We start from the raw sequence: 57671 nt of genomic DNA on the forward strand, positions 1-57671 counted from the left end.
TTCTGGGCAGAGCTTGTACCACCGCGAACGATGGACCAGTTACGCAGAATATAGTCCTGCATGGATGCGCGGATCCACCAGGATGCATAGGTCGAGAAACGGACCTCACGATCCGGGTCGAAACGGGCGGCTGCTTCCAGAAGGCCGACATAGCCCTCCTGAATGAGATCATTCATCGGCAACTTGAACTTGCGAAAACGCCCGGCCATGGAAATCACCAGACGCATATGCGCCGAGGTGATGCGGTGCAGGGCATCCTGGTCTTTCAACTCTTTCCAGCGAATGGCGAGGTCCCGCTCCTCTTCGCGCTCCAGATAGGGAGCCGACATTGCGCTGCGGATCATGGATTGGGAAGACGAGGCTGGCGTTGGGAGATTACGCGCAGCCGGAGGCATGCGATGTGCGGGAACTGCGGAAGAACTGCTTATTGATGACGGCTTCATCTGGTTCTCCTGTTCTGAACTGACACCCTTCTGGACGCCAGGCTGAAGGATATGCCAGTTACGCGAAGAACAATTGAACACTAACAAAAGTCGTTCAGAACGCCCTCTTGGACAGTCTTGAGGCACACGTTCGAACGCCGCAAAACAAACCCATTACGAACTGGTGTCTTGCACAACGCGCGAAAAGCGATCCGGTTCCCTTCGAAAAGTATAAATCTCTGACAACGCTGACAAAAGTGGACTGGGGTAAATGATTGATTTGGAAAATCATTCAAATTTGAAGCAAGTCACTGTAGCCGGCAGCAGCATCCGCCCAGAGTGAAACGCGCTTTAAACAGCACAAATAAAAAACCCGGCTTTCGCCGGGCTTTTTAAAACATCGAGAAAAGTGAAACTTATGCAGCTTCAACTTCATCATCTTCAAGGTCGGCTTCAGCATCGGCTTTGCCGCGCTTCGGTCCCTTGGCGAGATTGGCTTCGATGAGACGGACAGCCTCGGTATCCGACAGCTTGTTGACGGCTGCGATTTCGCGAGCCATGCGGTCGAGAGCAGCTTCATAAAGCTGGCGTTCGGAATAGGACTGTTCCGGCTGGTTTTCTGCACGATAGAGATCGCGCACAACTTCCGAAATAGAGATCAGGTCGCCGGAATTGATCTTCGCATCATATTCCTGCGCGCGGCGCGACCACATGGTACGCTTTACACGGGCACGACCTTGCACCACCTTCAGAGCACGCTCCACATAATCCGTTTCAGACAGCTTGCGCATACCGATGGTTGCGGCCTTGGCGACCGGTACCTTCAGACGCATCTTGTCTTTTTCGAAATCGATCACGAAAAGTTCAAGCTTGTGACCAGCCACTTCCTGCTCTTCGATCGCTACGATCTGACCAACGCCATGAGCCGGATACACAATCGACTCACCGGTCTTGAAACCACCACGGATTGCGGGTTTTTTCTGCTGGGATGACATACGCTTCAATACTCCCTGTTGTGCCCGGCGCGACCCGCCGGTTGACACATGATCTTCGACCGCGCTTCTACAAAGCACGGAAGCTGTTGTCGGCACTGGAGCCTATGTCGATCTGACAAAAGCAGACCGGCGCTCCAAGCCGCTGTTAAGGCGCATTTATGCGGCGTCAGATGTTTTCCATCCGACTGCAAAATGCGATGACCGGAAACGCCTCTAACGGCAGATTTTCTCTATCGGGCGAGAAAAGGGGCAGAAACGGAATGATGTTGCGGCGCATAAAACCGTCCTGAGAAGCCAAGAACTTTTCAGGACCTTGCGTTTGATCGCAATCATCCACCCCGGTGCCAATTTTAGCCCGGTAAAAAACATCAGCCTTTCTGAGAAAAACGCATTTGCGCCACGAATTGACGTCCAGTCACCGAAATTATTGGTGCAGGCTAACACAATTTCGCGAAAGAATCAACAAATTGCCAGATATGTCCCGTCTGGCAACTTAATACACCTGTTTTGCCGGTGCTTTCCCGTGATTTTATTCGTCTTTTGCCGCCTTAATGTAGAAAAAGCAAGTGAAAGGCGATGCTAATCTACATGCGATGGCAAGACGATAGGCAGGTCGGAACTCAGTCGCCGCTGCCTGGCTCCGGGGAGAAATGGTTTTCGAGCTTACCCGTGACGCCGTCCATTTCCTTGGCTTCCGGCAAGGCATCCTTCTTGACGGTGATATTCGGCCACTTCGCCGCATATTCCGTGTTGAGTTCCAGCCACTTGTCGAGGCCAGGCTCGGTATCCGGGCTGATGGCTTCAGCAGGGCATTCCGGCTCGCACACGCCGCAGTCGATGCACTCGTCAGGATTGATGACGAGCATGTTCTCGCCTTCATAGAAGCAATCGACCGGACAGACCTCGACGCAGTCCGTATATTTGCAGCGAATGCAATTATCGGTCACGACATAGGTCATCGTCGAACTCCTGTTACCGCCCCTCTTTCCGAGAGGTGGTTTATCCATCCTGGTGTTTTGCGCCGATATCCGACAGGCCTATGGAAATGGCTGTGTCATGAAATATCTCGCCACGACGTCACGGTCCATGGAAACGATAGTGGATCGGATGACCCATTTTATCGTCATGTCCTTCGTGACACAGCGTGAGGTAACGATTTTATTGCGCTCTGACAAGGGTGCAATCGCCGCATTATAAGCATCGCGCAAATAGCGGAAACCGCATTTCGTCTCAACCTGAAAGCGTAGAAAACACTTTCGTCAAAGCGCCTTACAGAGCAATTTCCATCGCGGTCACTTCTGCGGCTGCGGCAACACGTCCGGATCAAATCCCGCGCAAGCGGTCCGTATCGCGGCGTTCTTTCTTGGTGGGGCGTCCAGCGCCGCTCTCACGCTGCGGCAGAGCTGTGACTGTCGGATCGCTCGAAGATACCGGAGCTGGCGACATATCTTGATAGAGAAGCTGGGCTTCGGGTGCGGGGCCACGCCGCTCGCCGGGCAGAAGCACCTTGTAAACGAGGATGCGGCGATCAAGTGTAACGGTCAGCACATCGCCGACTTTCACCTGATGTGCAGCCTGATCAATCTTGTCGCGGTTGACCCGGACCTTGCCGCCGACGGCGAGTTTCGCCGCCAGCGATCTTGATTTGACCACGCGCGCGAAAAACAGCCACTTGTCGATACGCTGTCTTCCGCTCGGTTCACCGGTCATCTTACTTCTTCATCTGCTCCTTGAGAGCCAGAAGCTTGGCGAACGGCGAATCGGGATCGATCCGTGCGGGGCGTTCCTGCTCGAAGCGCTTGTTGCCCTGCGATGCGCCATGAGGGGCACCATGCTCGCGCTTTGGCTGGCGGTCACGACCGCCGCCGTCACGGGGCTTGCCCTTAAAGCCTTCGCGCTTGCCCTGACCTTCGCCGTCATGATTGTGACGCTTGTTCTTGTCGAAACGCTTGCCGCCACGCGCATTCTGCTCGTCGCCGCCTTCGGACTTGCGCGCCTCGCCCTGCTGACCACGATTGTTCTGGCCACCATGACGCTGACGGTTGTTCTGTTCCTGATTGCGGTTACGACCTTCGAAACGGCCCTGACGCCACAGGAGAACCGGCTTCGGCTCTTCAACAACCGCGTCACCGGCAGGTGCAGCGGCTTCGGCAACGGGGGCTTCCGCAGCTGGTGCTGGCTCTTCAGCCTTCACTTCTACAGCGACAACCGGTGCTGGCACTGGTTCTGCAGCAGGCACGGCAGGCTTTTCAGCTTCCGCTGCAACAGCGGAAACGGCGACGCCTGCATCCTTGGCAGCAGCTTCGGCAGCAAAGGCATCCAGTTCTGCAAGCTTGGCCGCAACATCGGCTGCTTCCATCGCCTCATGGCGATAGCCCAGGCTCTTGAGGATTTCTTCCATGTCTTCGGTGGTCGCACCGAGGATCGACATCATGGCAGGCGTGACGATGAAACGTCCGCCGTCATAAGCGCCATCCGGACGAACACCCGAACCCGGACGCCAGGCCAGAGCCGGACGGATGAGATCGGCAAGACGTTCCAGAATGTCGATACGAACTGCACGACGGCCAAGCACGCGATAGCCTGCCAGACGGTAGAACATCGGATCGAAAGCCGGATCGACGACAACCGACGTACGACCAGCAGCCAGAACATTGACCACATCGCCGTAACCGGCACGCTCGCGGCCATCGTTCTTCAAGGCCCAGAGCAGCGTGATGAGACCGGCAGGAGCCGGCTTCAGCAGCATGGGCATGAAGACGTGATAGGCACCGAAACGCACGCCGAGACGACGGAGCGCCGCACGCGAATCTTGATCGAGACCGCGTACTTCCTCCACCACCTCACGGCGCTGGAGAATACCGAGGTTCTCGACGATCTGGAAAGCCAGACCGCGCGTCATGCCGGTCAGCGCGTCTGCACCAGCCAGATCGGTCAGGGGCTTCAAAACGGTTTCGATGTGATGCGCCACGAAACGGTCAATGCGCGCAGCGACCTTGTCCCGTGCGGGACCGGTGAGCTGTTCGTCGGCAAGGATCACCGTGCGCGGCTTCAGAATGTCGTCACCTGCAACCAAAGTTGCGACGGTCGCACCGACCCAGCGCAAGACGCCGTCCGAACCAAGCGCGAAGTCTCCGTTGGGAGCAGCCGCAAAGCGCTCCGCACGGCGATCGAACTCGGCGGCCAGCGCCTTTTGCGCAGCCGTCTTCACTGCCTTCGCGTCCGGCCCCTCGGCCTGGACGTCGGCGGTGAAACGGAATCCTTCCAGTTGCCCAATATTGTGGCCTTCGACACTCACGTCTCCGGCCGGGCTGATTTCTGCTTCAAGCATGGCATTCTCTCTCAGGCGCCTCATAAGCACGCTTGTCCTGCGGTCTACAAAGCGTTTCGTCAACCTTTCATGCAGCGCGTCGGACAATCTGTCCTCTATTTCGCGCGTCTTTTCCTGCCAGTGTGTCGGATCGGCAAGCCAACCGGGCCTATGCGACACAAAAGTCCAGGTTCGAATTTGCGCCACGCGGTGCGACAGAGTGTCGATTTCCCCCTCTGTACTGTCGGCGCGGCGCACCTGTTCGCTCATATAATCTTCATCGACGCTCCCTCGGCGCACTAGATCCTGATAGATAGACGCAATGATATCGGCATGTTGTGCCGGTGCGATCTTACGATAATCGGGAAGCGCACAGGCATCCCACAAAAGTTCAATTCGCGCCGGCGTTGTCGCAAGGCGCACAATCTCTCCGTCTTTCGACAGATTTTCAAGCGCCTGCTGGTCAACAGCCGGCAAAGCCTTGGCAAGCCCCTCGACCGGGGCCGGGGTTTCCAGTGATCGGCGCAGTGCCTCAATCGACGAGAAGTCGAAACGCTCCGTGCGCCATTGCAGCACTTTCACCGGATCGAAATTATGCGCTTCCACCCGCTCGACCAGTTCGTCGTCGAAGGGCTGCACCTGCCCCGTCACACCAAATGTGCCGTCGCGCAGATGGCGACCGGCGCGACCGGCGATCTGCCCCACTTCGGCAGGCGTGAGATCACGGAACTGATAGCCATCGAACTTACGGTTCTGCGCGAAGGCCACATGATCGACATCGAGATTGAGGCCCATGCCGATGGCATCTGTCGCCACAAGAAAATCTACGTCGCCCGACTGATAAAGCTCGACCTGCGCGTTGCGCGTGCGCGGCGACAAAGCGCCCATCACCACAGCAGCCCCGCCGCGTTGGCGACGGATCAACTCGGCAATCGCGTAAACCTCATCGGCAGAAAATGCGACGATGGCAGACCGGTTCGGCAGGCGCGTGATCTTCTTGGAACCGGCATAGGCCAGATGCGACAGGCGCGGGCGTGTTACCACATTAATGCCGCGCAGGAGTTTTTCCAGAATGGTGCGCATGGTCGCGGCACCGAGCAGAAGTGTTTCCTGTCGTCCGCGCAGATGTAAAATACGGTCTGTGAAAATATGTCCGCGTTCAAGATCGCCAGCGAGTTGCACTTCGTCGATGGCGACGAATGCCACATCGGTGCGGCGCGGCATGGCTTCCACAGTGCAAACGGAATAACGCGCAGTGGGCGGGACGATCTTTTCCTCGCCGGTGACCAGCGCGACATTAGCCACGCCGACCCGTTCGACGACACGATTGTAGACCTCGCGCGCCAGAAGGCGCAGCGGCAGGCCGATCATGCCGCTCCCGTGCGACAGCATACGCTCGATTGCGAGATGGGTTTTGCCGGTATTGGTTGGCCCCAGCACCGCAGTCACGTCGCGGCCGCTCAGGGTCAGCGGCAAATCATGGGCAGGGCGTTGGTTCATGCCAATAATAGAATTCCCGGTGCAGGCACCCCAACATGCAATTGGGAGGCCGATTGTCGTGTCTTGCGATAGCACTATACGACCTTGGCCGAAAGCGCTCCTGTTAAGTTTGAACCACCCGCGATTTTAAAATAGGCAGCCCGACATTTTTTACAAATGGCCGATCTCAGCGAACGACCCGATTTAACGAATAGAACGACTCTGGAACGAATCGGCTACGAATCGCTGACTCTGATTCCTTCGCCTTTTGTTCACGGCAACATATGGTAACCGGATTGTCGATAGCCACCATATGCTGAATCTCATAGATGCGACGTCCCAACATAAACAGAACAGAACGCGATTGGCGTTAACTTTTGCCAGAAGCGCGTCAACAGCTTATGACAGCACTTTGAGCAGTTTAAAGAAAACTTAACAATTCCTAATAGTTGGTTATCGAAAATCAAGTCGCGAAAGCCATTTTCATTAACCTTCAGGCCAAAGCCGGAACGAATCGGCGACGAATCGGTGATTGATCAATTTTCTCTCTTTGTTCTCACCATATCTGGTAGGCTTTCACCAAAGCGCACCATATTGGAACATCGATTACCGCAACGATACACCCGAAAACCGGACAGAGAAGCCGTTTGGCGTTAACCTTTGAACGCTCAAGCGGAACCCTCCCCGTCTGCATTCGCCATCAAGCCTGTCATTGCGGACATAAAAAGGCAGGCTGCGGAAACCCACAGCCTGCCCGAAAGATAAAGCCTGATCGGAAGCAGATCAGTCGCGCTCGACACACATGGCAACACCCATGCCGCCGCCGATGCAAAGTGTCGCGAGACCGCGCTTGGCATCACGGCGCTTCATTTCATAAAGCAGCGTGGTCAACACGCGCGCGCCTGACGCGCCAATCGGATGGCCGATGGCAATTGCGCCACCATTGACGTTGACGATCTCCGGATTCAGGCCAAGATCGCGAACAACGGCGCAGGATTGTGCGGCGAAAGCTTCATTGGCTTCCACCAGTTCCAGATCGTCAATCGTCCAGCCCGCCTTTTCCAGCGCCTTGCGCGTTGCCGGGATCGGACCAGTACCCATGATCGACGGATCGACACCAGCCGTTGCCCAGGAAACAATACGCGCAAGCGGCTTCACGCCGCGCTTGCTGGCTTCCTCGGCCTCCATTAGTACGACTGCCGCAGCGCCGTCATTCAGACCGGAGGCATTGCCCGCCGTCACCGTGCCTTCCTTGTCGAAGGCGGGCTTCAGCTTGGTCAGCGCTTCGATGGTCGTGCCCGGACGAATATATTCGTCGGACGAAACGACAACGTCGCCCTTGCGCGTCTTGACAGTGAACGGGACGATTTCATCCTCGAACTTTCCGGCCTTCTGCGCGGCTTCCGCCTTCTGCTGGGAGCCGAGCGCGAATTCATCCTGATCGGCACGGGTCAATTGCCACTGGCGTGCAATGTTTTCTGCGGTGATCCCCATGTGATAGCCGTGGAACGCATCGGTCAGGCCGTCCTTGAGCATGGTGTCGATCATCTTGAAGTCGCCCATTTTCACGCCGCCGCGCAAATGCGCACAATGCGGCGCCATGGACATGGATTCCTGACCGCCAGCCACGATAACCTTCGCATCGCCGGACTGGATCTGCTGCATGCCGAGCGCAACAGCGCGCAGGCCGGAGCCGCAAAGCTGGTTGATCGCAAAACCCGTTGCTTCTTTCGGGCAACCGGCGGCCATTGCGGCCTGACGGGCTGGGTTTTGCCCCTCGCCTGCCGTCAGCACCTGTCCGAGAATAACCTCATCCACGTCGTCAGCCGCAACGCCTGCCCGTTCCAGCGCCGCCTTGATCACGGTCGCGCCCAGTTCATGGGCAGGCACAGTGGCGAAAGCACCGTTGAACGACCCCACTGCCGTGCGAGCGGCGCTGGCGATGACGATGGCTTTCGGATCGGTTGCGGCAGTCATGCTATTCCTCCGTGACAAACTGTTGCGACAGAGAAAAACCAAAAAGCCCGGCTTGGCAAGGATTACATCATAAACCTTCGGTAAAGCGAAAAGCTGTTTCTCCGGAATAGAGGTACTTTAGCGGATGCGGATCATCCCCCAGACGCTAAAATGGCAGCATTGAAACAGGAGGTTCCCATGGTCCAACTCACGCTCGATCAGGCCAATTCCATCATCGCAACAGCCTTTGCCAAAGCCAGCGATCTAAAGCTCAAGCCGCTTGCCGTCTCGGTTTTCGATGCAGGCGGCAATCTCAAGGCGTTTCAGCGCCAGGACGGCACGTCGATCCTCCGCTTCGAGATTGCATCCGGTAAAGCCTTTGGCGCTCTGGCGGTCGGGACCGGCTCGCGCTGGCTGCACAATCAGGCAAAGGATCGCCCGCATTTTCTGGAAGGCCTCTCCGGCGTTTCCGGCGGCAAAATCGTTCCAGTACCTGGCGGCGTCATCATCAAGAATAGCGATGGAGAAATTGTTGGCGCGGTCGGCGTTTCGGGAGATACGTCAGACAATGATGAAGCTGTCGCCATTGCTGGCATAGAAAAGGCCGGTTTCACCGCAGACGCCGGTTGAACTGAAAAAGAAGAAGGCCGCCCAATAATAGCGGCCTTCATTTTTTATCTTTTATCGCAAGTTCTTGTGGGCGAAATGCACTATAGCCCTTGCGCTATTTTCGTCCAACCGCCCGTCAAGATTAGGTGTGTCAGACATATATTTCGAGAAATTATCTTTATAATCTGCATTATCTATAACATTAAAAAAAGAAGATGCAGATCTAAAAGAAACGCTGGAATTTAATATGATTGCCTTGATGATATCATTCATTGATAGCCACCATTAAATAAATTTATAATACACAGTACTTTTCAACGGCTACATTGAGGCAAAAAAATGTCCGGTCAGTTTAGACCGACTTGCGACCGGCGATTTATTCTTCGTTTCTCTAAAATTCCGAAAGATAATAAAAGAAAACGCCGCTCCCGGTTTCCCGGAAACGGCGTTTTTGAAACGTGTCTGCTAGGCTGCGGTAACCGCAGCGTCAGACCTATTCCTTAGCTTCGAGGACCTGACGGCCGCGATACATACCGCTCTTCAGATCGATATGATGCGGACGACGAAGTTCGCCCGAGTTCTTGTCCTCGACATAGGTCGGGGCCTTCAGAGCGTCAGCCGAACGGCGCATGCCGCGCTTCGACGGAGACGTTTTTCTTTTAGGTACTGCCATGGATCCAGCTCCACTGATCGGTCAATAAACGTCCGGCACGGCCCCGGTGGAGCCTGTCACAGCGGACAAAATTCCGGAAAGTCAGGTGCCTATACACGCTCTTGCGGGCTTTGACCAGTCGGAGTCTGATCTTTTTTTCATGACTCGCATTTATTGTACGCAGGCCACATAGGGACCGGAGCGTACCGCGCGACCGGCAACGATCCGCGCGATGCGCTGCATGTTGCGGGTCGGCTTGGCCGGATTGCGCAGCGCCGGATTGGGCAATGTCACAGCCAGAAGCGCTGCCTGCTGCGCATTGAGCTTTGCCGCCGGTCGCTTGAAATAATGCTGGGCGGCGGCTTCGATGCCGTAAATGCCTGGCCCCCACTCGGCGATGTTCAGATAGATCTCCATGATCCGGCGCTTGGACAGGATCGCGTCCGCGGCCAGCGCCAGCGGAAATTCCAGCCCCTTGCGGATGAAAGAACGCCCATTCCACAGGAAGAGATTCTTCACCGTCTGCATAGTGATGGTGGAAGCGCCCCGGCTTGGGCCGCCTTCGCCGGCATCATCCAGCACAATGCTCAGCTGATGCCAGTCCACACCGCCATGACTGCAAAACTGGCCGTCCTCCGCCATCATCACCGCATTGATTACATTCGGCGAAATATCATCGATGCTCACCCAGCGCCGGTCGACATTCTGAAACAGGACATAGTCCTTCACCATCAGCATTGAGACCGGGCGCACGAAGGGGATTGAATAAACGAGGAGGAGAAAGAGCGGCAACACCGCCAGCACCAGCAAAACCCGGAACGCCAGAATGATCCGGCGTCCCCACACGGGATCGGCCAGATAACTGCGCCCGTTTTTGCTCTTTAAGATGATTTTGGCCACGTCCACCGCCTGATGTACTCCCCCAGCGACATAAACCATTCTTTAATAATATAGAACCCGATTCCATAATCCTGTGTTGGAAACAAGCCGGAAACATATCGTTTGATGACCGTCTGATGAAAAAGCCTGTGCTGATCGATATGCCCAGTTGACCAAATTAGCGCTTTCGTCCATGCCGATCATCATGGAACATGTGACTGTCGAATTCACCGATGCCCTGAACCATCGCGCCCACGAAGTGGAAGCGATGCTGATCGGGCTTCTTGATGAGCGCCTGCGCAGCGGTGAGATCGCCCGCCCGGAACGGCTGATTGCCGCCATGCGTCACGGTGTGCTGAATGGTGGCAAACGGCTGCGTCCGTTCCTGGTTGTGGAAAGTGCTGCACTATTCGGCAAGAGCGGCGACGCCGTGCTACGGGTTGCGGCGGCACTGGAATGCATCCATTGCTATTCGCTCGTTCACGACGATCTTCCCGCCATGGACGATGATGATCTGCGCCGCGGCCAGCCAACGGTGCACAAGGCCTTTGACGAAGCGGCTGCGATTCTCGCGGGCGACAGCCTTCTTACCTACGCTTTCGACATTGTTGCCTCTGACGAGACCGATCTCGATTCGTCCGTGCGCGTACAACTGGTTTCCGCCCTCGCCCGTGCCTCGGGCCTTGGCGGCATGGCGGGCGGGCAGGCCCTCGATCTGATGGCCGAGACAAAGAAGCCGGACGAAGCTGGCATCATAACGCTTCAGGCGATGAAAACCGGCGCGCTGATCCGCTTTGCCTGCGAGGCAGGGGCGATCATCGCCGACGCCTCCCGCGAAGATCGCGAACGCATGGCGGAGTTCGGTTCAGCCATCGGTCTTGCTTTCCAGCTTGCCGACGACCTTCTGGACGTGACGGCAGATGCCGCTGCAATGGGCAAGGCGACTGGCAAGGATGCAGCTGCCGGCAAGGCAACCCTTGTGGCACTGCATGGCATCGACTGGACGCGCAAGCAATTGTCGGGCCTTGTCGCTCAGGCGGAAAGCCTGCTTGCTCCTTTCGGCAAGGATGCCGATATTCTCAAGCAGGCTGCGCGATTCATCGCCGAACGCCAGAGCTAATGCTCAAAGATCGTCTTCTCGGACCTTGATCAGAACGACATCATCGACAGAAAGTATGCGCCCATCCTGCGCGCGCACGTCGAGCTTGGCAATGTTCTGACCAGACACGCTGTCGACCAGCCGTGAATGCGGTTCCTCCGGCGCGAAGAGATGCTTCTCGCCCCATTGCCGCAGAGAGACCACGACCGGCAGAAGATCGCGCCCTTTCGCAGTCAGCACATATTCCTGATGCGCACCGCCATTGGGATCGGGCACGCTTTCCAGAATACCTTCGCCCGTCAGCTTGCGCAGACGCTCGGCCAGAATATTGCGCGCAATGCCCAGATTCTTCTGAAAAGCGCTGAAGCGTGTCACGCCATCAAAGGCCTCCCGCACGATCAGCAGCGACCACCAGTCACCGATTACATCCAGCGCCCGCGCACTGGGACAATAGTCGCCTTTCAGGCTCTTCTTGCGAACCATCTTCACTCCATTCATTCAATCTGGTTGCAATATAAAACTTCTTTCGCTACAAGCAAAATGGTTTCATATTAAAACCAAATTTGCTGGAGTTCATCATGCAGATATCTCCCGACGCGGCAGCGCAAACTGCCGCGAACAGTGATGCGCGCCCATCGCTCTCCACCTCCACCCTTCTTCTGTTTGCCATTGCGAGCGGTCTTGCCGTTGCCAATGTCTATTTTGCGCATCCGCTTCTGGATGTGATGGCCGACGATATCGGACTGGACCGCTCCACTGCGGGACTGATCGTCGGTGCGAGCCAGATTGGCTACGGACTTGGCCTCATCTTTCTGGTGCCGCTTGGCGACCTCTTCGATCGGCGCAAACTGATCGTCGCGCATTTCCTGCTGTCTTCGCTGACACTGGCCGCCGTCGGTATTGCCGGACAACCCGCCCTGCTCTTTCTCGCGATGGCTGCGACCGGCCTTCTTGCCGTGGTTACACAAGCGCTCGTGGCCTATGCGGCAAGCCTTGCGGAGCCCATGCGACGCGGCCATGTCGTGGGGATTGTGACGAGCGGTATCGTGCTTGGCATATTGCTCGCCCGCGCAGTTGCAGGCGCGCTGACCGACATTGGCGGCTGGCGGAGTGTCTATTTGAGCTCGGCAGCCGTCACCTTGCTGATCGGTCTCATGCTCTGGCGCAGCCTGCCGCGGCAAAAGCGACAAGCCGTAAACGTTTCCTATCCGGCGCTGATCCTGTCACTCGCAACCCTGTTCAAAGAAGAACCTGTGCTGCGCATTCGCGCCATCATCGCCATGCTGATCTTTGCCGACATCACCACCCTGCTCGCCCCGCTGGTGATGCCGCTGAGTGCGCCACCCTTTGAATTGAGCCATGCGGAGATCGGCCTGTTTGGCCTTGCGGGCGCTGCCGGTGCGCTGGCGGCCTCACGGGCCGGGAGCGCTGCGGATCGCGGCCATGCACAGCGTATGACCGGCATAGCGCTCGCGCTGATGCTGGTGGCATGGGCACCCATAGCTCTGCTCGGGCAATCCCTGCTCTGGCTAATCGTCGGTGTGCTGATTATCGATTTCGGGCTTCAGGCGGTCCATGTGACCAATCAGGCGATGATCTATCGTGTGCGCCCGGACGCCCAGAACCGGCTCACCGCCGCCTATATGGTTTTCTATTCCATAGGCAGCGCGAGTGGTTCAGCGGTTTCAACCTGGGTCTATGCCCATGCGGGCTGGAACGGTGTGTGCCTGCTTGGCGCAGGCATCAGCCTCGTCACGCTCGTCTTCTGGGCAGCGACACTGAAAACAACACCAGAAGCTGCTACGAGCGCGGTAACTTGCTCGGCTTAATTCTGTCCGGCGGCTACCTTCTGACCAAGCCCAAAGCGGTTCTCGATATAATCGGCAACCATCTTCTGGAAATCTGCGGCAATGGCGGGACCGCGCAGCGTCGTCACCTTCTTGCCATCGACAAAGACCGGTGCGGACGGCGTTTCGCCCGTACCGGGAAGTGAAATACCGATATCGGCATGTTTCGATTCGCCCGGGCCGTTGACGATGCAGCCCATGACCGCAACGGAAAGCGCTTCCACGCCCGGATATTTTTCACGCCAGACCGGCATGTTGCGGCGGATGTCGTCCTGAATGGTCTGCGCCAGTTCCTGAAACACTGTCGACGTCGTGCGTCCGCAACCGGGGCACGCCGCAACAATCGGGATGAATTGGCGAAAGCCCATGGTCTGCAAAAGTTCCTGCGACACCTGCACCTCGCGGGTGCGGTCGCCGCCCGGTTCCGGGGTCAGCGAAATGCGGATCGTGTCGCCAATGCCCTGCTGCAACAGAATACCCATGGCCGCCGACGAGGCGACAATGCCCTTGGTGCCCATGCCAGCTTCGGTGAGACCCAGATGCAGCGCATGATTGGAACGCGTTGCCAGCATCGTATAGACGGCGATCAGATCCTGCACCTGACTAACCTTGGCCGACAGAATGATCTTGTCGCGAGCAAGGCCAATCTCTTCCGCAAGATTGGCGGAAATCAGGGCCGACTGCACGATGGCCTCGCGCATGACTTCCTGCGCGCTCAGTGGTGCGCCTGCATCCTGATTGCTGTCCATCAGCGTGGTCAGAAGTTCCTGATCGAGCGAACCCCAGTTCACGCCGATGCGGACAGGCTTGTCGTAGCGGATCGCCATTTCGACGATATCGGCGAACTGCTTGTCCTTCTTGTCCTTGAAACCGACATTGCCCGGATTGATGCGATATTTCGCAAGCGCTTCCGCGCAGCCCGGATGATCGGCGAGCAGCTTGTGGCCGATATAATGAAAGTCACCGACGAGCGGCACGTCATGTCCCAGACGCTCCAGCCTTTCGCGAATTTTCGGCACGGCAGCGGCGGATTCATCGCGATCCACCGTAATGCGCACGATCTCGGACCCTGCGCGGTGCAAGGCTGCGACCTGCGCGACGGTGGCATCCACATCCGCCGTATCCGTATTGGTCATCGACTGCACGACGACTGGCGCACTGCCGCCGACGATGACGCCACCGACGCTAACACCAACCGATTGGCGGCGAGGGAAAGGATGCGAGAAATAGCTGACGGTCTCGGAAGACATTTTGCTCTGTTCTTAACTGGGTCTGCGCTTATAAGGATTTCGATCTATATAATCACTTGCCGACGCATTGTCGCCCTCTCATTATGCGCGTCATCATAAACGAGGACGCCCACCCATGACTGACGCAACTGCCCGCAAAACCGCTATTGTCACTGGCTCCAATTCCGGAATCGGCCTTGGCATCGCCCATGCATTGGCGGCCGCGGGACACAACGTTGTGATCAACTCCTTCACCGACCGTGACGAAGATCATGCGCTTGCCCGCATGCTGGGCGAAGAACATGGCGCCAGCGTGGTCTATATCGCAGCCGATATGTCGAAGGGCGACGACTGCCGCAGGCTGGTCACCGACAGCGTCAAGGCTTTCGGCAGCGCCGATATTCTGGTCAACAATGCAGGTATCCAGCATGTTGCGCCAGTGGAAGAGTTTCCGACCGAGCAATGGGACCGCATTATCGCGATCAACCTGACCTCGGCCTTCCATACATCCGCTGCCGCCATCCCGCATATGCGCGCGGGCGGCTGGGGACGTATCATCAATATCGCGTCGGCCCACGGACTGGTCGCCTCACCGTTCAAGTCGGCCTATGTCGCTGCCAAGCACGGCATTGTGGGCTTTACCAAGACACTGGCGCTGGAACTGGCGACAGCCAAGATCACTGCCAATTCCATCTGCCCCGGCTATGTGCTGACACCGCTTGTGGAAGCGCAGATTCCAGACCAGATGAAGGCCCACAACATGGATCGTGAAACGGTGATCCGCGAAGTGATGCTCGATAAACAGCCGACGAAGGAATTCGTCACCACCGCACAGATCGGGGCGCTTGCAGCCTTCCTCGCCACGGATGCGGCCGCGCAGATCAATGGCGCGGCCCTGCCTGTCGAAGGTGGCTGGACCGCGGAATAAACAGGTCTATTCATTTGTTTTCACGCATTATCCTACGCATCGAAGCGGGATTAGAAATCAGTCCAGTGAACTGATTTCCCCGCGTAGGCGCTACGCACTTTTGCTGGAAATGCTCTAGTGCTTCTGGTCGGCGTAGCGAGCGAGACTGGAAAAGGCCAGCACGACCAGAAGCAGTGCTGGCAGCGCGATAAACACCACGCCGAAGCCGCTATGGCTGGCGACAAAGCCGATCAGCGACGGGGCCACCAGCATGCCGGAATAGCCAAGCGTCGTTGCAATCGACAGGCCGACGCTTGGGTTTACGCCCGGCATGTTACCAGCCATCGAAAAGGCGATCGGCACCATGTTGGAAATGCCGATGCCGCAAATGGCGAAGCCGACCAGCGACACATAAGGATCGGTGGAAAAGCCGACGATCAACATGCCGATAATGGCAATCACCGTGCAGACACGCAACGTCCGCACTGCGCCGAAACGGTCGCGCACCAGATCGCCCGCAAAGCGCATTACCGCCATGGAGAAGGAGAAGGCCGCAAAGCCGAAGCCCGCCAGCGTCACCGACGCGCCCAGATCCTGGCGCATATGATAGGCGCTCCAGTCAATGATTGCCCCTTCCGGCACCATAGAGAAAAGCGCCATCACACCAACCAGCCAGGGCAGCGGATTGCGTGGCAAGGTCAGCTTCTGCTTCTCGCCGCTCGGGTGATGGAACTTGTCGGCGATAACCGATGGCCACGCGACAGCGATCAGCCCCGCCGCAACAACGGTCGACACCAGCGCGTGAACAGTCGAGCCGAACTGCGCGATGAGAAAGCCGCCGCTTGCCGCGCCGATAAGCCCGCCAAGGCTCCAGAAGGCATGACAGGACGACATGATGGCGCGGCGCATGGATTTCTCCACGGCGACCGCATTGGCATTCATCGCCACATCCATCGCAGCCATGGTACCACCAAAATAGAACATCACGATCACGGCGGTGACGACATTCGGCACCAGAGCAATGATCAGCAGAGCCGGAATGAAGGCGAGCGCGAAAATGCGCACCACAGCACCGGAACCGCGCTGCGCCGACAAAGCCCCGGCCACCGGCATCATGGATAGCGAGCCGATGCCGAAGACGAGGATCATCAGTCCCATGCCTGCGCTATCCAGCCCAAGGCGTGCGGCGAATTCCGGAATTTTCGGCGCCCAGCCGCCGAAAATATAACCGTTTGCCAGAAAGAGCAGCGCAACAGCAATACGCTCTTTGGTGATCATCGGCGCGCGTGACAGCGCGGTATCTTCCCGTCCGGAAACCTGTTCCATGTATCCCTCAGCCACGGCCTGCTGCCGCGCGTAGTATATTCACGCTCGCCGCGATAAAGGGCGCGAGCAATTCTTCATCAGCATCCTGTTCAACAGCCATGACGCCGATATCGTCCAGTGAGACGACATCGTGCGCTGCGACAGTGCCAAGCTTGTCATTGGTGATCGCCAGTACGACAGACCGGCTGCGGCTGGCAATGGTGCGCTTGAACTCGGCATCGTCCAGAAAAAGCGCCGTGACGCCGATTTCCGCCGCAACACCGCAGGCGCCCAGCACACAAAGATCGGGACGCAACAGTTCCGCATCACGCAAGGCGCGTGCGCCAACCGCAGCGCTGACACGGCGATCAATCGGCCCGCCGATCATGATCAATTCAATATCGGGCGCAGCAAGCAGAATAGTGGCAATCGACGGCGTATTCGTGACAACTGTCAGCGCCTCCCCGCGTTCCACCATAAGACGCGCCAAAGCCGTATTGACCGAAGAAGCATCCAGAAACACCGTCATGCCCGGCTTAATCAGGCCGAGCAGTACATCCGCCAGCGCCGCCTTGGCCTCCGTGCGCTCCACGTCGCGCTCAGCCAGCGACAGCGTTGACGGTGCAGCTTTCAGAGCACCGCCGTAAACACGCTTGCATAGCCCCGCAGCCGCCATTTCGCGCAAGTCGCGCCGGATCGTATCTTCCGACACACCAAAGCTCTCGGCCAGCTCAGCCGCCAGCACGCGGCCCGACTGTTGCAACAGGTCCTGAATGCGCGCCTGTCTTTCATGAAGCAAAAGCTCCGTCGCCACTTATCTCTCCTAACGCGCATAAACATGCATAAATCGGCACAAACATGCATATCAGAATTTGCGCGTACTGCAAGCGCAAACAAATGCCGCGCCTTTTAAGGGGCGCGGCATTTTCAATATTGGTGGTCAGAGGAATAGGCTTCTCTTTCCCTCATCCTGAGGAGCCGTTGAAAACGGCGTCTCGAAGGGCGAGGGAAACGCACAGCGCCTGCCCTCGTCCTTCGACAAGCTCAGGATGAGGGGGAAGCGTGGTGCACATGGAGCTTGAAATCATCCGGCTCGGGCAAACTATTCCGAATACACAATCAGCAGGTCCTTCGCGTCGATCTGCTCGCCAGGCCGTACCAGCACTTCGGCAATCACACCGTCGCGCTCGGCATGAATGGCCGTTTCCATCTTCATGGCCTCGATGGAGAGCAGCACATCGCCCTGCGAAACCTTCTGGCCACTGGCGACGGCAACCGTCGAGATGACACCCGGCATCGGCGCGCCGACCTGATTGTCATTGCCAGTTTCCACCTTGCGACGGACACCGCCAGAGGCGCCCTTAGCGCGGTTCGGCACCTTGATGCGGCGCGGCTGACCGTTCAGCTCGAAGAACACGGTGACCATGCCCTTTTCGTCGGTCTCGCTCATCGCCTGATTGACGATCACTAGCGTCTTGCCGCGCTCCAGATCGACAAAGACTTCTTCCTCCGGCTTGAGGCCGTAGAAATAAACCGGCGTCGGCAGAACACTTGTCGGACCGTAGGTTTCCTGCGCGGCAGCGAAATCCGTGAAGACTTTCGGATACATCAACGCCGAAGCGAACTCCTGATCGTCGATCTTGCGACCCACGGTTTCCTCAAACCCGTTACGCTCCGCATCGAGATCGGCGGCAGGCAGCAGCGAGCCGGGACGCACAGTGAACGGCTTTTCGCCCTTCAGCACTTTCTTCTGAAGCGCTGCCGGCCAGCCCGAAGGCGGCTGTCCAAGATCGCCGCGCATCATCGACACCACGGAATCCGGGAAGGCTATATCCTTGTCCGGATTCTCGACATCGCTGACATCCAGATCCTGGCTGACCATCATCAGCGCCATATCGCCCACCACCTTGGAGGACGGCGTGACCTTAACGATATCGCCAAACATGCGGTTCACATCGGCATAGGCCTGCGCCACTTCATGCCAGCGGGTTTCAAGCCCGAGCGAACGCGCCTGTTCCTTGAGATTGGTGAACTGGCCGCCCGGCATTTCGTGCAGATAGACTTCCGAAGCCGGTCCCTTGAGGTCACTTTCAAAGCCCGCATATTGATTGCGCACGGCTTCCCAATAGAACGAAATGCGGCGGATCGATTCCGGATCGAGACCCGGATCACGCTCGGCACCGTGCAGTGCTTCCACGATGGAGCCAAGGCAAGGCTGCGATGTGTTGCCGGACAAGGCATCCATGGCCGCATCGACCACATCGACACCCGCATCCACCGCCGCCAGCACCGTCGCAGCGGAAATGCCGGAGGTGTCATGGGTGTGGAAATGGATCGGCAGATCGGTTTCCTCACGCAGCGCCTTGAACAGCACCCGCGCCGCAGCAGGCTTCAACAGGCCAGCCATATCCTTGACGGCGATGATATGCGCGCCCGCCTTTTCAACCTCTTTCGCCAGATTGACGTAATATTTGAGGTCATATTTGGCGCGTTCCGGGTTCAGAATATCGCCGGTGTAGCAGATCGCCGCTTCACAGAGCTTGTTTTCCTCCAGCACCGCATCCATCGAGACGCGCATGTTCTCAACCCAGTTGAGGCTGTCGAACACGCGGAACAGATCGATGCCGCCACGCGCGGCTTCCCGCACGAAATACTTCACCACATTGTCCGGATAGGACTTGTAGCCTACGCCATTGGCGCCACGCAGCAGCATTTGCAGAAGCAGGTTCGGCGCACCTTCGCGCACTTGCGCCAGACGTTCCCAAGGATCTTCCGTCAGGAAGCGCATCGACACGTCGAAGGTCGCCCCGCCCCAGCATTCCAGCGAGAACAGGTTCGGCAGCGCCTGCGCATAGGTGTTGGCAATGCGCGCAATATCATAGGTGCGTACACGCGTGGCCAGCAGCGACTGATGCCCGTCGCGCATCGTCGTATCGGTGACGAGAACGCGCTTTTCGTTGCGCACCCATTCGGCAAACTTCTTCGGTCCGAGACTGTCCAGAAGCTGCTTGGTGCCATCCGCAACCGGCGTGTCACCAAACCACGGCACGCGCGGCTTTGCAGCATCCTTAGCCGGCTTCGCACGCCCCTTGGTTTCAGGATGACCGTTGACGGTCACATCGGCAATATAGGTCAGAAGCTTGGTGGCACGGTCCTGACGCTTTACCTGCTCGAACAGTTCCGGCGTCGTATCAATGAAGCGGGTCGTATAATCATTCGACAGGAACTTCGGATGATTGATGATCGCTTCAAGGAAGGTGAGATTCGTCGCCACACCGCGAATACGGAATTCACGCAGCGCACGATCCATGCGGCGAATGGCTTCCAGCGGCGTCGCGCCAGAAGCCGTGACCTTCACCAGCAGCGGATCGTAATAGCGCGTGATGAACGCGCCCGAATAGGCCGTGCCGCCATCAAGGCGGATGCCGAAGCCCGACGCCGAACGGTAAGCCTGAATGCGCCCGTAATCGGGGATGAAATTCTGTTCCGGATCTTCCGTCGTGATACGGCACTGGAGGGCATGGCCGTTGAGACGAATATCTTCCTGACGCGGTACGCCTGATTCTGGCGTGCCGATGGCAAAACCTTCCAGAATATGGATCTGCGCCTTGACGATATCGATGCCAGTCACCTGCTCGGTGACGGTATGCTCAACCTGAATGCGCGGATTGACCTCGATGAAATAGAACTTGCCGCTATCGGCATCCATCAGGAATTCCACCGTGCCCGCGCCGATATAATCGGTCGCATGCGCGATCTTCAGGCCGTAATCTGCCAGTTCCTGACGCTGCGCGTCGTTGAGATAAGGGGCTGGCGCGCGCTCCACGACTTTCTGGTTGCGCCGCTGGATGGAACAGTCGCGCTCGAAAAGATGCACGGCATTGCCATGCGTATCGCCCAGAATCTGCACCTCGACATGGCGGGCGCGTTCAATGAGCTTTTCGAGATAGACCTCATCCTTACCGAAAGCCGCCTTGGCTTCGCGCTTGGCTTCCGTGACCTCGCGGGCAATATCGGCTTCGGAGCGAATGGCGCGCATGCCGCGACCGCCGCCGCCCCAGCTTGCCTTGAGCATGACCGGGTAGCCGACCTGCGCTGCAAGCTTCTTGACCTCTTCCATATCGTCCGGCAGCGGATCAGTGGCTGGCACCACCGGAACGCCAATTTCGATGGCCAGATTGCGCGCAGCAACCTTGTTGCCAAGACGGCGCATGGTTTCCGGCTTCGGTCCGATGAAGATGATGCCGTTTTCGGCACAGGCTTCGGCGAATTCCGGGCTTTCCGACAGAAGGCCATAGCCCGGATGAATGGCGTCTGCGCCCGAAAGCTTGGCGACGCGGATGATCTCATCGATCGACAGATAGCTTTCGATGGGCCCCAGATCGCGAGGCAGATGCGGCCCGCGCCCGACCTGATAGCTCTCGTCCGCTTTAAAGCGATGCAGGGAAAGTTTGTCCTCCTCAGCCCATATGGCCACCGTTTTGAGCCCCAGCTCGTTGGCGGCGCGGAATACGCGAATTGCGATTTCGGATCGATTGGCGACCAGAATTTTCCTGATAGGCAAGGCAGATCTCCCTTACTGCAATGACGAAGGCGCCATTGCTTACCTTGCAATATGATCAAGCGCAAACAAACTGTGCAACCACCAATTAAAAACAGAATGCCCGACCAAAAGCCGGGCATTCTGATTAATTTTATAGCAATTTATGCCAATATATCAGGCACAAGAGAGGTTCCTACTGTGAAGCAATCATCAGAACTACTCTATGCATTATCCAACGCATCGAAGCGGGATCAGAAATCAGTCCAGTGAACTGATTTCCTCGCGTAGACGCTTCGCAGTTTTGCTGGAAATGCTCCATTACTTCTGGAAGTAGTTATACTTGCCGTCTTCACCCTTGCGCCACTCGAACATGACATAAGGCGAAAGGCTCGGATCGCCCTTCTTGTCGAAGGAGATTTCACCCAGAACAGTCTTGAACGGACCCTTGTCCTTCATTGCGGTTGCAACTTCCTGCGGATCGTTGCTGCCAGCTGCATTGGCGGCGCTGACAAGCGACTGCACACCGGCATAGGCGTAGAAGGTGTAAGCTTCCGGCTCAAAACCCTTGTCGCGGAACGCCTTGATGAGTTCAGCGTTCGACTTGTCGTCGCGCGGGTCCGGTCCGAAGGTGTTCATGACACCAGCCACTGCATCGCCGGCGATCGAAGCCAGTTCGTTGGAAACGATACCATCACCCGAAATGAACTGCGCCTTGAGGCCCTGATCGGCCATCTGACGGATCAAAAGACCGGCTTCAGGGTGCATACCGCCCCAATAGACAGCGGTAATGCCTGCAGCCTTCATCTTGGAAATCAGCGCCGAGAAATCCTTGTCGCCCTGGTTCACGCCTTCATAAAGCGTTTCCTTCATGCCGTTCTCGTTGAGCGACTTCTTGGTCTCATCGGCGAGGCCCTGACCATAAGGCGTCTTATCATGCAGGATGGCAACCTTGCCGTCCTTGTAATGGTCGGCCAAGTACTTGCCGGCAACGATACCCTGCTGGTCATCACGACGGCAGGTGCGGAAGGTGTTCCACAGTTCACGCTCGGTGAAGGTCGGGTTGGTGGTGCCCGGTGCGATCATCAACACGCCGTTTTCGGCATAGATGTCTGAAGTCGGAATGCTGACGCCGGAATTGAAGTGACCGATGACAAACTGAACGCCATCGCCAACGAACTTGTTGGCAACCGAAATGCCCTGCTTCGGGTCGGCGGCATCATCGCCATAAACGATGCTGATCTTTTCGCCATTCATGCCACCCTTGGCATTAGCTTCTGCGACAGCGGCTTCAACGCCGCGCTTGATCTGTTCGCCAAAGGCTGCCTGGCTGCCTGTCAGAGGCGCGCCAACACCGACCATCACATCGGCAAAGGCTGCGCCGCCAAAAGCGACCAGAGCCGAAAGGCAAACTCCGCAGAACAAAGACTTTTTCATTTCGATTACTCCCACTTCAAACGCATCCAGTGAAAACCAAGCCACTGGCACCACTCTGTCTCATTGTTATCGCGCATTATCCGACGCAATACCGCTGCGCAGTTTTGCTGGAAATGCTCCAGGCACCCTGCCGCCAGACAACAATCCCGGCGACCAAATGCGAATTAGAATGCGCACCCCCGGCAGGAATCGCAGCAGACGCTGCAAACCGCATGAGAAAACCGATATTCCATATGCCCGTTGCCGGACGCAGTTTGGGGGAAATAAAACACCTCCGCCCGAATGACCGGCCTCCTCCCCAGAAGGCGAGATTAAACGTAGAGAATCACGCTACGCAAAATCACATAGACAGGTAAATTCGCATAGCCATAAAAGTAAAGCATAGAAATCAACTACTTTCGGCGTTTTCCGCATGAGTTTATGCGGCTGCGGCGGCCTCCGCAAAATCGCCCCCGCCACAACCGACGCAACCCATTGTTTTAAATAAATATTCCATTCTCCAGTCCGCACATGCCTATCAACGCAATGCGGTATCACTCATCAATAAGAGTCAGCTACTTTTTACAAACCTATATTAGATGGCAGAAAGCAAAAATGCCCGGCACGATGGCCGGGCATTTTCCAATTACGCAATAATGCTGCGTTATTACTTCTGCTGAATGTAGGTATATTTCCCGTCAGCGCCTTTTTCCCACTTGTACATAACGTAACCTGGGAGCTTCGGATCGCCCTTTTCATCATAGGAAATATCGCCGAGCACGGTCTTGAACGGACCCTTTGCCTTCAGCGCCTTCGCAACTTCCTGCGGGTCGTTGCTGGCTGCAGCCTTGGCGGCCTGAGCAAGCGACTGAACGGCCGCGTAGGAATAGAGCGTGTAGGCTTCCGGCTCAAAACCGGCGTCGCGGAACTTCTTGACGAGTTCAGCATTGTCCGGGTTGTTGCGCGGATCTGGACCGAAGGTGTTCAGCGTACCGGCAACAGCATCGCCAGCGATGGAAGCCAGTTCGTTCGACACGATACCGTCGCCCGAGATGAACTGAGCCTTGAGGCCCTGGTCAGCCATCTGACGGATGATCAGGCCAGCTTCCGGGTGCAAGCCACCCCAATATACGACAGTGACGCCAGCCTGCTTGAGCTTGGCGATCAGAGCCGAGAAATCCTTTTCGCCGACGTTTACGCCTTCATAAAGGGTTTCCTTGGTGCCGAGCTCGTTCAGCTTCTTCTTGGTTTCGTCGGCAAGGCCCTGACCATATGGGGTCTTGTCGTGAATGACGGCGATCTTCGCGTCCTTGAAGTGGTCGAAGATGTACTGGCCGGCAACGATACCCTGCTGGTCATCACGGCCGCAGGTACGGAACGTGTTCCAGAGCTGACGCTCGGTATAGACCGGGTTGGTTGCAGCAGGCGAAATTTCGAGAATGCCGTTTTCGGCATAGACTTCCGAAGCCGGAATCGAAACGCCCGAGTTGAAGTGGCCGACAACATACTTCACGCCATCGGCAGCGAACTTGTTGGCAACCGAAATGCCCTGCTTCGGATCCGAAACGTCGTCGCCGAGCGTAATCGCGATCTTCTCGCCGTTGATGCCGCCAGCATCGTTGATTTCCTTGATGGCGGCTTCGGCGCCTTTCTGGATCTGCGCACCGTAAACGGCATTCGGGCCGGTCAGCGGCGCACCGATGCCCAGAAGTACATCAGCCCATGCAGAGCCGCCAAAAGCCATCACAGCAGCAAGAGCCACGCCCGAAAAAAGATACTTCTTCATTTTTGGAACTCCCATCCTTGTATTTACCCCGAAGCGATGTTTTAGCACCGCCTTATTATCTTGCTGAATACTCAGCAATATCTACGCTGAATCATAGTACTGTCAACGTGATCTTTTAAAAAAAGCTCCGCCGCGAACGGCGAAGCTTCGAATTATTTTGCTTTCCAGCTCAGCGGCGAAGCTTTTTCATAAAGCCAGCCATACTGCCGCACCATTTGTTTGGTGCGCGTGAACTGGAAGCCGATCGTCCCAACGATCATCAGAACGATCGTGTCGACCAGATAATAGTGGAAGGAAAGCAGCGTTCCTTCAAACAGCGCGAAGTGGATGAAACGCACAGCAGCGCCCAGCGGGATCAGATAGACCAGAAGCTGCGGCAAGCTGCGCCAGGTCTGCGCGCAGGCGCGACCTGTCATCCAGGCAGCCCAGCCGCCCAGCACGCACGTGATGAGGAAAAACAGCCAGAAAGACGGTTCTTCGTAGAGAATACCTTGCATGACTTTCTCCTTAATGCCTTCCGCCTTCGAGATAGGCGGCGCGCACTTCCGGATCGGCCAGAAGATCACGGCCAGAGCCGCTCATCGTGATCGATCCGTTGACCATCACATAGCCGCGGTCGGCGAGCTTGAGCGCACCGAATGCGTTCTGCTCGACGAGAAATACCGTCAGGCCCTGTGTGCGGTTCAGTTCCTTGATCGCCTCGAAGATCTGCTTGACGATCAGCGGTGCAAGACCAAGCGAAGGCTCATCGAGAAGCAAAAGCTTCGGACGCGCCATCAACGCGCGAGCGATGGCCAGCATCTGCTGTTCGCCGCCCGACAGTGTACCGCCACGCTGGCTGATGCGCTCCTTGAGACGCGGGAACAGATCGAACATCAGCTTCACGTCTTCTTCGAAGTACTTCTGATGATCAAGGCTCGCGCCCATCTGGAGATTTTCGAGAACCGTCATGCGCGGGAAGATACGGCGACCTTCCGGCGACTGCGCGATACGCAGCTTGGCAATCTCGTGTGGCGGCATGGACGTAATGTCCTTGCCGTTGAAGAGAACGCGACCGGTGCGTGCCTTCGGCGAACCGAAAATCGTCATCATCAGCGTGGACTTGCCCGCGCCGTTGGCACCGATCAGGGCCACGATTTCGCCCTCGTCCACTGTCAGGTCGATGCCCTTCAGCGCACAGATGTTGCCGTAATAGGTTTCAACCTTTTCAACGGCCAGAAGCGGTTGCTTTTTCTGCATGGGATCAGCCTGCATCATTCGCCTCCCTTCTTCGGCTTGGCCGGAGCTTTTCGGCTTCGCGGCGCCTTTGCGGGAGCAGTCTTGTGGCTCGTCGGAACATCACCGGCTTCGACGCGGCTCGAGAATTCGGTCGCCTGGCCAGCAGCCAGTTGCTTGGCCTGCCCCACCCAGTCTTCACGGGCGATGCGGCCATCGAATTCCAGATAGGTTTCGGCCTGCTTGATGTCAGCTTCGGACCATGCGGCGATCTGATCGAAATGATAGATGCCGTGCTCGTTCAGCTTCTTTTCGTTAACCGCACCGATACCCTTCACGAGCGTCAGATTGTCGGCCTTGCCATCGCGAGCCGCTTCCAATCCACCGGCAAGACGGGACACTTCCGCAGCCTTTTCCTGTTCGATCGCTTCTTCGGCAAGCTGCGTCGTAACAAGATCGATGGCATCGGTCACACCAGGCTTGTCCGCCTCGTCAATCAGATCGGCGATTTCCTCGTCGTCGACGCCGAGATAAGCAGCGATAACGCGCGGATCGTTGCGGACTTCTTCCGGCGTGCCGTCAGAAATCTTCGTGCCATATTCCAGCACGATCACGTGGTCGGAAATTTCCATAACCACCGACATATCGTGCTCGATCAGCAGGAGCGACGTTCCCGTATCCTTGCGGATATCAAGCAGAAGCTTGTTCAGCTCAGCCGACTCGCGTGGATTGAGGCCTGCTGCCGGTTCATCGAGGCAGAGAATTTCCGGCTCGGTGCACATGGCGCGGGCGATTTCCAGACGGCGCTGATCGCCATAAGGCAGATCGCCGGCCGGATCGTCTGCGCGCGCAGTCAGATTGATCTTGTCCAGCCAGTAACGCGCCTTTTCGATGGCTTCCTTGGCGGCCTTCTTGTAGCCCGGCAAGCCCAGAAGACCGAGGATCGTGAACCCGGACGACCGCATCAGCGTGTTGTGCTGGGCGACCAGCAGGTTTTCCAGAACGGTCAGGCCTGAGAACAGGCGAATATTCTGGAAGGTACGTGCCACCTTGGCCTGTTTGGTGATCTGGAAATCCGGAAGACGTTCCAGAAGGAAAGTGTCGCCCGTGTTCCGATGCATGGTCAACATCCCGCCCGTTGGCTTGTAAAAGCCGGTGATGCAGTTGAAGACCGTCGTTTTACCGGCCCCGTTCGGGCCAATGAGCGCGGTAATGTCACCACGCTTCACATCGAAGCTCAGATCGTTGATGGCGACGAGGCCACCAAAGCGCATCGACAGATGCTCAACCTGAAGAACGGTGTCTTTCTGAACCAGGTTTTTCTGAACATTGTCAGACATTGTCGCTGTCTCCGCCATCAGCCGTGCCCTTCCTTGGTAAAGGCACCCGACACCATCTTCTTTGCATGCAGGAACGCGCTTGGTTCTCGGCTTCCGACAAAGCCACGCGGTTTCCAGACCATGACGACCACCATAGCGAGGCCGAAGATCAGCATGCGATAGAGTTCCGGCGTAAAGTCGGGACCGAAGATCACCTTCAGGAAGCCCATTTCGCGCAGGATTTCCGTGCCGCCGATCATGACGACTGCAGCGATGGCGATACCGACGAGCGACCCCATACCGCCGAGAACGACGATGGCGAGGATAACTGCGGATTCAAGGAACACGAAGGATTCCGGGCTCACAAAGCCCTGACGTGCGGCGAAGAAGGAGCCCGCAAAACCACCGAACATTGCGCCCGTGGCAAAAGCCGTGAGCTTGGTGGTCGTGGTGTTGATGCCGAGCGAACGGCAGGCGATTTCGTCTTCACGCAGCGCTTCCCATGCACGGCCAACCGGCATGCGGCGCAGACGGATCGTAACCCAGGCAGTCAGAAGCGCCAGCAGCAGAATGACGTAATAAAGGAAGAACTTGTAATGCGCCGGCGAGAAAGCAATTCCCATATGTGCGGCAAAACCATCCGGACCGGCCTTGAACGGCAGACCGAAGAAGGTTGCCTTGGCAATGCCCGAAATACCGAAGGTGCCCTTGGTGAGATCGGTCCAGTTGATGAGCACCAGACGGATGATTTCACCGAAAGCCAGCGTCACGATGGCAAGATAGTCACCGCGCAGACGCAAGACCGGGAAGCCCAGAATGACGCCCCATGTCGCGGCCAGAATGCCAGCCATGGGAAGCAGCATCCAGAACGACAGGCCGAAATAGCTCGAGAGGATCGCGTAGGAATAAGCACCGACAGCGTAGAAGGCCACATAGCCGAGATCGAGCAGACCGGCGAGACCGACAACGATGTTCAACCCCCAGGCCAGCATCACATAGATGAGGATCTGAACGCCGAAATTATCGACCCATTTGAGCGAACCCTGCCAGCCCAGAGCCATGACGATCAGGATCGGATAGGCAAAGAGGAAGGCAACGCCAAGCTTGGAGAAATGAGTGCGGAAGAAGGACTGGCCTTCCGAGGCATCCACCGTGCGCTTGCTTTTGGCGAGTTTGCGCGCCTCCAGCTGCGGCTGCAGGAACGCAACGAACAGGAATCGCCCCACTGCCGCCAGCGCGACCATGACAGCCAAAGCGCCCCAGCGCTGCACCAGCACCAGTTCATTGTTGATATTCTGCTCGGTCTTGAAACCGATGATCAGAACGAAGAGACCCAGCGCCAGCAAACCGGCGATGATACCTTCACGAATGGCCCGGCCAAAAAGGGAATCCGGGCGTGAACTCGACTGTACAGCCATGATTACACCTTTTCGACTTCAGGACGGCCAAGAATACCCGACGGCATGAAGATCAGCACGATCGCCAGGATCGAAAACGCCGCGACATCCTTGTAGTCGATCGAGAAATAAGCCGACCAGAGCGCTTCGATCAGACCGATCAGCAGACCGCCGACAACCGCACCCGGAAGCGAGCCAATACCGCCCAGAACTGCGGCGGTGAACGCCTTGACGCCGGGGATGAACCCGTCGGCGAAGGAAATCACACCGTAGAAGGACAGGTAAAGTGTACCGGCAACGGCTGCGAGCATGGCGCCCATCACGAAGGTGAGCGAAATCACGCGGTCGACATTGATGCCGAGAAGTGCGGCCATCTTGCGGTCTTGCTCACAGGCACGCTGCGCACGACCGAGCGATGTACGATTGACGATGTACCAGAAGATCGCCAGCAGCACCGCCGTTACCACAATGACGACGATCTGCTTGAGCGAAATCGTGACACTGGAACCGAACAGGCTGTACGAGCCGTTCAGGAGCTGCGGAACCGGCTTGTTGCGCGGACCCTGCGTCACCTGGACGAAGTTGGACAAGACGATCGACATGCCGATTGCCGTGATCAGCGGTGCAAGGCGGAACGAACCGCGCAGCGGCCGATAAGCCACGCGCTCGATCGTCCAGCTCCACAAGCCGGTCATGAGCATAGCAACCACCATCATCAGAAGCAGAAGCAGCGCAATCGGCAGTGCTCCGATGAAGGTTGTGATGATTAGAAAAACAATCAGCGCCATAAAGGCGCCGAGCATAAAAACATCGCCATGAGCAAAGTTGATCATGCCAATGATACCATAGACCATCGTGTAGCCGATGGCGATCAGGCCATAGATCGAACCGAGCGCGAGCCCGTTGATCACCTGCTGGAGGAAATATTCCATCGAAAAGCCACCCATTTAACAAGCCGGAATCTTATTGGCGCATCATTATTTCGTGCACCCTCATTTTTTTCCCGGTCGATTACACCTAACGGCTGCATCAAGGAATGCAAGCCCCTTTCGTCTTAAACAAAAGACTAATTGCTTCATCCTTCTGCAAACCAGTTATGTCCCCTACTAAACGCCCCTTTCGCGTCCTTTTCTACCGAAACGGACGCCTTATCCCATGTTTTCCCCGAAGCCTCAAAGGGCAAGAAATTGGGTGGTTGGCCGCTTTTGGCCAACCGTACCCGTTTTACGCAACTGTGAAACCGTGAGCAAACGGATCCCGGTCATCGATGAAGATGGTATTATAACCTGTCATGCGTGCCCAGCCCGCAATTGACGGGATAATTCCCGGCAGGACGGTATCTTGACCCGATGCTGGGCCCGTGACTTCCACTGCACGCTCGACGCGACCGTGGAACAACGAACCGATGATGGATTCATGCACGAATTCATCGCCCGGCTTCAGCTTGCCCTTGGCGGTGAGCTGCGCCATGCGTGCCGAGGTGCCAGTGCCGCAAGGCGAACGGTCGATGGCCTTGTCGCCATAAAAGACGGCGTTGCGGGCATGGGCTTCCGGCTTGGTCGGCTTGCCGGTCCAAAGGATATGCGTCAGACGGTTGATATCGGCCAGCAGTGGGTGCTGGAACTTGTATTTCTCGTTGAGACGCTGGCGCAGAACCGGGCTCCAGGCGATCAGCTGCAAGGCGCTGTAATCGGCCATGTCGGTGTAGTTGTCCTGCGGCTCGACGATGGCATAGAAATTACCGCCATAAGCCACATCGACCTTGAGCGTACCGAGATCAGGGCATTCCACTTCCATGCCCTCGGCATAGAGGAAAGCCGGAACATTGGTGAGGCGCACGCGCTCCACATACTGGCCGTTCTGCTCATATTCGATGGCAACCAGACCGGCTGGCGTATCGAGGTTGAGTTTGCCGGGCGTCTTCGGCGTGACGAGGCCCTGTTCAATGGCCATGGTCACCGTACCGATGGTGCCGTGACCGCACATGGGCAAGCAACCGGAGGTCTCGATGAACAGCACCGCCACATCGCAATCCGGGCGCGTCGGCGGATAGAGGATCGATCCCGACATCATGTCGTGGCCGCGTGGTTCGAACATCAGGCCGGTGCGGATCCAGTCAAACTCGCGCAGAAAATGCGCGCGCTTTTCCATCATGGTCGAACCTTCGAGGTTCGGGCCGCCGCCGGCAACCAGACGCACAGGGTTACCGCATGTATGTCCGTCGACGCAGAAAAAGGAATGTCTTGCCATGATGGTCAGTTCCGAAAACGTTGAGGCTTGAATGGTTCGATGTCGATTGCAGGCTTCGCACCGGTGATCAGATCGCGGATGAGGCGTCCGGTCGCTGCCGATTGCGTGAGGCCAAGATGGCCGTGGCCGAAGCCGTAGAAAATATTTCCGCCCGACGATGCGCGGCCGATAACAGGCACTGAGTCCGGAATGGACGGACGATAGCCCATCCACTCGCGTCCGCCTTCAGTCTTGAGGCCGGGCAGGAAGCGGGAAGCCTTGGTCAGCATCGCTTTGGAGCGCGCATAATTCGGCGGCAGATCAAGCCCGCCGAATTCAACCGCGCCGCCAACGCGCAATCCTGTCGCCATTGGCGTGACGACGAAACCGTGACTTGGGAAAGTGAGCTGTCGCTTCACATCGAAAGACCCCACCGGCAATGTGGTGTTGTAACCGCGTTCGGTGTCGAGCGGCACCGCGTCGCCGAACCCCTTGGCGAAATCGCGTGAGAAGGCGCCGGTCATCACGATGAGGTTCTTCGCGTTGATTTCGGTGCCGTCTTCAAGACGCACACGCGCGCCGCCATCTGCCGGTTGCGCGCTCGTCACTTTCGCTTTCAGGAAGCGTGCGCCAAGGCGCTCCGCATAGGCCCAGACAGCCTGTCCGAACAGTTTCGGGTCGCTGACATTTTTCCAGCCGGGCACGAAGGTTCCGGCCACGATGCGCGGGCTCAGACCCGGCTGCAATTCGGCCAGCCGCGCACCATGGACATGCTCATGCGCAATGCCAGCCTTCTCGCGAATGTCCCAGCTTGGCAGAGCAGCGTTCAGCTCGGCTTCGCTTTCATAGAGTTCCAGATTGCCGTTTTCCTGCAGACGGTCGCGCAACTCGGCGCGGTCGATCAGCGCCAGCATTTCGCTTGCCGCAAGCCGCATGATATTGGCCTGCGTGACAGCGGTTTTCTCCAGCGCTTCGGCGCTGCTGGCGCGCCAGAATTGATACAGCCACGGCACCATTTTCGGGAAATAGGACGGGCGAATGGAGAACGGTCCCAGCGGGTCCATCAGCCAGCCCGGTACCTTGCGCATGACACCCTTGGAAGCCAGCGGCAGAATTTCGGAAAAGGCGAGCGCCGCAGCATTGCCGGAACTCGTTTCCTCGCAAATGCCCGTGCGATCAATGACGAGCACGTCACGCCCGGCTTCGGTCAGGAGAGCTGCCGTCACAGAACCGACAATGCCGCCGCCGATGATAACAATATCCTGCTGTCCCATTTTTTGCTGCTTGTTGGGATCAGATTTCATTCTTGTGCGGCTCCCCACCGATCCTTATGAGAGGCGTCATCACGGATGGAGCCCCTTGTCTTTGTCAATACCGGTTACCCGGTGCCCGAATTTCTTGCTTGCAATCCATGCCTGTCTGGCACAATGCGGGTTCGAAATCAGAGCGACTTTGAAATCGGAGCGCCAGCCCGTCTAACAAAATTTTGGAATAACACTATGCCGAAACCCGGTTAAAGCAAGCGGAGGCCCGGCATGGCTGCACCCTTGGTCCGTATTGATATATCAGAGATATATTTGTAGGATTGTTTCATGTCAATTGCCATCATGCAGGACACTGGACCCGATGACACAGACGAGCCTCCGCGAGCGGTCAATGAAAAGCGCCACCGGCAAACTGACAACCGCCATTGACGGCCTAGGCGGCGAAAGCCTTGCCGATCAGGCCTATCGCACGCTTGAACGCATGATCGTGACACTCGAACTGGAGCCGGGAGCTGTCGTCAACGAACGCACGCTCATCGAGCTGACAGGAATGGGGCGCACACCGCTGCGTGAAGCCATTCAGCGGCTTGCCTGGGAAGGACTGATGGAAGTCCGCCCCCGTTCCGGCATTGCGATCGCGCCGATTGACCCGAAGGATTTTGCCAAGGTGCTGGATGCCCGCGAAGGCGTCGAACGTGTGTTGGCGCGCGATGCGGCCCGCTTTGGTAGTCCGCGCGATTATCAACGGCTGGAGGCGGCCGCCGCTGCCATGCGGAAGGCCATCCCGGATGAGGACGTGCAGTCATTTCTCGATGCCGACAAGGCCTTCGACATCGTTCTCGGCACCGCGGCCAACAATCCCTATGCGACCCGTCTGGCGGCCCCGCTTCAGACGCATAGCCGTCGCTTCTGGTTCCGCTTGCGCCCATCGGCCAGCATTACCGGCTCCGCCCATGCCCATGCCGCGCTCATCGAAGCCATTGTGTCCCGCGAACCGGAGCGCGCCAGCAATACCGCAAGTGAACTGATGGAATATCTGCGCACGCTTGCACCCTAACGCATACGGGAACTTCTACGCGAGCGCTCTGTCGTTCTCACGCCGTAGGAGGCCGATGCATTGGTATCGAAAACCATGCCGTCATCCGTATTCACATCGTTGAGCGCCCGCGCATAGGAATGCCGGGTGCCATGGCGCATATCCTTCGCCTGCACCGAAACGATGGAAACAATGGCCATGAGGCCCACCAGGGTCTGGGTCGAATAACGCATTTCCGACGCTCCCGTCAGGCAAAACACCACGGCACTTGTTCGATCCGTTCAACGGCGCTTTGTGTGTTGGTTTGAACGCACATCTTTTCGAAAGCCGACTTGCGCATTTCTGGACATGCGTTCCGTCCGCAAAATTGTGCGACCAGTGAACGGTGAACTGGCGACCGAAAGATGGCGCAAGCCGACCGGCTTCGGGGCAGATTTTCACAAAACCGTGATTGAAATAAAAAAGCCGGAGCGAACGCTCCGGCCGGTTTCTCAAGGACTGAGACGTTCGTTTAATGCGTCTTGTTCATCGATTCCGACATTTTGCGCAGCACATTCAGTGCAACGCTCAATTCTTCATCAGTGACGCCTTCAAGCAGGTCCTCACGCACGTCGCCGGCGAGTTTCTCAACCTGCTCGGCAAGAACCTTGCCCTCTTCGGTCATCACGACACGCTTGGCGCGCCGGTCACCTTCGACGGTCTGGCGCTCGATGAACGACTGACGCTCCAGACCATCGAGCAGGCGAACCATGGTCGCATTCTCGATCTCCAGCGTTTCAGCCAGTTCCTTCTGATAAAGACCTTCCTGTTCAATCAGTGCCAGCAGCGTGCGCGCGCGCGCCAGTGTCAGGCCGCGCTCCTTTACCCTGGCGTCAAAAACGGTGCGAAGCTTGCGGTTCACCTTCGCCATGGCATCAATCATTTCTGCTCTGAGATCTGTCGTGCTCATATCCGATGCCTTATATATTAGTAAACTAACGATTGTGTTTCTGGATAAATGGCTCACGGTTCATTTTCAATGGTTACACGCGCAAGTCACGCAAGCGTGAAGTTTTTCCCTCAGCCTGGGGAGTAAAACCAAATAAGTTGTGCCTGAAGCCTGAATTTAAGAACCGAAATAACTTGAAAAACGAATAGTCGTTAAAAAGAAAAATATGCGCTGCAAATGAAACCAAAAAGAAAAGCGGACCAAAGTCCGCTTCTCCATAAAATCTGTGAATTTCTTAGCCAATCAGCCCGGTATAACCGCGCCCTGCAGCGTCATCAGCTGGTGCAGGAAGATTTCGGCCTTGGTGCGATGCTCCGGCGACGTCGCATCATCGAGCGCCTTGCGGGCTTCATCGATGCGGCGCGTAATGTCCGACGGCTCAATGGCGTCGACATGCGTTGCGGATTCGGCCAGCACGGTGCAGCTCTGCGGGGTAATATCGGCAAAACCACCGAAAACCACATAAGAGTCGGACTTGCCGTCGGCAAGCTTCACCGAAACGACTCCCGGCATGATCGTCGACATCAGCGGCGAATGACCGGCGAGAGCCGTCAGATAGCCTTCGCTACCCGGAATGACGACTTCCGTCACCTGCGCGGAAAGCAGGAGGCGTTCAGGCGACACGAGTTCGAATTGGAAAGCTTGAGCCATGGTTCTCACTTAAATCTCAAGAGCACGATCCCGAAACTGGAAACCGGTTTTCGAAAAAATCGTGCTCAAACAAATGAAGAGGTCGTCTCGGTGGGCCTGTCGGCCCACCGGGAAACTCAATTCATCAAGCGGCTTCGGCAGCCAGCTTCTTCGCCTTTTCGATCGCTTCTTCAATCGAGCCGACCATGTAGAAGGCCGGTTCTGGAAGATGATCGTATTCACCTGCGCAAAGGCCCTTGAAGCCCTTGATGGTGTCGGCGAGGTCAACCAGCTTGCCTGGCGAACCCGTGAAGACTTCAGCAACGAAGAACGGCTGCGACAGGAAGCGTTCGATCTTACGAGCGCGCGCAACGGTCAGCTTGTCGTCTTCCGACAGTTCGTCCATGCCGAGGATGGCGATGATGTCCTGAAGCGACTTGTAGCGCTGAAGGATCGACTGAACCTGACGGGCGACGGCGTAGTGTTCTTCACCAACGATCATCGGATCGAGCATGCGCGACGTGGATTCCAGCGGATCCACAGCCGGGTAAATACCCTTTTCAGCGATCGAACGGTTCAACGTGGTGGTCGCGTCCAAGTGAGCGAACGACGTTGCCGGTGCAGGGTCAGTCAAATCGTCGGCAGGAACGTAAATTGCCTGAACCGAGGTAATCGAACCCTTGGTCGTCGTGGTGATGCGTTCCTGCATCGCGCCCATGTCGGTTGCCAGCGTCGGCTGATAACCCACAGCGGAAGGAATACGGCCGAGAAGAGCCGAAAGTTCCGAACCAGCCTGCGTGAAGCGGAAGATGTTGTCCACGAAGAACAGAACGTCCTGGCCCTTGTCACGGAAGTTTTCGGCAACCGTCAGACCCGACAGAGCAACGCGAGCGCGCGCACCCGGAGGCTCGTTCATCTGACCGTAGACGAGTGCGGCCTTGGAGCCTTCACCGCCACCGAGCTTGTTAACGCCCGATTCGATCATTTCGTGGTAAAGATCGTTACCTTCACGGGTACGTTCACCAACGCCAGCGAATACCGAATAACCGCCGTGCGCCTTAGCAACGTTGTTGATCAGTTCCATGATGAGAACGGTCTTGCCGACTCCGGCACCGCCGAACAGACCAATCTTACCGCCCTTGGCGTAAGGAGCGAGAAGGTCGACGACCTTGATGCCCGTTACGAGGATTTCAGCTTCGGTCGACTGTTCGATATACTCAGGAGCTTCCTGGTGGATCGCACGACGGGCAGTGGTCTTGATCGGACCAGCTTCGTCAACCGGCTCGCCGATGACGTTCATGATGCGACCGAGGGTTTCTTCACCAACCGGAACCATGATCGGGTTGCCGGTGTCGCGCACTTCGTGACCGCGAACCAGACCTTCGGTCGAGTCCATGGCGATGGTGCGAACGGTGTTTTCGCCCAGATGCTGCGCAACTTCGAGAACCAGGCGGTTGCCCAGATTGTCGGTTTCCAGAGCGTTGAGGATCAGCGGAAGCTGACCGTCTTCGAACTGTACGTCGACAACAGCGCCGATGACCTGAGTGATCTTGCCGACTGCGCCGGTCGTTGCAGCCTTGGGAGCTGCAGGAGACTTGCTTGCCGGAGATTTGGCGGCAGCCGCCTTAGCCGGTGTAGCCTTGGCCGGAGCCTTCTTCGCCGCTGCCGGCTTTGCTTCGGCCGCGGCGGTAGTTTTCGGGGTCGCTGCTTTTGCCATCGATCCTTACCTTCCGTTAGCATGGTCCCGAAAAGTTGCAGACTTCCCGGATAGACCGTGCGGTAAACCCTAGAGCGCTTCCGCGCCCGAAATGATTTCGATCAGTTCCTTGGTGATCTGAGCCTGACGCTGACGATTATACGTGATCGACAACTTGTTGATCATGTCACCGGCATTACGCGTCGCATTGTCCATCGCGCTCATCTTCGCGCCCATTTCGCCCGCCACATTTTCCAAGAGAGCGCGGAAAATCTGGACCGAAATATTGCGCGGGATCAGCGTGCTCAGGATCGCCGCAGGATCAGGTTCGTACTCATAAATCGCATCGCCTGCAGTGTCCGCCTGCGCAACATCGCCAGCCGAAGCCGGAATGATCTGCTGTGCAGTCGGGATCTGTGCAATCACCGACTTGAATTCGGAATAGAACAGGGTGCAGACATCAAATGCGCCTTGTTCGAACAGCTCGATCACCTTGTGGCCGATCTGGTCGGCATGCACAAAAGCGAGCTGCTTGACTTCGCGCAAATTGACGTGGTCGATGATCAGAGAGGCAAATTCGCGACGCAGAATATCTGCGCCCTTCTTGCCGACCGTGATGATCTTGACCGTCTTGCCTTCAGCGAGGAGCTTGCGGGTATGATCGCGCGCCAGGCGTGCGATCTGCGAGTTGAAACCGCCGCAAAGGCCACGTTCTGCAGTGCAGACGACGAGCAGATGCACGTCGTCCTTACCCGTACCGGCCATCAATGCCGGTGCATCTTCGCCGCTGACATTCTGCGCGATATTCGCGAGAACGGCGCCCATGCGCTGCGAGTAAGGCCGTGCGGCCTCCGCAGCTTCCTGGGCACGGCGCAGCTTCGCCGCGGCGACCATCTGCATCGCCTTGGTGATTTTCTGCGTCGCCTTGACCGAGGCGATACGGTTTCTCAGATCCTTTAGTGAAGGCATCCGTTCATCCCGTCACAAAATTCAAGCAAAAGACTTGGCGAACGCGTCGACCGCTGCCTTGAGCTTTGCTTTGATGTCGTCGGTGAGCGCCTTCTGATCGCGGATCGCATCCAGCACATCCTTGTGCTCGGTGCGCAGCGAAGAAAGAAGACCTGCTTCGAACTTGCCAACCTGGTTGACGGCGATCTTGTCGAGATAGCCATTCACGCCGGCGAAAATCACGGCAACCTGTTCTTCCGTCTTGAGCGGCGAGAACTGCGGCTGCTTGAGAAGCTCGGTCAGACGTGCGCCGCGGTTCAGCAAACGCTGGGTCGAGGCATCGAGATCCGAACCGAACTGTGCGAAAGCGGCCATTTCACGATACTGGGCGAGCTCGCCCTTGATCGAACCGGCAACCTGCTTCATGGCCTTGACCTGAGCCGAAGAACCAACGCGCGAAACCGACAGACCGACGTTAACAGCCGGGCGGATACCCTGATAGAACAGGTTGGTTTCGAGGAAGATCTGGCCGTCGGTGATCGAGATCACGTTGGTCGGAATGAAGGCCGAAACGTCGTTGCCCTGGGTTTCGATGACCGGCAGAGCCGTCAGCGAGCCAGCGCCGTTTTCGTCGTTGAGCTTTGCAGCGCGCTCGAGAAGACGCGAGTGCAGATAGAAAACGTCGCCCGGATAAGCTTCACGGCCCGGAGGACGACGAAGCAGAAGGGACATCTGACGGTAAGCAACAGCCTGCTTGGACAGATCGTCATAACCGATGAGAGCGTGCTGACCGTTGTCACGGAAGTATTCGCCCATTGCGCAACCTGCGAACGGAGCGAGGTACTGCATCGGAGCCGGATCGGAAGCGGTAGCAGCGATAACGATCGAATATTCGAGAGCGCCGCGTTCTTCGAGAACCTTGACGAACTGAGCAACAGTCGAACGCTTCTGGCCGATAGCAACGTAAACGCAATAAAGCTTTTCGCTGTCCGGGCCGTTGTCGTGGATCGGCTTCTGGTTCAGGAAGGTGTCGAGAATGATGGCGGTCTTGCCGGTCTGACGGTCACCGATGACCAGCTCGCGCTGACCACGACCAACCGGGATCAGAGCGTCAACAGCCTTGAGGCCGGTCGACATTGGCTCATGAACCGACTTGCGCGGGATGATGCCCGGTGCCTTCACGTCGACGCGGCGACGCTCGGTAGCAACGATTGGGCCCTTGCCGTCGATCGGGTTGCCGAGAGCGTCAACGACGCGGCCCAGCAGGCCCGGACCAACCGGCACGTCAACGATGGCGCCGGTACGCTTAACGACGTCGCCTTCCTTGATGTCACGGTCGGCACCGAAGATAACGACACCAACGTTGTCGTTTTCAAGGTTGAGCGCCATGCCGCGAATGCCGCCGGGGAATTCGACCATTTCACCAGCCTGAACATTGTCCAGACCATAGACGCGAGCAATACCGTCGCCGACGGACAGAACCTGACCGACCTCGGAGACCTCAGCCTCCTTGCCGAAGTTCTTGATTTGCTCTTTCAGGATAGCGGAAATTTCCGCAGCGCGGATGTCCATCAGCCGACCTCTTTCAGTGCAAGCTTGAGAGAAGATAGTTTGGTGCGAAGGGACGTGTCGATCTGACGCGAACCCATCTTGACGATAAGACCGCCGAGGATCGACGGATCGACGGTGACGTTAATCGTCACGTCCTTGCCGGCCACGCTCTTCAGCGTTGCCTTCAATTCGTTTTCCTGCGCAGCGGTGAGCGCATGCGCGGAAGTGACATCGGCGGAAACTTCTCCGCGATGTTCAGCAGCAATCTTGTGGAATGCGGCGATAATGCCCGGCAGGGCGAAAAGGCGGCGGTTCGCTGCGACGACGCGCAGGAGATTTCCGACCAGACCCGTGATGCCCGCCTTGTCGGCAATGGCGCCGATCGCATGGAGCTGGTCTTCCGAAGAAAATACCGGACTGGAGATCAGACGCTTGAGGTCCTCGCTTCCGCTCAGAAGCGCCTCGAAACGAACAAGATCTTTCTCCACAGCAGCAACGGACTTGGCTTCGAGCGCCAGCTCGAAAAGCGATCCGGCGTAACGCTGTGCCACACCTGAAATGAGCGAAGACGTTTCAGCCACGAACAACCTGCTCTCTACGTTGAAACCATCCTTTTGGGGCCCATTATTGCTCAGGACGCCAAGCCGATGATTTTATTGAATGTTTCCGGAAAACCACTGACGCGCGAGCACGTCAACACCGAAATGTGATTGCCGTCTAGCATAGACGAACAGGACTCGCAACACGCGAATCCCGCACTTTTGTGTAAGTTTTGTCGCGTTTTCAGATCAAAAAAGTCGCAGGGTTAACCGATGAAGCCAAAAGCGTAGAGCAATGGCCCGGCGGCCAGAAGGAATTCTACAATTCCTGCCAACCAGTTATAGATAGTGCCGCCCCTATCGGACATCATCGAGATGAAGCGACCGAACAGCGCAAAGCCCCATGCCACACCCAAAACGATCCACAGGTAGGGCTGTGCAAAGATGAGAGCGCCAAGACCGAGAGCGAGATAAGGACCAGCCAGCACCGCGCGGATGGAGCTGAAGGCTTCCGGACGGGCATTGATCGGCTGCAACCGCAACAGCTTCATGGTGATGCCGGGCGCGAAAAGCATGACAATGCCCGCAAAGGCGGTCACGGCTGCCGAGCTCCAGGCGAGCCATTCGCCGGTCGTGGTGGGAAGATAGAATTCCATCGTATTCACCTTCTTCGTTTTAGGCCCTATAGCGGATAATTCTCCGAGATTCCATGCCGGTTCCGGTCACAAGAAACTCTGGGGATCTATGTCCACTTGAACGCGGATAGACCCTCGTTCCTTTGGCGAAGCCGCCAGCAAAGCGCGGATAAAGGATTGAATATCCGCGCGTTTTGTCCCGTGGATCAATATCCGGAAACGATGCCTTCCGCGCACCAGCGCCAGCGGTGCTTCGGCTGGACCGAGCACCGAAATCTCCGAAGAGGACGGTGCTGCACGACGAAGGGCGCGGGCATGATTTTCAGCATCCGGACGATTATCGGCAGAGATGATCAGCGCGGCCAGCCGCCCGAATGGCGGCAGCGCGCTACGCTCCCGCTCCTCGATCTCGCGAGCATAAAACGCCTCGGTATCGCCGCTGACGATGGCGCGCATAACCGGATGATCCGGCTGGTAAGTCTGGATCAGACCGAGACTCTTGCGGCCCGTTCGGCCTGCGCGCCCGGTCACCTGATTGAGAAGCTGGAAGGTACGTTCGGCGGCGCGCGGGTCGCCATTGGCCAGCCCCAGATCGGCATCCACCACGCCCACCAGCGTCATATTGGGGAAATTGTGCCCCTTGGCGACAAGCTGGGTGCCGATGACGATATCCGCCTCACCCTTCGCAATGGCATCGAGTTCCAGACGCAGCCGCTTCACGCCTCCCGCCATATCAGACGAAAGCACTATGATTCGCGCGTCGGTGAAGGTCGCCGCAACTTCTTCCGCGATGCGTTCTACGCCCGGACCGCAGGCGACCAGATGATCAAGGGTGCCGCATTCCGGGCAGGCTTCGGGCGTCGGCTCGTGATAGCCGCATTGATGGCACATCAACTGGCCGCGAAAGCGATGCTCGACCAGCCAGCTTGAACATTGCGGACACTGGAAGCGATGGCCGCAGACGCGGCACAAGGTCAGCGGCGCGTAACCACGACGGTTGAGGAACAGCAGCGCCTGTTCGCCGCGCTCCACCGTCTTGCCGACGGCTTCGGTAAGCGCAGGCGACAGAAAGCGCCCCGGCGGCGGCGGTGAGCGCCGCATGTCGATGGTCTTCAGATCGGGAAGCGCAGCTTCCGCATAGCGCCCGTAAAGCTTGATTCGCTTGTAACGGCCCTGATCCGCATTGACCTGACTTTCGATCGAGGGCGTGGCCGAGGCAAGCACCACTGGAAAGCCGCCAATGTGGCCGCGCACGACAGCCATATCGCGGGCATTGTAGAAGACCCTGTCTTCCTGTTTGTAAGCCGGATCATGTTCCTCGTCGACGATGATCAGGCCCAGTTCCTTGAAGGGCAGAAACAGCGCGGAGCGTGCGCCTGCGACCACGCGCACCGTACCTTCCGTGACCTGACGCCAGACACGCTCACGCGTGCGTGGCGCAAGGTCGGAATGCCATTCGGCGGGCTTGGCTCCAAACCTGTTGTGGAACCGGTCGAGAAACTGCTGCGTCAGGGCGATTTCCGGCAGGAGAATCAGCACCTGCTTGCCCTGCTCCAATGCCTTGGCGACGGCTTCGAAATAAACTTCGGTCTTGCCGGAGCCAGTGACACCATCAAGAAGCGAAACGGAAAAACAGTCTGCCGCGACGGAATCAGAGAGCATTTCTGCTGCTGCCTGCTGGTCTTCCGAAAGCGTCGCGCGGGCATATTCCGTATCCGGTTTCGCCACCACGGCGGGCGGCGGCAGCATCACTTCCTCGAAAATGCCTTGCGCCTTCAACCCTTCCACGACCGTCGTCGAAACACCAGCCGCATGGGCCAGGCCGGATCGCGTCCAGGCAAGCCCGTCGCGAGCAAGCTCCATCACTCGCGCACGGGCGTCGGTCATGCGTTCTGGCTCGCCGCCTGAATAGCGCAAGCCCGGTACCGATGGCTCGGGATCGAAGGCCGCAGGCACGCGCAATACCATGCGCGCCACCATGCCGGGCGGAGAAAGCGTATAGTCCGCTGCCCAGCGCATGAAACGAAGCATCTCGCTATCCACCGGCGGACAATCGAAAACTTCAGAAATAGATCGCAATTTTTTGGCATCGACCGCATCGGTTTCGCCTTCGCAGACGATACCCGCAACTTCACGCGGTCCGAGAGGGACGCGCACGATCGACCCGGGCTGGACGTTCATGCCCTCCGGGACCATATAAGAATAAGGCCGTTCTGCTGGCATAGGCACCAACACCGGAACCACGCGCGGCGCGAGGCTCGGAAAGAGGCCTTGAACGGGGTTAGCAATATCGTGCGAATCTTTCGACATGATCGCGTGACCTTGGCGCGGCTTTGCGCTAAAGAAAAGCCACCTTCCGGGACTTAAATGGATTTAGCTCCCAAAAACCACCCGCGCTCATTATGGAGGAACGCTGTTATGAAGTTTTTCGTGGACACTGCGGACGTCAAGGAAATCCGCGAACTGAACGACCTCGGACTGGTCGATGGCGTGACCACCAACCCGTCCCTCATCCTGAAGTCGGGTCGTGATATCATTGAAGTTACCAAGGAAATCTGCTCCTTCGTCAAGGGCCCGGTTTCGGCTGAGGTTGCTGCGACCGAGTATGAGCAGATCATGAAGGAAGCGGCCGTCATCTCCAAGATCGCAGACAATATCTGCATCAAGCTGCCGCTGACGCTCGACGGCCTCAAGGCTTGTAAGGCCCTGACCTCGGACGGCCACAAGACCAATGTGACCCTCTGCTTCTCGGCCAATCAGGCACTGCTCGCCGCCAAGGCCGGCGCGACCTTCGTTTCGCCGTTCATCGGCCGTATCGACGATATGGGCGTCAACGGCATGGAACTGATCGCCGAAATCCGCACGATCTTCGACAATTACGATTTCCGCACCGAAATTCTTGCCGCTTCGGTTCGTACCGTCAATCACGTCAAGGAAGCAGCGCTTATCGGCGCCGATGTCGTGACCGCACCTCCGGCAACGCTGAAGGCGCTCGTCAAGCATCCGCTGACCGACAAGGGCCTCGAAACCTTCCTCGCCGATTGGGCGAAGACCGGCCAGAAGATCGCCTAATCAGCGATCTTGCCAGACAGATGGAAGGCGGGCTTATGGCCCGCCTTTTTTATTGCGGCTCACTATTCCAGAACCGTCTCGCCATCCTGCTTGCTCACGCGGATCGGCCTGCTGCCGCATTGCTCGGCAATGGCTTGGGCGAGCGCGCTGGAATGGGTCACCACCCAGATCTGGCTGCGTTCGGATGCCTGCGCGATCATTCTGGCCAGTGACGGGATCATATCCGGGTGCAGGCTCGCCTCGGGCTCGTTCAGCGCAACCAGCGGCGGCAGACGATAGGACAGAAGCGCGCCGGCCAGCGCCAGCAGGCGAATCTGTCCGTCCGATAATTCACCGGGACGAAAAATGCGGGGCGGGAAAGCCGGGAAATTCAGACCGAAACTGGCGGTTTCCTCCGGATAGGGAACGACCAGTTGAGCGCCATCCAGCGCCTCTGCGATAAAACGGTCGAGATCGACCGTATCCTGACGGATATGAGCAAGCGTGGCGAAGACTGAGGCGAGATTGCCGCCATCCTCGTCCAGCATTGCCGCTGTGGCCGCGATGGAAGGCTGACGCGCCGGTGCGTCGCGATCGCTTCTGAAGCCGTGATAAAAGCGCCATCCGCGCATTTGCGCCGAGAGGTCGCCGATTTCCGGATAATGCCCCGACTGGCCGAGCACCGCCAGCCCGCTTTCCGATGTCAGAAGCCGCGCGGGATGCTCAATGCGCCGCCCCTCCCCGTCGCGGGCAAAAACCGCCGGGCCGCGCCGATCCATGAGATCGACCGGGCGGCGACCTGTATCGAGATTGAGCTGCTCTTCCTTGATCTGCGGCTCGAACGGAAAGGCTCCGGATACTGGTGGCGGCAAACCCGCCTCGATCCGATAGGACAGGCGCGATGCCAGCCTTTCATCCTCGAAATCCGCTTCCAGAATAATCCGCGCCGATTCGTGCTTGCGACGACCGCCGCTCCACATGGCCGACTGCATGCCGCCTTCCCGGACAATCTCTGTCGAAAAATTGCCTTCAGCAGCCGCCTTGATCAGTTGCAAAGCCCGATAGAGATTGGATTTGCCAGCGCCGTTTTCACCGACGAACACCGTCACCTGCCCAAGATCAAACCGGACAGAACGCAGCGAACGATAGCCTTTGGCCGAAAAGGAAACGAGGCGCATGATCTCCGCAACAGGCTAACACAATAAAGGGCGGCACAAACCGTGCCGCCCTTTATATCGATCTTGATACGAACCACAAATTCCAATCAACCAGCCAAGGCTGTTACGTACAGTCCGGGCTGAGAGCCGATTGTGCTTTGCCGGCGCATTATTCCCATTTCATCTCGCCCTTGATGACCTTGGCCCCCAGTTCCAGGCTGCTTTCGCCACCGAGATCCGGATAGCGCTTCTTCATCGCGGCGATAAGCTCTGCGCTGTCCTTGGCCTTCGCGGCCTCTTCATCAAACGCAGCGATATAATCACGGGTGAATTTGATCGCAGAAACATCGGTTGCAGAACCAGCCTTCATGTGGGCGGGGACAACGACTTCAGGATTGCGTGCGGCAATCGCATCCAGCGTCTTGATCCAAGCTTCTCGCTGCGCCAGGTCTGGCGTATCGGCCAGCCAGATATGTTCGCCTGCGCCGATCAGAACACCACCGAACACGGCCTTCAGCGATGGCACCCAGAGATAGCGGCGGTTCTTCATGCCTTCAGCCGGAACAACCTCGATCTCGTTGCCTTCCAGCGTGAGTGTCTTCTCATCCGATGCCTGCGGCAGAACAAGATCGGACAGGCTCTGCGGACCATTCTCCTTGAGTTGCGGTCCCCAGACCTTCAGCTTTGTCTCGACATTGCCGTTGATGGCTGCAACGGCCTCAGGGGCAGCAATGATTTTGACATCCGGGAAAGCCGACTGGATTTCACGCAGATTGAAATAATAGTCGGGATCGCTCTGGCTGACATAGACCGTGGTCAGCTTCTTGCCGGTTTCCTTGATCTTCTCGGCAACCGCCTTGCCATCGGAGAAGGTGAAACCACCATCGAGAAGAATGGCCTCTTTCTCTCCGGTCAACAGAACCGGTGTCCGGTTGAAGCCATTCTCGTCGGCCTGAAAAAACTGCCACTTCAGCGGTGCCGCTTTTTCCTGTGCCGCTGCCGGGCCAGCAACGGCGAGCCCCGCCACGCCTATTGCCGCAAAGACCGCGCCTCGCAAAACGTCTGAAAATCGCATCATCTGAATACTCCTGAAATTATGATTGAACCGACGGCAATACCGAGCGGCTTTCGTGCATGACGCTTCGGGCAAGTCCCTTCCCATTTTTCGCGTCACGCCTCGGGCAATATGCAAATTGTAAATTAGTTCATTTGAAACAAGGAGTTATAAAAATGTTTGCAGGGAACAGCGATGTTACCTTGCTGAATTCCTTGAGCCTTTTTGCAATAAAAGAAATAAAAAAAAGCGGCGCTTGGAAGCGCCGCTTTTTGGATTTCAGACCAAAGAACCGATCAGAGCTTCGAGAGCTTCTGCGCCAGTGCTAGGAAAACCTGCTCGGCCAGCTCTTCTGCTGCACGCTTGCGCGCATCGCGTTCTGCACGAAGGTTTGCGAATTCCTGACGCGGACGATCGAAGGAAGCGCCCGTCGTGCGTGTACCCGTGGCAAGCGGCTTGCCGTCCTTGTCACGCAGCACGAAATTCGACGTCGCCTTGACAATACCAGCCGATGGACGGCCCGTACGGTCGGTCTGATCGCCGATATCCACGCTCACGGCGGAAATCGTACTCGTTCTCAAGCCGAGGCTGAGACGATACATCGGATTGGCTGGCTCGCCAGCACCACCGCCCAACAGGAAGATGAGGCGATTGCGAACCTGCTGACCATATACGTCATGAGCCGCATCAACGGACACGGAAGCAAGCTTGGTACGCATATCCGGCGTCACGCTGCCACCGATCGAACCACCAGCGCCGCCGCCCGACGAATAAAGCGGCTGCACCGTGCAGGCAGCCAGAAGAGCCGCAGCTCCCACAGCCACAAAAGCGACGCGGAAAGTCTTGATTGCGGAGAGGAAACGATCAGGCAACGACATTGACGATCCTTTGCGGCACCACGATAATCTTCTTCGGCGAGCCCCCGTTGAGCGCAGCCTTGACGAAGTCAAGTTCGAGCACCGCCTGTTGGATGCTAGCTTGATCAGCGTCGCGGGCGATTGTCAAATCCCCACGCTTCTTGCCGTTGATCTGCACGGGCATCACAATCTCGTTTTCCACCACCAATGCGGCATCGAATGCCGGCCATGGCGCGCGGGCGACCAACGTTTCCTGTCCGGCGATTTTGCCGCCCAGTTCCGTCAGGCACTGTTCGGCCAGATGCGGCATCATCGGCGCGAGCATCTGGATGAGCTTTTCCGTGGCGTCACGAACGGCGCCCTTCAGCTCGTCATCGGCCTTGTCCGAGGCGACAAGCTGCAACGGTGCTGCAAGCGCATTCACCAGCTCATAAAGACGCGCAACGCCGCGATTGAAGGCGAGCTTTTCAATATCGTCGCCAACAGCGTTGACCGTCTTGTGCACGGCCTTGGAAACGGCAAGGGCTTCGCCCTGCGAACCGGTCTTGGGCGCAACATCTTTCAGATGCTCGGCCGCTTCCGACACCAGACGCCAGACGCGCTGCACGAAGCGATGCGCACCTTCAGCACCTGCTTCCGTCCAGATCACGTCACGCTCAGGCGGCGAATCGGACAGCATGAACCAGCGCGCAGTATCTGCACCATAAGAAGAGATGATATCGTCGGGATCGACGACATTCTTCTTCGACTTCGACATTTTCTCGATGGAACCGATTTCGACCGGCGCGCCGCTATCCAGCAGGGTTGCCGTGCGTTTGCCGTCAGCGTCCTCGATGCGGATATCGGCAGGCGCAACCCACTGGCCATCGGCCCTGTAGGTTTCGTGGACGACCATGCCCTGCGTGAACAGGCCCTTGAAAGGCTCGTCCAGACCGACATGACCTGTAGCCTTCATGGCGCGGGTGAAGAAGCGCGAATAGAGCAGATGCAGGATCGCGTGTTCGACACCGCCAATATACTGGTCGACCGGCAGCCAGCGATCAGCAATCGCACGATCCGTCGGCTCGTTTTCCCAAGGAGCCGTGAAGCGCGCATAGTACCAGGACGAATCGACGAACGTATCCATCGTGTCCGTCTCGCGACGGGCTTCGCCGCCGCATTTCGGGCACTTCACATGACGCCACGTGGCGTGACGGTCCAGCGGATTGCCCGGATGGTCGAAATCGACATCATCCGGCAGCTTGACCGGCAGGTCGGCGCGCGGCACCGGATTGACGCCACAGCTCTCGCAATGGATCATCGGGATCGGGCAGCCCCAATAGCGCTGGCGCGAAATGCCCCAGTCGCGCAGACGGAACTGCACCTTGCGAGCCGCCTGCGGCTGATTGCCGAGCGTGGACTGTTCCAGACGGTTTGCGACCTCGTTGAAGGCTGCTTCCGGCGTCAAACCATCGAGGAAGCGCGAATTGATCATCACACCGTCATCGGTATAAGCCGTGTCGGTGATGGCAAAAGTCGCAGCATCGTCGCCCTTCGGCAGAACGACCGGTGTTACCTTCAGCGCATATTTGTTGGCGAAATCCAGATCGCGCTGATCATGTGCAGGGCAGCCGAACACAGCGCCTGTGCCATATTCCATCAATACGAAATTGGCGACATAGACCGGCAGCTCCCAGTTCTCGTCGAACGGATGCTTGACCTTGACGCCAGTATCGAAGCCCTTCTTTTCAGCGGTTTCAAGCGCTGCAAGTGAGGTGCCATGCTGGTGGCATTCTTCGATGAAGCCGGTGAGCGACGCATTGTTTTCTGCAAGCTTCTTGGCCAGCGGATGATCGGCAGAAATCGCGACAAAAGCCGCGCCGAACAGCGTGTCCGGACGCGTCGTGTAAACCTCGATCTCCGAGAAGCCTTCCGGCGCCGTCTTGCCGTCGAGCGCGAAACGAACCTGCAAGCCTTCCGACTTGCCGATCCAGTTGCGCTGCATCAGGCGAACTTTTTCCGGCCATTGGTCAAGCGTATCGAGACCGGCCAGCAACTCTTCGCTGAAATCAGTGATCTTGAAGAACCACTGCGTCAGTTCGCGCTGTTCGACCAGCGCGCCAGAGCGCCAGCCGCGACCATCCACCACCTGCTCATTGGCAAGCACGGTATTGTCGACCGGATCCCAGTTGACCTTGGAGGTCTTGCGCGTCACCAGACCTTTTTCGAACAGGTCGATGAACAGCATCTGCTGACGGTGATAATATTCCACATCGCAGGTCGCGAATTCGCGCGACCAGTCGAGCGACAGGCCCATGGACTTGAGCTGGCGCTTCATCGTGTCGATGTTCTGGTAGGTCCATTCCTTCGGATGCACCTTGTTCTGCATCGCCGCGTTTTCCGCAGGCATGCCGAACGCGTCCCAGCCCATCGGATGGAGCACATTGAAACCCTTGGCACGCTTGTAGCGGGCGACGACATCGCCCATCGCATAGTTGCGCACATGGCCCATATGGATGCGCCCCGATGGATAGGGGAACATCTCAAGCACATAATACTTCTCGCGCGGATCGCTGTTGTCCGTTTCGAAAGTCCGGTTTTCTTCCCAGACTTTCTGCCAGTGAGCTTCCGCCACGCGCGGATTATAACGTTCGGCTGCCATGTCCGTATTTACTCGTACGAAGGTGATGCAATAAGGAGAGTCGATATTTAATGGCGACCTTCACCACGTATTGGCGAAAGCGTCAACCTTTTGCGGATGAAAAGCCTGAAAGCGAGAGTTTCATGTCAGATATCGTCACGAACCTGAACACGGTCAAGGCCGCAATCGCCACTGCCGAAAAAGAAGCGCATCGTAACAAAGGCTCGGTCACGCTCGTCGCCGTGTCGAAAACCTTCGATGCGGATGCGATCCGCCCGGCGCTCGATGCCGGACAGCGCGTCTTCGGCGAAAATCGCGTGCAGGAAGCGCAAGCCAAATGGCCTGAACTGCGCGATGATTATTCCGGCGTTGAACTGCATCTGATCGGTCCTCTGCAATCGAACAAGGCCGCCGATGCCGTTGCCCTGTTCGACGTCATTGAAACGGTTGACCGCGAGAAGATCGCAGCAGCCCTTGCCGACGAGATCAACAAGCAGGGTAAGAGCCCGAAACTCTATGTGCAGGTCAATACGGGTCTGGAAGAGCAGAAGGCCGGCATTGCACCGAAGGATGCCGTTGCCTTTGTCGCCCGCTGCCGCAGCGAACATGGCCTCGCCATCGAAGGACTGATGTGCATTCCACCGGCAGATGAAAATCCGGGACCGCATTTTGCCCTGCTGGAAAAGCTCGCCCGCGAGGCTGGTGTTGAAAAGCTCTCCATGGGCATGTCGGGCGACTATGAAACCGCCATCGGCTTCGGCGCAACTTCGGTTCGTGTCGGCTCGGCGATTTTTGGCGGACGTTCCTATACGTCTCCGGCCTGAACCTCACTGTGCGCTTTGATGCGACCGATGATCCGCGTATAGACCCAGGCAAGCGCAATCGCCACGGCGCATCCAAGCGCGATTTCGACAAGCCTTGAAAGGGCGAGCAGCAACTCCTCATTGCGCGTCTGGGCAAAGCGTCCCGCATCCATGACAATCACCACGGTTGCGGGCGCCAGCCGCCAGTTGATCGGATATTTGTCGATCATCAGGATGAGCAGCACCGTCAATGCCGCGCCGAACAGGCTGGCCAGCGGAGAATAACCGAATATCCAGATCGTCAGCATCCCGATGGAACAACCGACCGCCGTGTTGATCGCCCGCGCCTGCGCCAATGCCAGTGTCGCCCGCACATCCGGATCGGAAATGATCAGGACGGTAATCACGGCCCAGATCGGATGCTCAATCCCCACCCAGTGAAGCGCGAACCAGCAAATAAGGCAACCGAGCAATGTCTTCGAGGCATAAAGCAGTGCCTTGCCCGGATTGGTCAGATGCGGAAGCGTCATATGGCCTCGGTTGCCTGTTTGCTCACATTATCGATCAGTGCAGAACGATCTCCCCTTGCACATTCCTCCAGTCCGATGGGCCGAGCAAGCGGCAATGCGTATAGGTCACCGAATGCAGCGGCCCGTCGATCTCCCGTTTCCAGAACTCGATAAAATGGTGCAGCACCGGAAATTCCGGTGCGACATCATATTCCTGCCAGACAAACAGCTGAAGCAGATGCGGATGGTCCGGCATGTGGTAGAAGAGTTTTGCCGTCGTCAAACCATAACCGGCGAGTTGCAGTTCGAAGGCCGATTTCGCGTGAAAAGCGGACGTCGTCATGGCGATTTCCCCTTTTTGTGAAGAGCCATATATTCGGCTCCTGGATTTGAGATAATCACTCCAAATGGTTTTTAAAGTGTAAAAACAATATGTTAGCAACAAATGGCTATGAGTGCTGCCAATTCAAAGATTTAGCCTGCGTCATTGTGGACGGGAGACGCACCAATCGTCTAATTTACCTTCACAGCTTAGGAAGCTAGATAAGACCCAACAGTGGTTACGAACCACGCACTGACGAGAGGACGTTGGTGAAACTTGGAGGAAATGATGTCGGAAAAGCTTTACCCCGTACTGCCGGAGGCAAAGAAGAACACGCTCATTGACAATGAGACCTACCTCGAATGGTACAAGGAAAGCGTGAGCGATCCGGATGGCTTCTGGGCCAAGCACGGTCGCCGCATCGACTGGTTCAAGCCTTTCACCAAGGTCAAGAACACCGATTTCAACGGCGATGTATCCATCAAGTGGTATGAGGACGGCGTTACCAACGTCTCCTACAACTGTATCGACCGTCACCTGAAGAGCCGTGGCGACAAGGTCGCCATCATCTGGGAAGGCGACAACCCCTATATCGACAAGAAGATCACCTATCGCGAGCTTTATGAAAACGTTTGCCGCTTGGCGAATGTGCTCAAGAAGCACGGCGTCAAGAAGGGCGACCGCGTTACGATCTATTTGCCGATGATCCCGGAAGCCGCCTATGCCATGCTCGCCTGCGCGCGCATCGGCGCAGTGCATTCTGTGGTTTTCGCAGGCTTCTCGCCGGAAGCGCTGGCTGGTCGTATCGTCGATTGTGAGTCCACTTTCGTCATCACCGCCGATGAAGGCGTGCGTGGCGGCAAGCCGGTTCCACTAAAGGAAAACACCGACACCGCCATCGACATTGCCGCCAAGCAATATGTCATGGTCAACAAGGTGCTGGTCGTGCGCCGCACCGGCGGCAAGGTCAGCTGGGGTCGTGGTCGCGATCTCTGGTATCATCAGGAAGTCGCCAGCGTCGAACCGCATTGCGAACCGGAACCGATGAATGCGGAAGATCCGCTGTTCATCCTCTACACCTCCGGCTCCACCGGCAAGCCGAAGGGCGTGCTGCACACCACTGGCGGTTATCTGGTCTATGCCTCGATGACCCATCAATATGTCTTCGACTATCATGACGGCGACACCTATTGGTGCACGGCGGATGTGGGTTGGGTCACCGGCCATTCCTATATCGTCTATGGTCCGCTGGCCAATGGTGCCACGACGCTGATGTTTGAAGGCGTGCCGAATTTCCCCGATCAGGGCCGGTTCTGGGAAGTCATCGACAAGCATCACGTCAACATCTTCTATACGGCACCGACGGCGATCCGTGCATTGATGGGCGCTGGCGATGAATTCGTCACGCGTTCTTCCCGCTCATCACTGCGCCTGCTCGGCTCGGTTGGCGAGCCGATCAATCCGGAAGCCTGGGAATGGTATTATCATGTGGTCGGCGATGAAAAGTCGCCCATCGTCGATACCTGGTGGCAGACGGAAACCGGCGGCATTCTGATCACGCCGCTGCCCGGCGCAACCGATCTCAAGCCCGGCTCCGCCACGCGGCCGTTCTTCGGCGTCAAGCCGCAGCTCGTGGATAATGAGGGCAATGTGGTCGATGGCGCGACCGACGGCAATCTCTGCATCACCGACAGCTGGCCGGGCCAGATGCGCACGCTTTATGGCGACCACAAGCGCTTCATCGAGGCTTACTTCTCCACCTATAAGGGCAAGTATTTCACCGGTGACGGCTGCCGCCGCGATGAGGACGGTTATTACTGGATTACCGGTCGCGTCGATGACGTGCTGAATATTTCCGGCCACCGTCTTGGCACGGCGGAAATCGAATCGGCACTCGTCTCGCATCATTCGGTTTCGGAAGCAGCCGTTGTCGGCTATCCGCACCCGATCAAGGGACAGGGCATTTATTGCTACGTCACCTTGATGACGGGCGCTGAGGCGCAGGATGCTGATGAGCTGCGCAAGGAGCTGACCCAGCATGTGCGCAAGGAAATCGGCCCTATCGCGACACCGGACAAAATCCAGTTCGCGCCCGGCCTGCCGAAGACCCGCTCGGGCAAGATCATGCGCCGTATCCTGCGCAAGATCGCCGAGGACGATTTTGGCTCACTGGGCGACACGTCGACTCTCGCCGATCCAGGCGTCGTGGATGATCTGATCGCCAACCGTCAGAACAAAAAGTAAAACAAGAAGGCCGGGAATTTCCCGGCCTTCTTGCTTATCCTGCTACCGCCAAAGCTTGGTGAGATTTTCGGTCCTGCATGCCGAAAATCGTGGTCTTCGAGGACCGGAGCGGAGTGTACTTAAGTACATGAGCACCGGAAGCGCAGAAGAACGCGATTTGCAGGCCGCAGGAGCGGGAATATCCCAAGCTTACGAGCTTAGAAGTCGATCGTGCGCCCCTTGATCTCCCAATCGCCGAAACGCGCCGGGTCCTTACCGCCGCGCCCGCCGATTTCACGCGGGGCTTTGGCATTCGTTTCGGCAGCGCGGCGTTCTTCCGCTTCCTTGAGGGCGCGCTGGGCAGCCGGAGGCAGATCGTCAAACTTGCGCGGCGCAGCGTTCTCGTCGATGTCGGTTTCGTTGCGTTTATCGGTCATCCGCTGAAGTCCTATTATTGAAGCGCAGGCTTTTGATACCCATCATATAGGCAGGAATAGTAGGGACGCAAAACCCTGTTTGAGATAAACTCTCGCTGAATTGGAGACCACGACGCATGAATATGACGAAAACTGCCATGCTGATTGCTCTCATGACAGTCATGTTCATGAGCATCGGTTATTTGCTGGGCGGCGGCGGCGGCATGATGATCGCGCTGGTGTTTGCGATCGGCATGAACCTGTTCGGCTATTGGAACTCCGACAAAATGGTGCTGCGCATGTACAATGCGCAGCAGGTGGATGAGCGCACAGCCCCGGATTATTACCGCATGGTGAGCGGGCTTGCCGCCAATGCCGGTCTGCCCATGCCGAAGGTCTTCATCATTCACGAAGACCAGCCCAATGCTTTTGCCACCGGGCGTAACCCCGAAAATGCAGCCGTCGCCGCCACAACCGGTCTTCTCCAGCGCCTGACGCCGGAAGAAGTCGCAGGCGTCATGGCGCACGAGCTGGCGCATGTGCAGAACCGCGACACGCTCACCATGACCATCGTGGCGACGCTGGCCGGTGCCATTTCGATGCTCGGCAACTTCGCTTTCTTTCTTGGCGGCAACCGTGAAAATGGCAATGGCGTCATTGGTGTCATCGGCACTATTCTGGCGATGATTGTCGCGCCCTTTGCCGCAATGATCGTTCAGATGGCCGTCAGCCGTACCCGCGAATACGCTGCCGACAAGCGCGGCGCGGAAATCTGCGGCAATCCGCTGTGGCTGTCTTCTGCGCTCAACAAGATCGCGCGCAGCGCCAAGGTTACCGTCAATGAAAATGCCGAACACAACCCGGCAACCGCGCATATGTTCATCATCAATCCGTTGAGCGGACGCGGTGCTGACAATCTTTTCTCGACCCACCCGGACACCGATAATCGTATCGCAGCGCTTGAACAGCTGGCCGGAGAAATGGGTATTCGCTCAGCCGGAATGGCTCCCCGCGCTGCTGCCCCTTCCCAAAGTAGTGGTCCATGGGGTAATGCAGGCGATAACAACAGTGGCGGTTCCGGCTATCGGGGCCCATGGTCCTAAAAGCGTATCCCAAAAAGCGCCAAGCGGTTTTTGGATGAGATCCGCGCCAGATAAAGTAGAACAGCGTGAACGATAAGAAACCCGCGCCAAAACGCGGAAACAACAAGCCGTTAGTACAGAGCAATGTGGTGGATCGTCCTGGCTTGCCGGCGCGCCAATGTGCGGCGCGTCTGCTGGGTGCAGTGATTGAAAAGAACACCTCGCTCGACGGACTGACCGACAACAGCCATGGCCACCCGCAATATCTGGCGCTGGAACCGCGTGACCGCGCGCTGGTGCGCGCAATTCTGGGCGCAAGCCTGCGCAATCGCGGCGCTATCGAACGGGCCATTTCGAAGCGTCTCGACCGGCCATTGCCGGAAAACGCCGTCGCACTGAAGCACCTGCTGCATGTCGCCGTCGCGCAGATTTTCTATCTCGACCTTCCCGACCATTCGGCGGTGGATCTGGCGGTGGAAGCCGCCAATGGCGATCCGCGCAACCGCAAATATGCCGGTCTGGTCAACGCATTGCTGCGCCGTCTGTCGCGCAACAAGGAACGCGCGCTCGCACACACATTGCTACCGGAAGGCAATGTGCCTGAATGGTTTTCCAAGAGCATCGTCGATGCTTACGGCCCGGAAAAAGCCGCAGCCATCTTCGCCATGCATGCCTATGAGCCGCCGATCGATTTCACCGTGAAGGGTGATCCCAAAGTCTGGGCCGAGAAACTCGGCGGCATTGCGTTGCCGAGCGGCTCCGTTCGCGTACAGACCGTTGAAGGCGCACTGACCGATCTTCCCGGCTTTGCCGAAGGCGACTGGTGGGTGCAGGATGTGGCGGCAAGTCTGCCTGCGCGCCTGATGGGCGACATCAAAGGCAAACGCGTCGCCGATCTTTGCGCAGCACCGGGCGGCAAGACCGCCCAGCTCGTGCAGCAAGGTGCCGATGTAACCGCGCTCGATCTGTCTGAAAACCGATTGAAGCGTTTGCGCGGCAATCTGGAACGCCTTGGTTACGAGGCGAAGACCGTTGCGACCAACCTGATGGATTTCGCGCCGGAAGAGCTTTTCGATGCTGTTCTTCTTGATGCGCCCTGCTCGTCCACCGGCACGGTGCGTCGTCATCCCGACGTTCCTTGGACAAAGACGCCGCAAGATATCACCAAGCTTGCCGACCTTCAGGGCAAACTGCTGGCCCATGCCGCAACGCTGGTGAAGCCGGGCGGCGTGATCGTCTTTTCCAATTGCTCGCTGCATCCGCTTGAAGGCGAGGAAATGGCTCGCAAGGCGGCGGAAAATCCGATGCTGGAACCCCACCCGATCACCCTTGATGATTGTCCCGGTCTTGAAGGGCTGTTCACCAGCGAAGGCTATCTGCGCTCCACGCCAGCCGATCTGCCAGCGGACCGTTTCGACGGCGATCCGCATATGGCGGGCATGGACGGTTTCTTCGCAGCACGCTTCAAGCGGCGCTCGTGAGCCTGATCTAGCCCGCTTCAAGCCGAGCAAATCGTAAAAATTGTCATAACGGGCAGCGATACCCGTTATGGTTAACGCTCGATTCACCATTCTATAGAATTGTAAAGAAGGCCGGAATTCTGATCCGGCCTGAAGGATTAGAGCATTTCCAGCAAAAGTGCGAAGCGGTTTTGCGTTGGATAATGCGTAAACACAATGACAAACGATACGGAGAAAGACCGGGTGGCAGTCGCCCTCAGCGAAACCCCTCACCTTTGGGGACTGGCCGTTGCACAGGCGTGGCGCAAGTTTAGTCGCCGCCTGCGTATGGGGCCGCTTTACAGCTGGCGCTTCACCGGCTTTACGCCCGACCGTATCCTGATTGCACCGCCGGATCTGCGCGTCGCCGACCCGCAGCTGGCGCAGGAATTTTATCACGGGCGCTTTGCGCTTGCGGGCCGCCTTGTCGAAACCGGCGGGCTTTCGCCCTTTGCCGTCGAGCCACCGACACCCGAATGGGAAGCCGCGCTGCAAAGTTTCGGCTGGCTGCGTCATCTGAAAAGCGCAAACAGCGAACTGGCAACCGCCAATGCGCGAGCACTTGTCGATGACTGGATGCGCATGTTCGGCAAGCGCATTGGTGGTCTCGCCTGGGCGCCGGAAGTGACGGCGCAGCGTATTATCGCCTGGCTGCAACATTCCAATCTGATCCTCTCCGGCGCAGAAATGCCCGCTTATCGCAAGTTCATGCGCTCTCTCGCCATGCAGGTCCGCTATCTGCGCACTGTGGCGGGCGCGATGGACGACGGCGAAGAGCGGCTGCGGGCGCGCATCGCGCTGGCTTTCGCGGCCCTCGCATTGCCGGTTTCGCCACCGACCGCGCGTGCGGCCCGACGCAATCTCGAATATGAGCTGAAGCGCCAGATTTTGCCCGATGGCGGGCATATTTCGCGCAATCCGGTTACGGTGCTGGAGCTTTTGGCTGATCTTCTGCCCCTGCGCCAGACCTATGCCAACGGCACAGAATCCCCGCCAAAGGCCCTGATCGAGGCAGTTGAGCGCATGCTGCCCGCATTGCGCTTCTTCCGACATCAGGATGGCAGCCTTGCGCTGTTCAACGGCGTCGGACCGACCATGCCGGAGCGCATCATTTCCGTGCTACGCCATGATGAAACCGCTGGGTCACCACTGACCCACGCGCCCTATTCCGGTTATGAACGTCTTTCCATGGGATCGACGACAATCATCGCCGATACGGGCCTGCCGCCGCCGGTGACCGCTTCGCGGGACGCCCATGCGGGCTGCCTCGCTTTTGAAATGTCCTCCGGACGCCAGCGCTATATCGTCAATTCCGGCATCGACCGTTTCGGCCCGCCGGAATTTCGTCCATTGGGACGTTCGACCGCCGCCCATTCGACAGCGACCATCAACGACACATCGTCATGCCGGTTTAGTCTCAATGCAGGCCTTTCCAATATGATCGGCACGCCGATCATTGCCGGGCCAACGCGCGTGCAGCGCGACCGCATCGAGGAAATGGGCCGTCAGGGCTTTGTGGCGAGCCATGACGGCTATGCGCGCCTATTCGGCATTTATCATGAGCGCCGGCTGGTACTCTCGCACAATGGCAGCGTCATTCAGGGCGCCGACCGCTTCTATCGCGGCGACGGGCGACCGCTGAAATCCAACGGACGTGACAATATTGCGGTGCGGTTCCATCTGCACCCCACGGTCGATATTTCCTATGATGAAAATGGCCTGATCGTCCTGTCTGCTGACCGGGACGACACATGGGTTTTCTCCTGTTTCGAAGTCGCGCCGCAACTGGAAGATACGATCTTCTTCGCTGGTTTCCGCGGGCCTGTCACGTCCAAGCAGATCGTGCTGTCTTTCCCGGCTTCCGAACTGCCGGAAATCAACTGGCAGTTCAGCCGCGTGGCGCTGGGCAGCTACGTCTAAGCTATTTCCTTTTGGTCACGGATGCGGCAGCGGGAAACCGTGCCGCTCCGTCAGCGCTGCCAGAATTTTGTGCGGATCGGCAATCAGCGAGCGCCCCTGGTAAGTGCCCGTTTCGAATGGCGAGCGGTCGCCGTCCTTCAAAACCAGCAATGGCAGCGACTGATTTTCCTCACCTGCAAGCTGGATCACCGTCTCGCGCGGTCTGGCAAATGCGATGCGCTCGATCTTCAAATCTCCACCGAGCGACGGAAACGACGCCAGAACGCCCTCGATCAGCGC

General features: G+C 57.6%; 50 protein-coding genes (2 of these 50 cut by a window edge). 11 read left to right on the forward strand and 39 right to left on the reverse strand.

Translation table 11 applies throughout. From position 1 onward, the window contains the following. The 6 genes from FHW00_RS15375 to FHW00_RS15400 form a co-directional block, all read right to left on the reverse strand. Positions 1-443, reverse strand: partial view of an RNA polymerase factor sigma-32 gene (locus FHW00_RS15375; RefSeq protein ID WP_078339524.1) — the 5' portion only. It extends 493 nt beyond the left edge of the window; the window shows 443 of its 936 coding nt (coding positions 1-443); it begins with the start codon at positions 441-443; its stop codon lies beyond the left edge, outside the window. A gap of 395 nt (positions 444-838) precedes the next feature. Further along, a complete protein-coding gene (locus FHW00_RS15380) occupies positions 839-1417 on the reverse strand; it encodes a CarD family transcriptional regulator (RefSeq protein ID WP_078339525.1) in 579 nt (192 codons plus the stop codon). Between the two features lie 620 nt (positions 1418-2037). Beyond that, the gene (gene fdxA, locus FHW00_RS15385) at positions 2038-2376 is read right to left on the reverse strand and encodes a ferredoxin FdxA (RefSeq protein WP_078339526.1); all 339 of its coding nucleotides are present in this window, start codon (positions 2374-2376) and stop codon (positions 2038-2040) included. Positions 2377-2740: 364 nt separating this feature from the next. Continuing rightward, positions 2741-3127 carry an RNA-binding S4 domain-containing protein gene (locus FHW00_RS15390; RefSeq protein ID WP_078339527.1) on the reverse strand — a complete coding sequence of 129 codons (387 nt, stop codon included), beginning with the start codon at positions 3125-3127 and terminating at the stop codon, positions 2741-2743. A 1-nt stretch (position 3128) separates the two neighbouring features. Continuing rightward, complete coding sequence (locus FHW00_RS15395; protein ID WP_078339528.1) at positions 3129-6227, reverse strand: helicase-related protein; 3099 nt, start codon at positions 6225-6227, stop codon at positions 3129-3131. A gap of 762 nt (positions 6228-6989) precedes the next feature. Beyond that, positions 6990-8183, reverse strand: coding sequence for an acetyl-CoA C-acetyltransferase (locus FHW00_RS15400; protein WP_078339529.1), 1194 nt, complete (start codon positions 8181-8183; stop codon positions 6990-6992). 177 nt (positions 8184-8360) lie between these two features. Here FHW00_RS15400 and FHW00_RS15405 point away from each other — a divergent pair, with 177 nt between their 5' ends. After that, on the forward strand, positions 8361-8792 hold the full coding sequence (locus FHW00_RS15405; protein ID WP_078339530.1) for a GlcG/HbpS family heme-binding protein: 432 nt from the start codon (positions 8361-8363) through the stop codon (positions 8790-8792). Between the two features lie 472 nt (positions 8793-9264). Here the strand turns inward: FHW00_RS15405 and rpmF are convergent, their stop codons facing one another. After that, positions 9265-9444: a 50S ribosomal protein L32 gene (rpmF, locus tag FHW00_RS15410; protein ID WP_006467787.1), complete on the reverse strand. Its 180-nt coding sequence runs from the start codon at positions 9442-9444 to the stop codon at positions 9265-9267. A gap of 150 nt (positions 9445-9594) precedes the next feature. Next, the gene (mtgA, locus tag FHW00_RS15415; RefSeq protein WP_176168336.1) at positions 9595-10323 is read right to left on the reverse strand and encodes a monofunctional biosynthetic peptidoglycan transglycosylase; all 729 of its coding nucleotides are present in this window, start codon (positions 10321-10323) and stop codon (positions 9595-9597) included. Positions 10324-10507: 184 nt separating this feature from the next. Between mtgA and FHW00_RS15420 the strand changes: the two genes are divergently transcribed. Further along, on the forward strand, positions 10508-11422 hold the full coding sequence (locus FHW00_RS15420) for a polyprenyl synthetase family protein (protein WP_078339592.1): 915 nt from the start codon (positions 10508-10510) through the stop codon (positions 11420-11422). Between the two features lie 3 nt (positions 11423-11425). On the opposite strand, the gene FHW00_RS15425 is transcribed toward FHW00_RS15420, so the two are convergent. After that, positions 11426-11884 (reverse strand): winged helix-turn-helix transcriptional regulator, encoded by a 459-nt coding sequence (locus tag FHW00_RS15425; protein WP_078339532.1) that lies wholly within the window; start codon positions 11882-11884, stop codon positions 11426-11428. Positions 11885-11979: 95 nt separating this feature from the next. Here FHW00_RS15425 and FHW00_RS15430 point away from each other — a divergent pair, with 95 nt between their 5' ends. Then, the gene (locus FHW00_RS15430) at positions 11980-13230 is read left to right on the forward strand and encodes an MFS transporter (protein WP_078339593.1); all 1251 of its coding nucleotides are present in this window, start codon (positions 11980-11982) and stop codon (positions 13228-13230) included. On the opposite strand, the gene ispG is transcribed toward FHW00_RS15430, so the two are convergent. Then, positions 13227-14498 (reverse strand): flavodoxin-dependent (E)-4-hydroxy-3-methylbut-2-enyl-diphosphate synthase, encoded by a 1272-nt coding sequence (gene ispG, locus FHW00_RS15435; protein ID WP_078339533.1) that lies wholly within the window; start codon positions 14496-14498, stop codon positions 13227-13229. The two genes, FHW00_RS15430 and ispG, sit on opposite strands and share 4 nt — an antisense overlap. 115 nt (positions 14499-14613) lie before the next feature. On the opposite strand from ispG, the gene FHW00_RS15440 reads away from it, so the two are divergent. After that, on the forward strand, positions 14614-15405 hold the full coding sequence (locus FHW00_RS15440; RefSeq protein ID WP_078339534.1) for a 3-hydroxybutyrate dehydrogenase: 792 nt from the start codon (positions 14614-14616) through the stop codon (positions 15403-15405). A gap of 114 nt (positions 15406-15519) precedes the next feature. Here the strand turns inward: FHW00_RS15440 and FHW00_RS15445 are convergent, their stop codons facing one another. The 12 genes from FHW00_RS15445 to FHW00_RS15500 all read right to left on the reverse strand — a co-directional run bounded on the left by FHW00_RS15445 (position 15520) and on the right by FHW00_RS15500 (position 31895). Further along, positions 15520-16710, reverse strand: a complete 1191-nt coding sequence (locus FHW00_RS15445; RefSeq protein WP_078339535.1) for an MFS transporter — start codon at positions 16708-16710, stop codon at positions 15520-15522. Between the two features lie 7 nt (positions 16711-16717). Continuing rightward, positions 16718-17503, reverse strand: a complete 786-nt coding sequence (locus tag FHW00_RS15450) for a DeoR/GlpR family DNA-binding transcription regulator (protein WP_078339536.1) — start codon at positions 17501-17503, stop codon at positions 16718-16720. A gap of 288 nt (positions 17504-17791) precedes the next feature. Further along, the gene (gene pyc / locus FHW00_RS15455; protein WP_182514665.1) at positions 17792-21253 is read right to left on the reverse strand and encodes a pyruvate carboxylase; all 3462 of its coding nucleotides are present in this window, start codon (positions 21251-21253) and stop codon (positions 17792-17794) included. Positions 21254-21550: 297 nt separating this feature from the next. After that, positions 21551-22666, reverse strand: coding sequence for a branched-chain amino acid ABC transporter substrate-binding protein (locus tag FHW00_RS15460; RefSeq protein WP_078339537.1), 1116 nt, complete (start codon positions 22664-22666; stop codon positions 21551-21553). A gap of 646 nt (positions 22667-23312) precedes the next feature. Beyond that, positions 23313-24431, reverse strand: coding sequence for a branched-chain amino acid ABC transporter substrate-binding protein (locus tag FHW00_RS15465; RefSeq protein ID WP_078339538.1), 1119 nt, complete (start codon positions 24429-24431; stop codon positions 23313-23315). Between the two features lie 152 nt (positions 24432-24583). Then, positions 24584-24928 (reverse strand): DUF6867 family protein, encoded by a 345-nt coding sequence (locus FHW00_RS15470; RefSeq protein ID WP_078339539.1) that lies wholly within the window; start codon positions 24926-24928, stop codon positions 24584-24586. A gap of 10 nt (positions 24929-24938) precedes the next feature. Then, entirely contained in the window at positions 24939-25685 is a 747-nt protein-coding gene (locus FHW00_RS15475; RefSeq protein ID WP_078339540.1) for an ABC transporter ATP-binding protein, read from the reverse strand. Next, complete coding sequence (locus FHW00_RS15480; RefSeq protein WP_113534753.1) at positions 25685-27004, reverse strand: ATP-binding cassette domain-containing protein; 1320 nt, start codon at positions 27002-27004, stop codon at positions 25685-25687. Before FHW00_RS15480 ends, FHW00_RS15475 begins: the two co-directional genes overlap by 1 nt. Further along, positions 27004-28383, reverse strand: a complete 1380-nt coding sequence (livM, locus tag FHW00_RS15485; RefSeq protein ID WP_078339541.1) for a high-affinity branched-chain amino acid ABC transporter permease LivM — start codon at positions 28381-28383, stop codon at positions 27004-27006. Before livM ends, FHW00_RS15480 begins: the two co-directional genes overlap by 1 nt. 2 nt (positions 28384-28385) lie before the next feature. Continuing rightward, positions 28386-29294 carry a branched-chain amino acid ABC transporter permease gene (locus tag FHW00_RS15490; protein ID WP_078339595.1) on the reverse strand — a complete coding sequence of 303 codons (909 nt, stop codon included), beginning with the start codon at positions 29292-29294 and terminating at the stop codon, positions 28386-28388. A 292-nt stretch (positions 29295-29586) separates the two neighbouring features. Further along, complete coding sequence (locus FHW00_RS15495; protein WP_078339542.1) at positions 29587-30612, reverse strand: 4-hydroxyproline epimerase; 1026 nt, start codon at positions 30610-30612, stop codon at positions 29587-29589. A 5-nt stretch (positions 30613-30617) separates the two neighbouring features. After that, on the reverse strand, positions 30618-31895 hold the full coding sequence (locus FHW00_RS15500; protein WP_078339543.1) for an NAD(P)/FAD-dependent oxidoreductase: 1278 nt from the start codon (positions 31893-31895) through the stop codon (positions 30618-30620). A gap of 352 nt (positions 31896-32247) precedes the next feature. Between FHW00_RS15500 and FHW00_RS15505 the strand changes: the two genes are divergently transcribed. Next, entirely contained in the window at positions 32248-32913 is a 666-nt protein-coding gene (locus FHW00_RS15505; protein ID WP_440630136.1) for a GntR family transcriptional regulator, read from the forward strand. On the opposite strand, the gene FHW00_RS15510 is transcribed toward FHW00_RS15505, so the two are convergent. From FHW00_RS15510 to FHW00_RS15550, 9 genes are all read right to left on the reverse strand, one after another. Continuing rightward, the gene (locus FHW00_RS15510; protein ID WP_078339545.1) at positions 32910-33125 is read right to left on the reverse strand and encodes a hypothetical protein; all 216 of its coding nucleotides are present in this window, start codon (positions 33123-33125) and stop codon (positions 32910-32912) included. The genes FHW00_RS15505 and FHW00_RS15510 overlap by 4 nt on opposite strands. A 278-nt stretch (positions 33126-33403) precedes the next feature. Continuing rightward, positions 33404-33841, reverse strand: a complete 438-nt coding sequence (locus FHW00_RS15515) for a MarR family winged helix-turn-helix transcriptional regulator (RefSeq protein WP_078339546.1) — start codon at positions 33839-33841, stop codon at positions 33404-33406. Between the two features lie 282 nt (positions 33842-34123). Then, on the reverse strand, positions 34124-34531 hold the full coding sequence (locus FHW00_RS15520) for a F0F1 ATP synthase subunit epsilon (RefSeq protein ID WP_078339547.1): 408 nt from the start codon (positions 34529-34531) through the stop codon (positions 34124-34126). Positions 34532-34655: 124 nt separating this feature from the next. Next, positions 34656-36227, reverse strand: coding sequence for a F0F1 ATP synthase subunit beta (gene atpD, locus FHW00_RS15525; RefSeq protein ID WP_078339548.1), 1572 nt, complete (start codon positions 36225-36227; stop codon positions 34656-34658). Between the two features lie 69 nt (positions 36228-36296). Then, positions 36297-37175 (reverse strand): F0F1 ATP synthase subunit gamma, encoded by an 879-nt coding sequence (locus FHW00_RS15530; RefSeq protein WP_078339549.1) that lies wholly within the window; start codon positions 37173-37175, stop codon positions 36297-36299. A 21-nt stretch (positions 37176-37196) separates the two neighbouring features. Beyond that, complete coding sequence (gene atpA, locus FHW00_RS15535; RefSeq protein ID WP_078339550.1) at positions 37197-38726, reverse strand: F0F1 ATP synthase subunit alpha; 1530 nt, start codon at positions 38724-38726, stop codon at positions 37197-37199. Then, on the reverse strand, positions 38726-39286 hold the full coding sequence (locus FHW00_RS15540; protein WP_078339551.1) for a F0F1 ATP synthase subunit delta: 561 nt from the start codon (positions 39284-39286) through the stop codon (positions 38726-38728). The genes atpA and FHW00_RS15540 overlap by 1 nt, the downstream gene beginning before the upstream one ends. Positions 39287-39510: 224 nt before the next feature. After that, a complete protein-coding gene (locus FHW00_RS15545) occupies positions 39511-39900 on the reverse strand; it encodes an AGROH133_08824 family phage infection protein (protein WP_078339552.1) in 390 nt (129 codons plus the stop codon). Between the two features lie 66 nt (positions 39901-39966). After that, positions 39967-42189 (reverse strand): primosomal protein N', encoded by a 2223-nt coding sequence (locus FHW00_RS15550; protein WP_113534755.1) that lies wholly within the window; start codon positions 42187-42189, stop codon positions 39967-39969. Between the two features lie 108 nt (positions 42190-42297). On the opposite strand from FHW00_RS15550, the gene fsa reads away from it, so the two are divergent. Then, positions 42298-42951, forward strand: coding sequence for a fructose-6-phosphate aldolase (gene fsa / locus FHW00_RS15555; protein ID WP_078339553.1), 654 nt, complete (start codon positions 42298-42300; stop codon positions 42949-42951). 62 nt (positions 42952-43013) lie between these two features. Here the strand turns inward: fsa and FHW00_RS15560 are convergent, their stop codons facing one another. From FHW00_RS15560 to leuS, 4 genes are all read right to left on the reverse strand, one after another. Continuing rightward, positions 43014-44108, reverse strand: a complete 1095-nt coding sequence (locus tag FHW00_RS15560; RefSeq protein WP_078339554.1) for an AAA family ATPase — start codon at positions 44106-44108, stop codon at positions 43014-43016. A 148-nt stretch (positions 44109-44256) separates the two neighbouring features. After that, positions 44257-45162 carry an MBL fold metallo-hydrolase gene (locus tag FHW00_RS15565; RefSeq protein ID WP_445557951.1) on the reverse strand — a complete coding sequence of 302 codons (906 nt, stop codon included), beginning with the start codon at positions 45160-45162 and terminating at the stop codon, positions 44257-44259. A 275-nt stretch (positions 45163-45437) separates the two neighbouring features. Then, positions 45438-46019: an LPS assembly lipoprotein LptE gene (gene lptE, locus FHW00_RS15570; RefSeq protein WP_078339556.1), complete on the reverse strand. Its 582-nt coding sequence runs from the start codon at positions 46017-46019 to the stop codon at positions 45438-45440. Continuing rightward, on the reverse strand, positions 46006-48639 hold the full coding sequence (gene leuS, locus FHW00_RS15575; RefSeq protein ID WP_078339557.1) for a leucine--tRNA ligase: 2634 nt from the start codon (positions 48637-48639) through the stop codon (positions 46006-46008). Before leuS ends, lptE begins: the two co-directional genes overlap by 14 nt. A gap of 122 nt (positions 48640-48761) precedes the next feature. Between leuS and FHW00_RS15580 the strand changes: the two genes are divergently transcribed. Beyond that, positions 48762-49442 carry a YggS family pyridoxal phosphate-dependent enzyme gene (locus tag FHW00_RS15580; RefSeq protein WP_078339596.1) on the forward strand — a complete coding sequence of 227 codons (681 nt, stop codon included), beginning with the start codon at positions 48762-48764 and terminating at the stop codon, positions 49440-49442. Here FHW00_RS15580 and FHW00_RS15585 read toward each other — a convergent pair. Next, positions 49424-49951 carry an FUSC family protein gene (locus tag FHW00_RS15585; RefSeq protein ID WP_078339558.1) on the reverse strand — a complete coding sequence of 176 codons (528 nt, stop codon included), beginning with the start codon at positions 49949-49951 and terminating at the stop codon, positions 49424-49426. The genes FHW00_RS15580 and FHW00_RS15585 overlap by 19 nt on opposite strands. Positions 49952-49985: 34 nt before the next feature. Then, positions 49986-50273: an usg protein gene (locus FHW00_RS15590; protein ID WP_078339559.1), complete on the reverse strand. Its 288-nt coding sequence runs from the start codon at positions 50271-50273 to the stop codon at positions 49986-49988. A 267-nt stretch (positions 50274-50540) separates the two neighbouring features. Here FHW00_RS15590 and acs point away from each other — a divergent pair, with 267 nt between their 5' ends. Beyond that, a complete protein-coding gene (acs, locus tag FHW00_RS15595; RefSeq protein ID WP_078339560.1) occupies positions 50541-52496 on the forward strand; it encodes an acetate--CoA ligase in 1956 nt (651 codons plus the stop codon). Between the two features lie 197 nt (positions 52497-52693). On the opposite strand, the gene FHW00_RS15600 is transcribed toward acs, so the two are convergent. Further along, on the reverse strand, positions 52694-52912 hold the full coding sequence (locus FHW00_RS15600; RefSeq protein ID WP_078339561.1) for a DUF1674 domain-containing protein: 219 nt from the start codon (positions 52910-52912) through the stop codon (positions 52694-52696). A 116-nt stretch (positions 52913-53028) separates the two neighbouring features. Between FHW00_RS15600 and htpX the strand changes: the two genes are divergently transcribed. From htpX to FHW00_RS15615, 3 genes are all read left to right on the forward strand, one after another. Then, positions 53029-53994 carry a zinc metalloprotease HtpX gene (gene htpX, locus FHW00_RS15605; protein ID WP_078339562.1) on the forward strand — a complete coding sequence of 322 codons (966 nt, stop codon included), beginning with the start codon at positions 53029-53031 and terminating at the stop codon, positions 53992-53994. A gap of 65 nt (positions 53995-54059) precedes the next feature. Beyond that, complete coding sequence (locus FHW00_RS15610; RefSeq protein WP_078339563.1) at positions 54060-55454, forward strand: RsmB/NOP family class I SAM-dependent RNA methyltransferase; 1395 nt, start codon at positions 54060-54062, stop codon at positions 55452-55454. Between the two features lie 195 nt (positions 55455-55649). Continuing rightward, on the forward strand, positions 55650-57392 hold the full coding sequence (locus FHW00_RS15615) for a heparinase II/III family protein (RefSeq protein ID WP_078339564.1): 1743 nt from the start codon (positions 55650-55652) through the stop codon (positions 57390-57392). A gap of 15 nt (positions 57393-57407) precedes the next feature. Here FHW00_RS15615 and FHW00_RS15620 read toward each other — a convergent pair whose 3' ends face one another. Continuing rightward, positions 57408-57671: the 3' portion of a DUF3088 domain-containing protein gene (locus FHW00_RS15620; protein ID WP_078339565.1), read on the reverse strand. It continues 84 nt past the right edge of the window; the window shows 264 of its 348 coding nt (coding positions 85-348); the start codon falls outside the window, past its right edge; its stop codon occupies positions 57408-57410.

The sequence above is a fragment of the Ochrobactrum sp. P6BSIII genome (assembly GCF_014138065.1).
Classification (GTDB): domain Bacteria; phylum Pseudomonadota; class Alphaproteobacteria; order Rhizobiales; family Rhizobiaceae; genus Brucella.

What these genes read in the sequence shown, in the direction of transcription:
- FHW00_RS15380 (WP_078339525.1), bottom strand. Translation starts at nt 1,417, where the DNA reads ATGTCATCCCAGCAGAAAAAACCCGCAATCCGTGGTGGTTTCAAGACC.
- fdxA (WP_078339526.1), bottom strand. Translation starts at nt 2,376, where the DNA reads ATGACCTATGTCGTGACCGATAATTGCATTCGCTGCAAATATACGGAC.
- FHW00_RS15390 (WP_078339527.1), bottom strand. Translation starts at nt 3,127, where the DNA reads ATGACCGGTGAACCGAGCGGAAGACAGCGTATCGACAAGTGGCTGTTT.
- FHW00_RS15395 (WP_078339528.1), bottom strand. Translation starts at nt 6,227, where the DNA reads ATGAACCAACGCCCTGCCCATGATTTGCCGCTGACCCTGAGCGGCCGC.
- FHW00_RS15400 (WP_078339529.1), bottom strand. Translation starts at nt 8,183, where the DNA reads ATGACTGCCGCAACCGATCCGAAAGCCATCGTCATCGCCAGCGCCGCT.
- FHW00_RS15405 (WP_078339530.1), top strand. Translation starts at nt 8,361, where the DNA reads ATGGTCCAACTCACGCTCGATCAGGCCAATTCCATCATCGCAACAGCC.
- rpmF (WP_006467787.1), bottom strand. Translation starts at nt 9,444, where the DNA reads ATGGCAGTACCTAAAAGAAAAACGTCTCCGTCGAAGCGCGGCATGCGC.
- FHW00_RS15420 (WP_078339592.1), top strand. Translation starts at nt 10,508, where the DNA reads ATGGAACATGTGACTGTCGAATTCACCGATGCCCTGAACCATCGCGCC.
- FHW00_RS15425 (WP_078339532.1), bottom strand. Translation starts at nt 11,884, where the DNA reads ATGGTTCGCAAGAAGAGCCTGAAAGGCGACTATTGTCCCAGTGCGCGG.
- FHW00_RS15430 (WP_078339593.1), top strand. Translation starts at nt 11,980, where the DNA reads ATGCAGATATCTCCCGACGCGGCAGCGCAAACTGCCGCGAACAGTGAT.
- ispG (WP_078339533.1), bottom strand. Translation starts at nt 14,498, where the DNA reads ATGTCTTCCGAGACCGTCAGCTATTTCTCGCATCCTTTCCCTCGCCGC.
- FHW00_RS15440 (WP_078339534.1), top strand. Translation starts at nt 14,614, where the DNA reads ATGACTGACGCAACTGCCCGCAAAACCGCTATTGTCACTGGCTCCAAT.
- FHW00_RS15445 (WP_078339535.1), bottom strand. Translation starts at nt 16,710, where the DNA reads ATGGAACAGGTTTCCGGACGGGAAGATACCGCGCTGTCACGCGCGCCG.
- FHW00_RS15460 (WP_078339537.1), bottom strand. Translation starts at nt 22,666, where the DNA reads ATGAAAAAGTCTTTGTTCTGCGGAGTTTGCCTTTCGGCTCTGGTCGCT.
- FHW00_RS15465 (WP_078339538.1), bottom strand. Translation starts at nt 24,431, where the DNA reads ATGAAGAAGTATCTTTTTTCGGGCGTGGCTCTTGCTGCTGTGATGGCT.
- FHW00_RS15470 (WP_078339539.1), bottom strand. Translation starts at nt 24,928, where the DNA reads ATGCAAGGTATTCTCTACGAAGAACCGTCTTTCTGGCTGTTTTTCCTC.
- FHW00_RS15475 (WP_078339540.1), bottom strand. Translation starts at nt 25,685, where the DNA reads ATGCAGGCTGATCCCATGCAGAAAAAGCAACCGCTTCTGGCCGTTGAA.
- FHW00_RS15480 (WP_113534753.1), bottom strand. Translation starts at nt 27,004, where the DNA reads ATGGCGGAGACAGCGACAATGTCTGACAATGTTCAGAAAAACCTGGTT.
- livM (WP_078339541.1), bottom strand. Translation starts at nt 28,383, where the DNA reads ATGGCTGTACAGTCGAGTTCACGCCCGGATTCCCTTTTTGGCCGGGCC.
- FHW00_RS15490 (WP_078339595.1), bottom strand. Translation starts at nt 29,294, where the DNA reads ATGGAATATTTCCTCCAGCAGGTGATCAACGGGCTCGCGCTCGGTTCG.
- FHW00_RS15495 (WP_078339542.1), bottom strand. Translation starts at nt 30,612, where the DNA reads ATGGCAAGACATTCCTTTTTCTGCGTCGACGGACATACATGCGGTAAC.
- FHW00_RS15500 (WP_078339543.1), bottom strand. Translation starts at nt 31,895, where the DNA reads ATGAAATCTGATCCCAACAAGCAGCAAAAAATGGGACAGCAGGATATT.
- FHW00_RS15505 (WP_440630136.1), top strand. Translation starts at nt 32,248, where the DNA reads ATGAAAAGCGCCACCGGCAAACTGACAACCGCCATTGACGGCCTAGGC.
- FHW00_RS15510 (WP_078339545.1), bottom strand. Translation starts at nt 33,125, where the DNA reads ATGCGTTATTCGACCCAGACCCTGGTGGGCCTCATGGCCATTGTTTCC.
- FHW00_RS15515 (WP_078339546.1), bottom strand. Translation starts at nt 33,841, where the DNA reads ATGAGCACGACAGATCTCAGAGCAGAAATGATTGATGCCATGGCGAAG.
- FHW00_RS15520 (WP_078339547.1), bottom strand. Translation starts at nt 34,531, where the DNA reads ATGGCTCAAGCTTTCCAATTCGAACTCGTGTCGCCTGAACGCCTCCTG.
- atpD (WP_078339548.1), bottom strand. Translation starts at nt 36,227, where the DNA reads ATGGCAAAAGCAGCGACCCCGAAAACTACCGCCGCGGCCGAAGCAAAG.
- FHW00_RS15530 (WP_078339549.1), bottom strand. Translation starts at nt 37,175, where the DNA reads ATGCCTTCACTAAAGGATCTGAGAAACCGTATCGCCTCGGTCAAGGCG.
- atpA (WP_078339550.1), bottom strand. Translation starts at nt 38,726, where the DNA reads ATGGACATCCGCGCTGCGGAAATTTCCGCTATCCTGAAAGAGCAAATC.
- FHW00_RS15545 (WP_078339552.1), bottom strand. Translation starts at nt 39,900, where the DNA reads ATGGAATTCTATCTTCCCACCACGACCGGCGAATGGCTCGCCTGGAGC.
- FHW00_RS15550 (WP_113534755.1), bottom strand. Translation starts at nt 42,189, where the DNA reads ATGTCGAAAGATTCGCACGATATTGCTAACCCCGTTCAAGGCCTCTTT.
- fsa (WP_078339553.1), top strand. Translation starts at nt 42,298, where the DNA reads ATGAAGTTTTTCGTGGACACTGCGGACGTCAAGGAAATCCGCGAACTG.
- FHW00_RS15560 (WP_078339554.1), bottom strand. Translation starts at nt 44,108, where the DNA reads ATGCGCCTCGTTTCCTTTTCGGCCAAAGGCTATCGTTCGCTGCGTTCT.
- FHW00_RS15565 (WP_445557951.1), bottom strand. Translation starts at nt 45,162, where the DNA reads ATGCGATTTTCAGACGTTTTGCGAGGCGCGGTCTTTGCGGCAATAGGC.
- lptE (WP_078339556.1), bottom strand. Translation starts at nt 46,019, where the DNA reads ATGTCGTTGCCTGATCGTTTCCTCTCCGCAATCAAGACTTTCCGCGTC.
- leuS (WP_078339557.1), bottom strand. Translation starts at nt 48,639, where the DNA reads ATGGCAGCCGAACGTTATAATCCGCGCGTGGCGGAAGCTCACTGGCAG.
- FHW00_RS15580 (WP_078339596.1), top strand. Translation starts at nt 48,762, where the DNA reads ATGTCAGATATCGTCACGAACCTGAACACGGTCAAGGCCGCAATCGCC.
- FHW00_RS15585 (WP_078339558.1), bottom strand. Translation starts at nt 49,951, where the DNA reads ATGACGCTTCCGCATCTGACCAATCCGGGCAAGGCACTGCTTTATGCC.
- FHW00_RS15590 (WP_078339559.1), bottom strand. Translation starts at nt 50,273, where the DNA reads ATGACGACGTCCGCTTTTCACGCGAAATCGGCCTTCGAACTGCAACTC.
- acs (WP_078339560.1), top strand. Translation starts at nt 50,541, where the DNA reads ATGTCGGAAAAGCTTTACCCCGTACTGCCGGAGGCAAAGAAGAACACG.
- FHW00_RS15600 (WP_078339561.1), bottom strand. Translation starts at nt 52,912, where the DNA reads ATGACCGATAAACGCAACGAAACCGACATCGACGAGAACGCTGCGCCG.
- htpX (WP_078339562.1), top strand. Translation starts at nt 53,029, where the DNA reads ATGAATATGACGAAAACTGCCATGCTGATTGCTCTCATGACAGTCATG.
- FHW00_RS15615 (WP_078339564.1), top strand. Translation starts at nt 55,650, where the DNA reads ATGACAAACGATACGGAGAAAGACCGGGTGGCAGTCGCCCTCAGCGAA.